At 74.6% G+C, this 57671-nt stretch carries 49 protein-coding genes, 2 tRNA genes and 2 pseudogenes; 8 read left to right on the top strand and 45 right to left on the bottom strand.

Going from position 1 to position 57671, the window contains the following annotated elements:
* Positions 1-20: 20 nt before the first annotated feature.
* The 3 genes from HCK00_RS13605 to pyrR all read right to left on the bottom strand — a co-directional run bounded on the left by HCK00_RS13605 (position 21) and on the right by pyrR (position 3227).
* Positions 21-1322, bottom strand: coding sequence for a dihydroorotase (locus HCK00_RS13605; protein WP_168102133.1), 1302 nt, complete (start codon positions 1320-1322; stop codon positions 21-23).
* A gap of 2 nt (positions 1323-1324) precedes the next feature.
* Positions 1325-2368 carry an aspartate carbamoyltransferase catalytic subunit gene (locus tag HCK00_RS13600; protein WP_168102132.1) on the bottom strand — a complete coding sequence of 348 codons (1044 nt, stop codon included), beginning with the start codon at positions 2366-2368 and terminating at the stop codon, positions 1325-1327.
* A gap of 187 nt (positions 2369-2555) precedes the next feature.
* Positions 2556-3227, bottom strand: a complete 672-nt coding sequence (gene pyrR / locus HCK00_RS13595; RefSeq protein ID WP_240965546.1) for a bifunctional pyr operon transcriptional regulator/uracil phosphoribosyltransferase PyrR — start codon at positions 3225-3227, stop codon at positions 2556-2558.
* A 308-nt stretch (positions 3228-3535) separates the two neighbouring features.
* Here pyrR and bldD point away from each other — a divergent pair, with 308 nt between their 5' ends.
* Positions 3536-4036 carry a transcriptional regulator BldD gene (gene bldD / locus HCK00_RS13590; RefSeq protein ID WP_019708725.1) on the top strand — a complete coding sequence of 167 codons (501 nt, stop codon included), beginning with the start codon at positions 3536-3538 and terminating at the stop codon, positions 4034-4036.
* Positions 4037-4960: 924 nt separating this feature from the next.
* Here bldD and nusB read toward each other — a convergent pair.
* The 15 genes from nusB to rpsD all read right to left on the bottom strand — a co-directional run bounded on the left by nusB (position 4961) and on the right by rpsD (position 20348).
* Positions 4961-5389, bottom strand: coding sequence for a transcription antitermination factor NusB (gene nusB / locus HCK00_RS13585; protein ID WP_168102131.1), 429 nt, complete (start codon positions 5387-5389; stop codon positions 4961-4963).
* Positions 5390-5956: an elongation factor P gene (gene efp / locus HCK00_RS13580; protein WP_168102130.1), complete on the bottom strand. Its 567-nt coding sequence runs from the start codon at positions 5954-5956 to the stop codon at positions 5390-5392.
* Between the two features lie 104 nt (positions 5957-6060).
* Positions 6061-7185 carry a M24 family metallopeptidase gene (locus HCK00_RS13575; RefSeq protein WP_168102129.1) on the bottom strand — a complete coding sequence of 375 codons (1125 nt, stop codon included), beginning with the start codon at positions 7183-7185 and terminating at the stop codon, positions 6061-6063.
* 528 nt (positions 7186-7713) lie between these two features.
* Positions 7714-8682 (bottom strand): AAA family ATPase, encoded by a 969-nt coding sequence (locus tag HCK00_RS13570; protein ID WP_168102128.1) that lies wholly within the window; start codon positions 8680-8682, stop codon positions 7714-7716.
* A gap of 139 nt (positions 8683-8821) precedes the next feature.
* Entirely contained in the window at positions 8822-9307 is a 486-nt protein-coding gene (gene aroQ / locus HCK00_RS13565; RefSeq protein WP_168102127.1) for a type II 3-dehydroquinate dehydratase, read from the bottom strand.
* Positions 9304-10404, bottom strand: a complete 1101-nt coding sequence (gene aroB / locus HCK00_RS13560) for a 3-dehydroquinate synthase (protein ID WP_168102126.1) — start codon at positions 10402-10404, stop codon at positions 9304-9306. Before aroB ends, aroQ begins: the two co-directional genes overlap by 4 nt.
* A gap of 242 nt (positions 10405-10646) precedes the next feature.
* Positions 10647-11192 (bottom strand): shikimate kinase, encoded by a 546-nt coding sequence (locus HCK00_RS13555; protein ID WP_168102125.1) that lies wholly within the window; start codon positions 11190-11192, stop codon positions 10647-10649.
* Positions 11189-12373 carry a chorismate synthase gene (gene aroC / locus HCK00_RS13550; protein WP_168102124.1) on the bottom strand — a complete coding sequence of 395 codons (1185 nt, stop codon included), beginning with the start codon at positions 12371-12373 and terminating at the stop codon, positions 11189-11191. Before aroC ends, HCK00_RS13555 begins: the two co-directional genes overlap by 4 nt.
* Positions 12374-12534: 161 nt before the next feature.
* On the bottom strand, positions 12535-13446 hold the full coding sequence (locus tag HCK00_RS13545) for a shikimate dehydrogenase (RefSeq protein WP_168102123.1): 912 nt from the start codon (positions 13444-13446) through the stop codon (positions 12535-12537).
* Between the two features lie 2 nt (positions 13447-13448).
* Positions 13449-15332 carry an endolytic transglycosylase MltG gene (gene mltG / locus HCK00_RS13540; RefSeq protein WP_168102122.1) on the bottom strand — a complete coding sequence of 628 codons (1884 nt, stop codon included), beginning with the start codon at positions 15330-15332 and terminating at the stop codon, positions 13449-13451.
* A gap of 128 nt (positions 15333-15460) precedes the next feature.
* Positions 15461-15961: a Holliday junction resolvase RuvX gene (gene ruvX, locus HCK00_RS13535; RefSeq protein ID WP_168102121.1), complete on the bottom strand. Its 501-nt coding sequence runs from the start codon at positions 15959-15961 to the stop codon at positions 15461-15463.
* Between the two features lie 11 nt (positions 15962-15972).
* Complete coding sequence (gene alaS, locus HCK00_RS13530) at positions 15973-18648, bottom strand: alanine--tRNA ligase (RefSeq protein WP_168102120.1); 2676 nt, start codon at positions 18646-18648, stop codon at positions 15973-15975.
* The gene (locus HCK00_RS13525; RefSeq protein WP_168102119.1) at positions 18648-18965 is read right to left on the bottom strand and encodes a DUF6167 family protein; all 318 of its coding nucleotides are present in this window, start codon (positions 18963-18965) and stop codon (positions 18648-18650) included. Before HCK00_RS13525 ends, alaS begins: the two co-directional genes overlap by 1 nt.
* Before the next feature lie 7 nt (positions 18966-18972).
* Positions 18973-19407, bottom strand: a complete 435-nt coding sequence (locus HCK00_RS13520) for a DUF948 domain-containing protein (RefSeq protein ID WP_168102118.1) — start codon at positions 19405-19407, stop codon at positions 18973-18975.
* A 329-nt stretch (positions 19408-19736) separates the two neighbouring features.
* Positions 19737-20348, bottom strand: a complete 612-nt coding sequence (rpsD, locus tag HCK00_RS13515) for a 30S ribosomal protein S4 (protein ID WP_168102117.1) — start codon at positions 20346-20348, stop codon at positions 19737-19739.
* A gap of 55 nt (positions 20349-20403) precedes the next feature.
* Here rpsD and HCK00_RS13510 point away from each other — a divergent pair, with 55 nt between their 5' ends.
* A complete protein-coding gene (locus HCK00_RS13510) occupies positions 20404-21288 on the top strand; it encodes a DUF2470 domain-containing protein (protein WP_240965545.1) in 885 nt (294 codons plus the stop codon).
* Between the two features lie 256 nt (positions 21289-21544).
* Here the strand turns inward: HCK00_RS13510 and HCK00_RS13505 are convergent, their stop codons facing one another.
* The 4 genes from HCK00_RS13505 to HCK00_RS13490 form a co-directional block, all read right to left on the bottom strand.
* Positions 21545-23059: a replication-associated recombination protein A gene (locus tag HCK00_RS13505; protein WP_311765303.1), complete on the bottom strand. Its 1515-nt coding sequence runs from the start codon at positions 23057-23059 to the stop codon at positions 21545-21547.
* A gap of 184 nt (positions 23060-23243) precedes the next feature.
* The gene (locus HCK00_RS13500; RefSeq protein ID WP_168102116.1) at positions 23244-23906 is read right to left on the bottom strand and encodes a vitamin K epoxide reductase family protein; all 663 of its coding nucleotides are present in this window, start codon (positions 23904-23906) and stop codon (positions 23244-23246) included.
* Between the two features lie 393 nt (positions 23907-24299).
* Positions 24300-25562 (bottom strand): histidine--tRNA ligase, encoded by a 1263-nt coding sequence (hisS, locus tag HCK00_RS13495; RefSeq protein ID WP_168102115.1) that lies wholly within the window; start codon positions 25560-25562, stop codon positions 24300-24302.
* Positions 25563-25574: 12 nt separating this feature from the next.
* Positions 25575-26288: an MBL fold metallo-hydrolase gene (locus HCK00_RS13490; protein WP_168102114.1), complete on the bottom strand. Its 714-nt coding sequence runs from the start codon at positions 26286-26288 to the stop codon at positions 25575-25577.
* A gap of 205 nt (positions 26289-26493) precedes the next feature.
* Here HCK00_RS13490 and HCK00_RS13485 point away from each other — a divergent pair, with 205 nt between their 5' ends.
* Positions 26494-27348 carry a peptidylprolyl isomerase gene (locus HCK00_RS13485; protein WP_168102113.1) on the top strand — a complete coding sequence of 285 codons (855 nt, stop codon included), beginning with the start codon at positions 26494-26496 and terminating at the stop codon, positions 27346-27348.
* Between the two features lie 188 nt (positions 27349-27536).
* Positions 27537-28766 (top strand): DUF349 domain-containing protein, encoded by a 1230-nt coding sequence (locus HCK00_RS13480; RefSeq protein ID WP_168102112.1) that lies wholly within the window; start codon positions 27537-27539, stop codon positions 28764-28766.
* A gap of 195 nt (positions 28767-28961) precedes the next feature.
* Here the strand turns inward: HCK00_RS13480 and HCK00_RS13475 are convergent, their stop codons facing one another.
* The 16 genes and pseudogenes from HCK00_RS13475 to pgsA form a co-directional block, all read right to left on the bottom strand.
* On the bottom strand, positions 28962-31505 hold the full coding sequence (locus HCK00_RS13475; RefSeq protein ID WP_168102111.1) for a RelA/SpoT family protein: 2544 nt from the start codon (positions 31503-31505) through the stop codon (positions 28962-28964).
* Positions 31506-31703: 198 nt separating this feature from the next.
* The gene (locus tag HCK00_RS13470) at positions 31704-32249 is read right to left on the bottom strand and encodes an adenine phosphoribosyltransferase (RefSeq protein WP_168102177.1); all 546 of its coding nucleotides are present in this window, start codon (positions 32247-32249) and stop codon (positions 31704-31706) included.
* Between the two features lie 11 nt (positions 32250-32260).
* Positions 32261-33439, bottom strand: a complete 1179-nt coding sequence (gene secF, locus HCK00_RS13465; RefSeq protein ID WP_168102110.1) for a protein translocase subunit SecF — start codon at positions 33437-33439, stop codon at positions 32261-32263.
* A 1-nt stretch (position 33440) separates the two neighbouring features.
* Positions 33441-35240: a protein translocase subunit SecD gene (gene secD / locus HCK00_RS13460; protein WP_168102109.1), complete on the bottom strand. Its 1800-nt coding sequence runs from the start codon at positions 35238-35240 to the stop codon at positions 33441-33443.
* A gap of 186 nt (positions 35241-35426) precedes the next feature.
* Positions 35427-35906, bottom strand: a complete 480-nt coding sequence (gene yajC, locus HCK00_RS13455; RefSeq protein ID WP_168102108.1) for a preprotein translocase subunit YajC — start codon at positions 35904-35906, stop codon at positions 35427-35429.
* Between the two features lie 456 nt (positions 35907-36362).
* Complete coding sequence (ruvB, locus tag HCK00_RS13450) at positions 36363-37460, bottom strand: Holliday junction branch migration DNA helicase RuvB (protein WP_168102176.1); 1098 nt, start codon at positions 37458-37460, stop codon at positions 36363-36365.
* A gap of 134 nt (positions 37461-37594) precedes the next feature.
* Positions 37595-38218, bottom strand: a complete 624-nt coding sequence (gene ruvA, locus HCK00_RS13445) for a Holliday junction branch migration protein RuvA (RefSeq protein WP_168102107.1) — start codon at positions 38216-38218, stop codon at positions 37595-37597.
* Positions 38215-38925: a crossover junction endodeoxyribonuclease RuvC gene (gene ruvC / locus HCK00_RS13440; RefSeq protein ID WP_168102106.1), complete on the bottom strand. Its 711-nt coding sequence runs from the start codon at positions 38923-38925 to the stop codon at positions 38215-38217. The genes ruvA and ruvC overlap by 4 nt, the downstream gene beginning before the upstream one ends.
* A 239-nt stretch (positions 38926-39164) precedes the next feature.
* Positions 39165-39923, bottom strand: a complete 759-nt coding sequence (locus HCK00_RS13435; protein WP_168102105.1) for a YebC/PmpR family DNA-binding transcriptional regulator — start codon at positions 39921-39923, stop codon at positions 39165-39167.
* 44 nt (positions 39924-39967) lie between these two features.
* Complete coding sequence (gene pdxT / locus HCK00_RS13430; RefSeq protein WP_375781957.1) at positions 39968-40576, bottom strand: pyridoxal 5'-phosphate synthase glutaminase subunit PdxT; 609 nt, start codon at positions 40574-40576, stop codon at positions 39968-39970.
* A 229-nt stretch (positions 40577-40805) separates the two neighbouring features.
* A complete protein-coding gene (pdxS, locus tag HCK00_RS13425) occupies positions 40806-41723 on the bottom strand; it encodes a pyridoxal 5'-phosphate synthase lyase subunit PdxS (RefSeq protein ID WP_168102104.1) in 918 nt (305 codons plus the stop codon).
* 325 nt (positions 41724-42048) lie between these two features.
* Entirely contained in the window at positions 42049-42594 is a 546-nt protein-coding gene (locus tag HCK00_RS13420) for a hypothetical protein (RefSeq protein WP_168102103.1), read from the bottom strand.
* Between the two features lie 111 nt (positions 42595-42705).
* Positions 42706-43308 (bottom strand): annotated as a pseudogene (locus HCK00_RS28480) (glycosyltransferase family 4 protein); the annotation flags it as partial.
* A gap of 102 nt (positions 43309-43410) precedes the next feature.
* Positions 43411-43968 (bottom strand): annotated as a pseudogene (locus HCK00_RS28475) (glycosyltransferase family 4 protein); the annotation flags it as partial.
* Complete coding sequence (locus HCK00_RS13410) at positions 43965-44894, bottom strand: phosphatidylinositol mannoside acyltransferase (protein WP_168102101.1); 930 nt, start codon at positions 44892-44894, stop codon at positions 43965-43967. The gene HCK00_RS13410 and the pseudogene HCK00_RS28475, both read right to left, overlap by 4 nt.
* Positions 44891-45643, bottom strand: a complete 753-nt coding sequence (gene pgsA / locus HCK00_RS13405) for a phosphatidylinositol phosphate synthase (RefSeq protein ID WP_168102100.1) — start codon at positions 45641-45643, stop codon at positions 44891-44893. The genes HCK00_RS13410 and pgsA overlap by 4 nt, the downstream gene beginning before the upstream one ends.
* Before the next feature lie 516 nt (positions 45644-46159).
* Here pgsA and HCK00_RS13400 point away from each other — a divergent pair.
* Positions 46160-47806: an AbeC-like domain-containing protein gene (locus HCK00_RS13400; RefSeq protein WP_168102099.1), complete on the top strand. Its 1647-nt coding sequence runs from the start codon at positions 46160-46162 to the stop codon at positions 47804-47806.
* A gap of 58 nt (positions 47807-47864) precedes the next feature.
* On the opposite strand, the gene HCK00_RS13395 is transcribed toward HCK00_RS13400, so the two are convergent.
* The 4 genes from HCK00_RS13395 to HCK00_RS13380 form a co-directional block, all read right to left on the bottom strand.
* On the bottom strand, positions 47865-48422 hold the full coding sequence (locus HCK00_RS13395) for an HIT family protein (protein WP_168102174.1): 558 nt from the start codon (positions 48420-48422) through the stop codon (positions 47865-47867).
* An 83-nt stretch (positions 48423-48505) separates the two neighbouring features.
* Positions 48506-50485, bottom strand: coding sequence for a threonine--tRNA ligase (thrS, locus tag HCK00_RS13390; RefSeq protein WP_168102098.1), 1980 nt, complete (start codon positions 50483-50485; stop codon positions 48506-48508).
* Positions 50486-50756: 271 nt separating this feature from the next.
* Positions 50757-50828: transfer RNA gene (locus tag HCK00_RS13385), tRNA-Val, on the bottom strand.
* A 69-nt stretch (positions 50829-50897) separates the two neighbouring features.
* A complete protein-coding gene (locus tag HCK00_RS13380; protein WP_168102097.1) occupies positions 50898-51347 on the bottom strand; it encodes an SRPBCC family protein in 450 nt (149 codons plus the stop codon).
* 302 nt (positions 51348-51649) lie between these two features.
* Here HCK00_RS13380 and HCK00_RS13375 point away from each other — a divergent pair, with 302 nt between their 5' ends.
* Positions 51650-54889, top strand: a complete 3240-nt coding sequence (locus HCK00_RS13375) for an SCO7613 C-terminal domain-containing membrane protein (RefSeq protein WP_168102096.1) — start codon at positions 51650-51652, stop codon at positions 54887-54889.
* Positions 54890-55048: 159 nt separating this feature from the next.
* Here the strand turns inward: HCK00_RS13375 and HCK00_RS13370 are convergent.
* Both HCK00_RS13370 and HCK00_RS13365 read right to left on the bottom strand, forming a co-directional pair.
* Positions 55049-55120: transfer RNA gene (locus tag HCK00_RS13370), tRNA-Val, on the bottom strand.
* 108 nt (positions 55121-55228) lie between these two features.
* On the bottom strand, positions 55229-55741 hold the full coding sequence (locus tag HCK00_RS13365) for a TIGR02611 family protein (protein WP_168102095.1): 513 nt from the start codon (positions 55739-55741) through the stop codon (positions 55229-55231).
* A gap of 307 nt (positions 55742-56048) precedes the next feature.
* Here HCK00_RS13365 and HCK00_RS13360 point away from each other — a divergent pair, with 307 nt between their 5' ends.
* Together HCK00_RS13360 and HCK00_RS13355 are read left to right on the top strand one after the other, a co-directional pair.
* Positions 56049-56462 (top strand): SsgA family sporulation/cell division regulator, encoded by a 414-nt coding sequence (locus HCK00_RS13360; RefSeq protein WP_003959770.1) that lies wholly within the window; start codon positions 56049-56051, stop codon positions 56460-56462.
* 227 nt (positions 56463-56689) lie between these two features.
* The gene (locus HCK00_RS13355) at positions 56690-57250 is read left to right on the top strand and encodes a CGNR zinc finger domain-containing protein (RefSeq protein ID WP_168102094.1); all 561 of its coding nucleotides are present in this window, start codon (positions 56690-56692) and stop codon (positions 57248-57250) included.
* Positions 57251-57341: 91 nt separating this feature from the next.
* Here the strand turns inward: HCK00_RS13355 and HCK00_RS13350 are convergent, their stop codons facing one another.
* A complete protein-coding gene (locus HCK00_RS13350) occupies positions 57342-57566 on the bottom strand; it encodes a hypothetical protein (protein ID WP_240965544.1) in 225 nt (74 codons plus the stop codon).
* Positions 57567-57671: the final 105 nt, after the last annotated feature.

The raw sequence follows: 57671 nt of genomic DNA, 5'->3' as shown, positions 1-57671 counted from the left end.
GCCCGTCATTCCGATTCCGGTCACACCACGGCTCCGTCCACCACCGTGGCCCGGCCCCGCAGGAAGGTGTGCGTCACCCGTCCCGGCAGCTCACGACCCGCGTACGGGGTGTTGCGGCTGCGGGAGGCGAAGCCCGCGGGGTCCACCACTCCACGGTAAGCGGGGTCGGCCAGGACCAGGTTCGCGGGCTCCCCCTGGGCGAGGGGCCGGCCCTGGCCGCGGAGCCGGCCGATGGCGGCCGGGCGGGAGGACATCCGGTCGGCGACGCCCGCCCAGTCGAGCAGCCCGGTCTCGACCATCGTGTGCTGCACGACGGAGAGAGCGGTCTCCAGGCCCACCATGCCCATGGCGGCGGCGCCCCACTCGCAGTCCTTGTCCTCGTGCGGGTGCGGCGCGTGGTCGGTGGCGACGCAGTCGAGGGTGCCGTCGGCGAGCGCGGCGCGCAGCGCCAGCACGTCCTCCTCGGTGCGCAGCGGCGGGTTCACCTTGTAGACCGGGTCGTAGGAGCGGACCAGTTCGTCGGTGAGGAGGAGGTGGTGCGGGGTGACCTCGGCGGTCACGTCCCAGCCCTTGGACTTCGCCCAGCGGATGATCTCCACCGAGCCGGCGGTGGAGACATGGCAGATGTGCAGCCGGGACCCGACGTGCGCGGCGAGCAGCACGTCCCGGGCGATGACGGACTCCTCCGCGACGGCCGGCCAGCCGCCGAGGCCCAGCTCGGCGGAGACCACGCCCTCGTTCATCTGGGCGCCCTCGGTGAGCCGGGGCTCCTGGGCGTGCTGGGCGACGACGCCGCCGAAGGCCTTCACGTACTCCAGCGCCCGGCGCATGATCACGGCGTCGTCCACGCACTTGCCGTCGTCGGAGAAGATCCGCACCCCGGCGGCCGAGTCGTGCATGGCCCCGAGCTCGGCGAGCTGCTTGCCCTCCAGGCCGACGGTGACGGCGCCGACGGGCTGGACGTCGCAGTAGCCGGACTCGCGGCCGAGCCGCCAGACCTGCTCGACGACGCCCGCCGTGTCCGCCACGGGGAAGGTGTTGGCCATGGCGTGCACGGCGGTGTAGCCGCCGGCGGCGGCGGCCCGGGTGCCGGTGAGGACCGTCTCGGAGTCCTCCCGCCCGGGCTCGCGGAGGTGGGTGTGGAGGTCGACCAGGCCGGGGAGGAGGATCAGGCCGTCGGCCTCCACGACGGTGGCGCCGGCGGCGCCGAGGGTGCCGCCCGCTCCGGTCTGGGCGATCACGCCGCCGTCGAGCAGCAGGTCACGGGGTTCGCCGCCCAGCGGGCTCGCGCCGCGGATCAGGGTCTTCTGCGGGTCGCTCATGGTCAGGCGTTCTCCTCGGTGCGGGTGGTGGGCGCGGCGGGGGCGGTGACGGCGGGCCCGGCGCCGCCGAGCAGCAGGTAGAGCACGGCCATCCGGATGGAGACACCGTTGGCGACCTGCTCCACGGCGGTGCACCGCCCGGAGTCGGCGACCTCGGCGGTGATCTCCATACCGCGGTTCATCGGGCCGGGGTGGAGCACGACGGCGTGGCCGGGCATCCGGGCCATCCGGTCGCCGCCCAGGCCGTAGCGGCGGGCGTACTCGCGCTCGGTGGGGAAGAAGGCGGCGTTCATCCGCTCCCGCTGGACGCGGAGCATCATCACGGCGTCCGACTCCGGCAGCACGGGGTCCAGCGCGTAGGAGACCTCGCAAGGCCACCGTTCCACGCCGACCGGGACCAGGGTCGGCGGTGCGACGAGGGTGACCTCGGCGCCGAGCGTGGTGAGCAGGTGGACGTTGGAGCGGGCGACGCGGCTGTGCAGCACGTCCCCGACGATGGTGATCCGGCGCCCGGCGAGGTCCCGTCCGGTGCCGTCGCCGGGGAGGGGGTCGGTGACGCCGGCCTGGCGGACCGGGGATCCGCCGGGGCCGCCGGCCAGGTGGCGGCGGAGGGTGAAGGCGTCCAGCAGGGCCTGGGTGGGGTGCTCGTGGGTGCCGTCACCGGCGTTCACCACGGAGCCGCCGATCCAGCCGGAGGTGGCGAGCCGGTGCGGGGCGCCGGAGTCATGGTGGCGGATGACGACGGCGTCGGCGCCCATCGCCTCCAGGGTGAGGGCGGTGTCCTTGAGCGACTCGCCCTTGGAGACCGAGGACCCCTTGGCGGAGAAGTTGATCACATCAGCGGAGAGCCGCTTGGCGGCGGCCTCGAAGGAGATCCGGGTCCGGGTGGAGTCCTCGAAGAAGAGGTTGACGACCGTACGGCCGCGCAGGGTCGGGAGCTTCTTGATCGGCCGGTCCGCGACCCGGGCCAGTTCCTCCGCGGTGTCGAGGATCATCAGGGCGTCGTCGCGGCTGAGGTCCGCGGCCGAGGTGAGGTGGCGCTGCATCCGGGGCTCCGTGGCGGGAGATGGCGGGAGATGGCGGTAAGTGGCAGGCGGGGGACGGGAGAGGGCGGGTGAGGACGGGAGGTGCGATGCGTTCCCGCCCGCCGAGGCGGCCCCGGGGGCCTTCCGGAACCGGCGGTTCCGGTACGGCGGCGCACGGGGCCGCGGACCGGGGCAGGGTCCGGGCGCGCTAGCTGTCGCGGGGAGCGGCGGTACCGCTCTCCCGGCCGCCGGCCGGGGAGCCGTCCTGACCGGGCCGCCGGCCGAGGAGCACGGCGTCACGCCCGTCCTCCTCGGTGAGCTGCACCCGGACGCTCTCCCGCAGCGAGGTGGGGAGGTTCTTGCCGACGTAGTCGGCGCGGATCGGCAGCTCACGGTGGCCGCGGTCGACGAGGACGGCGAGCTGCACGGCGCGCGGCCGCCCGATGTCGCCGAGGGCGTCGAGCGCGGCGCGGATGGTGCGGCCGGAGAAGAGCACGTCGTCGACGAGGACGACCAGCGCGGAGTCGATCCCGCCGGCCGGGATGTCGGTGCGGGCCAGCGCGCGGGCCGGTCGCAGCCGCAGGTCGTCGCGGTACATCGTGATGTCCAGCGAGCCGACCGGGCGGGGGTGACCGGTGATCTCCGCCAGTCTGTCCGCCAGCCGGCGGGCGAGGAAGACGCCGCGGGTGGGGATGCCGAGCAGGATCACGTCGTCGGCGGCCTTGGTGCGCTCGACGATCTCGTGCGCGATGCGGGTGAGGGCCCGGGAGATGTCCGGGGCCTCCAGCACGGGCCGGGCGGGGCCGGACCCGGGGGTGCCGGCGGGAACGGCGCCCGTGGGAGTGGGACCGGCGGGAATGGGGCCGGTGGGAACGTCCATGGGAAAAGGACCTCCTTCTCCGCCTCACGGGACGGACCTTAAAGGACGTCGGATAGTGCCTGGTGAACGATACCAGGCGGGCCCGGCCCGCCGGACGGGCGGGGCCTGGGCCCGGAAACGGAGGTCCGCCGCGCGGGCCGGCGGACGCGGGCCGGGACGGGCCGGAAACGGCTGGGCGGAGCCCGGGAAGCGGCCCGCGCGGGGCCCGGGAACGCCGGGCCGCACCCCGGCAGGACCCCCTCCGCTTGACGAAGCAGAATTACGCTGCGTAACATCACAGTGAGTTACCAATTCGTCCGGGGAGCCATATGTCCAGCGAATACGCCAAACAGCTCGGAGCCAAGCTTCGCGCCATCCGTACCCAGCAGGGCCTTTCCCTCCATGGTGTCGAGGAGAAGTCCCAGGGCCGATGGAAGGCCGTCGTGGTCGGTTCCTACGAGCGGGGCGACCGTGCGGTGACCGTGCAGCGTCTTGCCGAGCTGGCGGACTTCTACGGCGTCCCGGTGCAGGAACTGCTGCCGGGCACCACGCCCGGCGGGGCGGCCGAGCCGCCGCCGAAGCTCGTCCTGGATCTGGAGCGGCTCGCGCACGTGCCGCAGGAGAAGGCCGGCCCGCTCCAGCGGTACGCCGCCACCATCCAGAGCCAGCGCGGCGACTACAACGGCAAGGTCCTGTCGATCCGCCAGGACGACCTGCGCACGCTCGCGGTGATCTACGACCAGTCCCCCTCGGTCCTCACCGAGCAGCTGATCAGCTGGGGTGTGCTGGACGCGGACGCCCGTCGCGCCGTGCAGCACGAGGATGCCTGACCTCCGCCGTCGCCCCTCCCGGCGGCGCGTCCCTCCCGGGTCCGCCGGGGGCCGCGGGCTCCGCGTGCCGTGACCGCGCGGCGCTCGCCGCCGTTCGGTGGCGTTCGGTGGCGTTCGGTGGCGTTCGCGGAGTGCACCACGGTCGCGGCGTTCTTCTCGTTCCGCGGTTCTCCGCGCCGCCTGGGGTGCTCCGGGGTTCCTCCGGATGCTCCGGGCACCGCTTGGCAGGACGGCGGCCGGGAGGGCGAGACCGGTTCCGCCGGTCTCCCCCTCCCGGCCGTCACCGTCCCGGCCCCCACGGTCAGCCCGACCGCGGGGGCCGGGGTGCGTGGGGGCCGGGTTCCGGCCCGGGAAGCGGGAGGCCGTGCGGCGGGAGCAGCGTTCGCGTCCACCGGCAGGCTCTCTCCCAGCGGTTCAGGGGATGTGCCGCCCATGGGGGCGGCGGGGCTCCACACGGTCCGCGGACCCCGTCCGGGACCTCCACAGGGAAGGCTCCGTGGCAACGGTCCGGAGTCCGCGCGCCCGCCCGCCCTGCCCGCTCCTCGCGGCGGGCGAACCCGTTCTCACTCACCGTGAGACGGACGGCCGTGCCGCTCATGGCCTCAGGCACTCGTCACTCGTGACTCTCTGGCCCCGCGCCACGGAATCCGGCGGGCGCGTCGGCCGGAGCGCCGGACCGGGCGGGCCACCGCTGCGGCCGGGCCTCCGGGCGCCCCGGCCGCGCCCCCGCCGGCTCCGGCGGCGGACGGACGGAGGAGGAACCCGCAGGGGCAGGGGACGCGCACGGCGGGCGGAGACGGGGCTTCGGCGGCATACCCGGCCGGGAAACGGAACACGGCCGCACCGGCACCCGGGCCGGACCCCCGTGGGGATCCGGCGCGGGTGCGGTGCGGCCGTGCGGCCGGGCCCGGCGGCCCCGGGCGGTCAGGCCCGGCGCAGCGTGGGCTTCAGCTCCTTGAGACGGCCCAGGAGGCCGTTGACGAAGGCCGGTGACTCGTCGGTGGAGAACTCCTTGGCGAGCTGCACCATTTCGTCGATCACCACCGCGTCGGGGGTGTCGTCCTGCCAGATCAGCTCGTAGGCGCCGAGCCGCAGCAGACAGCGGTCGGTACCCGGCATCCGGTCCAGCGTCCAGCCCACGGAGTAGGTGGCGAGGAGTTCGTCGATGCGCCCGGCGTACTCGGCGTAGCCCTCGACCAGATCCATCGTGTAGGCGGAGACCGGCGGCTGCCGGTCGTCGGTCCGGGCGAGCCGCATCCAGTCCGCGAGCACCGTGCGGACGGGAGCGCCGCGCTGGTCGGACTCGAAGAGGATCTGGAAGGCGCGCTTACGGGCCTTGGTGCGGGCAGCCACTCAGCCCGTCACCCGGCCGAGGTACTCGCCGGAGCGGGTGTCCACCTTGATCTTCTCGCCGGTGGTGATGAACAGGGGCACGCCGATCTCGTAGCCCGTCTCCAGCTTGGCCGGCTTGGAGCCGCCGGTGGAGCGGTCGCCCTGCACACCCGGCTCGGTGTACTCGATGGTGAGCTCGACGGCGGCGGGGAGCTCGATGTACAGCGGGTTGCCCTCGTACATCGCGACGACCGCCTCGAACCCCTCCAGCAGGTAGTTGGCGGCGTCGCCGACCGTCTCCGGAGTGATGTAGATCTGGTCGAACGTCTCCGAGTCCATGAAGACGAAGTCGCTGCCGTCCTTGTAGGAGAACTGCATTCCCCTGCGGTCCACCACCGCCGTCTCGACCTTCACACCGGCGTTGAAGGTCTTGTCGACCGTCTTGCCGGAGAGGACGTTCTTCAGCTTGGTGCGGACGAAGGCGGGGCCCTTGCCGGGCTTGACGTGCTGGAACTCGACGACGGACCAGAGCTGGCCGCCTTCGAGCTTGAGCACCATGCCGTTCTTGAGGTCGTTCGTGGTCGCCACGGTTGCGGTGTCTCCTGGACTGAAGCTGGTGGAATCAAGGGCCTGCGGCAGGCTACAGCGGCCACGGCGCCGACGGCGAATGCGCACGCGCGGACGCGGGCCCGCTACAGCGCGAGCAGTTCCTTGGTCGTGATGGTGAGTAGCTCGGGTCCGCCGTCCGCCTCGGGGCGGACGACGAGCGTGTCATCGATCCGGACCCCGCCCCGGCCCGGGAGGTGGACCCCCGGTTCGACGGTGACCGGCACACAAGCGTCCAGTTTACCCATGGCTCCCGGGGAGAGTTCGGGGTCCTCCCGGATTTCCAGCCCGACCCCGTGCCCCGTGGGGACCGGGAGCCCGCCGCCGTACCCGGCCGCGTCCAGGATCTGACGGGCCGCCCGGTCGACGTCCCGGTAGGGGACGTCCGGGGCGAGCGCCTCCCGGCCCGCCCGCTGGGCGGCGAAGACCACCTCGTACAGCTCGATCTGCCAGCGGGCCGGTGTGGTGCCGATGACGAAGGTCCGCCCCAGCTCGCAGTGGTAACCGCCGTAGCCCGCGCCGAGGCAGACGCTGAGGAAGTCGCCCTCCTCCACCCGGCGGTCGGAGGGACGGTGACCGGGCAGCCCGGAGTGGGGACCGGTCCCGACGGAGGTGGGGAAGGCGGGGCCGTCCGCGCCGTGGTCGATGAGGCGGCGCTCCAGCTCCAGCGCCAGATGGCGCTCGGTGCGGCCGACCAGGATCGACTCCAGCAGTTCCCCCAGCGCCTGGTCGGCGATCTCCGCGGCGATCCGGAGGGCGGCGATCTCCTGCTCGTCCTTGACCAGCCGCTGCTGCTCCACGGCGCGGCCGAGGTCGGTGAGACGGAGCCCGGGGGCGGCGGCGCCCACCGCCCGGTGCCGGGTGACGGAGAGATGGTGTTCCTCCACCACGAGCTGCTCCGCGCCCGCCGCGGCGGCCAGGCCGGCGGCCTCCACGGCGGCGTCGGCGGCGGCCGCGGAGAGCGTCCGGGCCCGCAGCTCGCCGGTGAGCAGACCGCCGGCGAGGTCCCCGGCGGGCGGGCGCGGGCAGAGCAGCAGGTCGCCGACCGGCCCGCCGGGCCCGCCGGGGGCCAGCAGCAGCGCGGCGCCGGCGGGCGCCGCCCCGGCGAGGTACCGGATGTTGGCGGGACGTGTCACGAGGACCGCGGTACTCCCGGCGGCCGCGCAGCGGTCGCGGAGCTGCGAGCGGCGTGCCGCGTGCGCCTCGGACATGCCCCGAGCCTAGGCGCGCTACCGGGACCGGGCCCCCTGGAGACGCCCGGACGGGGAGAGCGGTACGGGGGGTCGGGACGGCGGCCCGGCCGTGTCCCGGGGGCAGCTGCGGGGACGGGCGTACGCGCCGGGGCCCGGCGGGATGATCCGCCGGGGACGCGGGCGGGCCGGGGACGCGGGCGGGTGCGAGGGCCGGGACGGCACGGGGGGCGCGCCGGTGCCATGGGGGCCGGGACCGCACGGGGGCGCGCCGGTGCCATCGGGGCCGGGACGGCACGAGGGGGGCGTAACCGTGCCGTGGGGCCGGGCCGGACGGCGGGGCCTGGGGCGCCGTCGCGGGCCCTTGGGGCGGGCCATCCGTCCGTGGCCGTGCCCGCGGGTCCCGGACGCCCCGGACGCCCCGGACGCCCCGGACGCGGGCAGCCACGCCCACGGCGGCGTCCCCGGCCCGTTCGCGCGGCCGGTACCCGGCCGAGGGGCCGAGGGGGCGAGGGGCCGAGGGGGCCGCCGGATCACGAAGGACCCGGCTCAGGACGGCGGGAGCCCTGCCAGACTGCGGGCGATGGCCTCGTCCAGGGCCTGGGCGGTGGCGGCCACGTCCAGCTGTGAGTTGTCGATGATCGGCAGCCCGGAGCCGTACCAGCCGGCCATCCGGCCGTGGATGCGGGCGACCTCGTCGTCGTCCAGCCGCCGGGTGCCGCTGCGCGCCGCGTTCCGCTCCAGGACGATCTCCAGCCCGGGCAGCAGCACCACCGGCACCAGTCCGGGGCCGACGTGCCGTTTCCAGCCGCCGAGGCCGACGGCCGGGCGGTCCGGGAAGACGGCGTCGTCCAGGATGCAGGAGATGCCGTTGGCCAGGAAGTTGCGCGCGGCGAACCCGCAGGTGCGGCGGGCCAGGCGGTACTGCGCCTCGGAGTGGTCGTTCCAGCCGGCGCGGGGGTCGGCGAAGCCGGAGCGGACCCACTCGCGGACGTCGTCCAGGCTGATGTGGGCCGTGGGCACCCGGCGGCGGTCCGCCCAGTGCCGGGCGACGGTGGTCTTGCCCGCGCCGGCCGGGCCTATCAGCAGCACCGCGACGGCGGCGTGCGCCGCGTCCGCCCCGGCGGTGCCCGGCGCCGGGGCGGGCGCGCCGGCGGGCAGCCTCAGGTGGCCCGTGGCGTCCGGCGCGGACGGCGGAGGCGGCGGGGGCGGCGGCGGGGTGTGGGTGTGGGTGTGGTGCCCCGCGTGCGGCGGCGGGGCCGGGGCCGGGTGTCCGCCGGGGGCGGCCGGGTGCCCGTACGGCGGTGTGGCGGGCTGCCGCGGCGGGTGGTGCGGCGCGGGTGGCGGGGGTGCCTGTCCCGGCGGGGGCGCGGGCGGTGGCACCGGCCCGGCCGGGGCGGGGCCCGCCGGGCGCGGGGCGGGGTGCGGACCCCGCGGCCCGGGTCCCGGCGGCGGCGCCCAGGAGTCGTTCACGGGGCCGTGGGGCGGTGGCAGCGGAGCCCCCGTCGCGTGCTGCATCCGCTGAGTCTCCGTCTCGTGCGGGCGGACTGACCGGTGTTCGGATATCGGCTGGCCGGTCCGGCCGTGCGGCCGGACGCTATCGAAAGGTACCGCCTCCGGCCGCCTCCCGGGGACGGCCGGAGGCGTACGCTCCCGGTCAGCCCGTCCCCTCCGCCGTCCCGCCCGGCCCGTCGGCCCCGGCGGCGGCGTCGGCCAGGGCGCGCAGCGCGAGCCGGTAGGAGCCGATGCCGAACCCGGCGACCGTCCCGGAGGCGACCGCCGCGACCACGGAGGTGTGCCGGAACTCCTCCCGGGCGTACGGGTTGGAGATGTGCACCTCGATCAGCGGCGCGGTGCGCTGCGCCGCGGCGTCCCGCATCCCGTACGAGTAGTGGGTGAACGCGCCGGGATTGAGCACGACGGGGGTCCGGCCGTCGGCCGCCTCGTGCAGCCAGCGGATCATCTCGCCCTCGTCGTTGGTCTCCCGCACCTCGACCTCGAAACCGAGTTCGGCCCCGGTCCGGGCGCACTCCTCGACCAGGCCCCGGTAGCTCGTGGAACCGTAGACGTCCGGCTCCCGGGAGCCCAGCCGGCCCAGGTTGGGGCCGTTGAGCACCAGCACCCGGCGCGGAGCGGCGGTCACCGGGACACCTCCCCGTAGGCGGCGAGCAGGACGGCCGGGTCCGGCCCCTCCAGCACGGCGGGCCTGGCGAGCCCGTCCAGGACGACGAAGCGGAGCAGGTCGCCGCGGGACTTCTTGTCGACCTTCATGGTCTCCAGCAGCCGGGGCCACTGGTCGCCGCGGTAGGCCACCGGCAGCCCGACGGCCTCCAGCACCGCGCGGTGCCGGTCGGCGGTGGCGTCGTCCAGCCGCCCCGCGAGCCGGGCGAGTTCGGCGGCGAAGACCATGCCGATGGCGACGGCCGCGCCGTGCCGCCACGTGTAGCGCTCGTTCTTCTCGATCGCGTGCCCGAGGGTGTGGCCGTAGTTGAGGACCTCCCGCGGGCCGGCCTCCTTGAGGTCGGAGGAGACCACCGCGGCCTTGACCCGCACGGAGCGCTCCACCAGTTCCGCGGTGAACCGCCCGTCCGGCCTGCGCGCCTCGTCCGGATCGCTCTCGACGAGGTCGAGGATCGCCGGATCGGCGATGAACCCCGCCTTGATCACTTCGGCGAGCCCGCTGACGTAGTCGTTGACGGGGAGCGAGTCGAGGGAGGCCAGGTCGCACAGGACCCCGGCGGGTGGGTGGAAGGCGCCGACGAGGTTCTTGCCCTCGGCGGTGTTGATGCCGGTCTTGCCGCCGACGGCCGCGTCCACCATGCCGAGGACGGTGGTGGGCACGGCGATCCAGCGGACGCCGCGCAGCCAGCTCGCGGCCACGAAACCGGCCAGGTCCGTGGTGGCTCCGCCGCCGACGCCGACGATCACGTCACTGCGGGTGAAGCCGGACTGGCCGAGCGCCTTCCAGCAGTAGGCGGCGACCTCGGCGGTCTTCGCCTCCTCGGCGTTGGGCACCTGGATCGCGACGGCCTGGTACCCCTGCCCGGCCAGGTCCGCGCGGAGCGCCTCGCCGGTGGCCTCCAGCGCCTCGGGGTGGATCACCGCCACCCGGCGGGCGCCATGCCCGATCAGACCGGGCAGCTCGCCGAGGAGCCGCCGGCCGATCAGCACGGTGTAGGGATCGGTGCCGGCCGTGGAGCCGACCTCGACCCGGGTGGGTGCGGTGGATGTCTCGCTCATCGGGATTCCTCCGTGGGTGCCCCGGCGTCCGGCCGGGGTGGGGGCGCCTCCCGCTTGCGGGGGAGGAACGGGCTCCTGGGGAGCAGGGCGGGGAGAACCGGGGGGTGGAACGGGACCGGGGAGAACCGGCCGGGCGGCGCGGCACCCACCGGGCACCGGCCGGGCCGCGGCTCACCCGGGACGGGACGGGGCGCGAGGCCCCGCGCGGCGGCCCGGGCGGCCACGGCCCTGCGGCGGGAAGGTCAGCCCTGCCCCGGCGCGAGGGCGTCCAGGACTGCCTCGGCGACCTCCTCCGGTCCGCGTCCCCCGGTGGGCACGGTGACGCGGGCCACCTCCGTGTAGAGCGGGCGGCGTTCCTCCATCAGCGTGCGCCACCGCTGCCGGGGGTTGACGGCGAGCAGCGGGCGCGCGGTGGCGAGCCCGACGCGCTGTACGGCGTCGGCGAGTTCGACGTCCAGGAAGACGACGGGCAGCCCGGTCAGCAGTTTCCGGGTCGCCGCGTCGAGGATCGCGCCGCCGCCCAGGGAGAGGACGCCGGTGTGGTCCGCGACGGCCTCCTGGACGGCGCGCCGCTCCAGGGCGCGGAAGCGCGGCTCGCCGTCCTCCACGAAGATCTCCGCGATGGGCTTGCCCGCCGCCCGTTCCACGTCGGCGTCGGTGTCCCGGTAGCCGGTGCCCAGCCGCTCGGCGAGCAGCGGGCCCACCGTGGACTTGCCGGAGCCGGGCGGGCCGACCAGCACGGCGCGCGGGCCGGGGCCCGGCGCTCCGGGGGTGGTGCCGCCGTTCACCGGATGGCCAGGTTGTCGAGGAACGCGCGGACGTTGCGCCGGGTCTCGGTCACGCTGTCGCCGCCGAACTTCTCGGCGACGGCGTCCGCCAGCACCAGGGCGACCATGGCCTCGGCCACGATGCCCGCCGCGGGCACCGCGCACACGTCGGAGCGCTGGTGGTGCGCCCGGGCCGCCTCGCCGGTGGCGACGTCCACCGTGGCCAGGGCGCGCGGCACGGTGGCGATGGGTTTCATCGCGGCCCGCACGCGCAGCGTCTCGCCCGTGGAGAGGCCGCCCTCGGTGCCGCCGGAGCGGCCGGAGGAGCGCCGGATGCCGTCCCCGGTGGTGACGATCTCGTCGTGCGCCCGGGACCCGGGCACCCGCGCGAGTTCGAAACCGTCGCCCAGCTCCACGCCCTTGATGGCCTGGATGCCCATGAGGGCGCCGGCCAGCCGGGCGTCCAGCCGGCGGTCCCAGTGGACGTGCGAGCCGAGCCCGACGGGGACGCCGTGGGCCAGCACCTCGACGACCCCGCCGAGGGTGTCGCCGTCCTTGTGCGCCTGGTCGATCTCGGCGACCATCGCCTCGCTCGCCGCCGGGTCGAGGCAGCGCACGGGGTCGGCGTCGAGCCGCGCCACGTCCTCCTCGGTGGGCCGGCTGCCGTACGGGGCCTTGGCCGCGCCCAGTTCGACGACGTGGGAGACGATGCCGATACCGGCGGTCTCGCGGAGATAGGAGCGGGCGACGGCGCCCAGCGCCACCCGGGCCGCCGTCTCCCGGGCGGAGGCGCGCTCCAGCACCGGGCGGGCCTCGTCGAAGCCGTACTTCTGCATCCCGGCCAGGTCGGCGTGGCCCGGGCGGGGACGGGTCAGGGGGGCGTTACGGGCCAGCTCCGCGAGGACCGCCGGGTCCACCGGGTCGGCGGCCATGACCTGCTCCCACTTGGGCCACTCGGTGTTGCCGACCATGACGGCCACCGGGGAGCCGAGGGTGAGCCCGTGGCGGACGCCCCCGAGGAAGGTGACCTCGTCCCGCTCGAACTTCATCCGGGCGCCGCGGCCGTAGCCCAGCCGCCGCCGGGCCAGGGCGTCCGCCACCATGTCCGTGGTGACCGGGACGCCCGCGGGCAGTCCCTCCACCGTCGCGACCAGGGCGGGTCCGTGCGACTCTCCCGCGGTCAGCCAGCGCAACCTGCTCAACGGGTCTCCTCTGCTCGCGCCTCGTGTGCGGCGGCTCGGCCGGCTGCGCGGCCCCGGCCCGCCACCGCCGATCCTCCCATGCCGGACGGGCCGGATCGGCCCGCGGTCCACCAGCCGGACAGGTGTACCGGCGGGTGAACGCCTCCGGCGGGCGGCCGGGATCAGCCGCCGCCCCGCGCGGCCAGCGCCGCCTCCCCCGCCGCGCGCATCGCCGCCAGCGGCGCCGGAACGCGCCCGGTCATCAGCTCGACCTGGAGGACGGCCTGGTGGACCAGGAGGTCCAGCCCGCCGAGCACCGCCCCGCCCCGGGCCGCCCAGGCGGCGGCGAGCGGCGTCGGCCAGGGTTCGTAGAGCACGTCGAAGAGGGTGCCGGGCCGCTCGGGCACGGCCGCGGCGAGGTGGTCGGCCGCGCCGGCGGGGGTGGTGGCGATCACCAGAGGCGCGCGGAGGGCGCCGGTGGCGCCGTCCCAGTCCGCGGTCCGCAGGCGGAGTCCCAGCCGCTCGCCCCACCCGCGCATCTCGGCCGCCCGGCGCTCGCTGCGGACGTACGCCGTGACCTCGCCGTCGCAGATCCGGGCGAGCGCGGCGAGCGCGGAGGAGGCGGTGGCCCCGGCCCCGAGGACGGCCGCCCGCTCCACCCGCTCCACCCCCCGCTCCCGGAGGGCGGCCACCAGGCCGGGGACGTCCGTGTTCTCCCCGTGGCGGCGGCCGTCACCGGTGAGGACCACCGTGTTGACGGCCTCCACCGCGGCGGCGGTCTCCCCCACCGTGTCGAGCAGGGGGATGACGGCGCGCTTGAGCGGCATGGTGAGCGACAGCCCCGCCCAGCCCGCGTCCAGCCCGTCGAGGAACGCGGGCAGCGCCGCCTCGTCCAGCTCCTGGCGGCCGTAGCTCCAGCCGTCCAGGCCGAGCGCGGCGTACGCGGCGCGGTGCAGCACCGGGGAGAGCGAGTGCGCCACGGGCTTGCCCAGCACCGCGGCGCGCCGCGCGCCGGCCGCCGTGCGCGCCGGCGCGGACCGTTCAGGGACCGCGGACGGTTCGGGCGCCGCGGTTGCCGGGGGTTCCTCCGCCATGGTCAGCCCTTGTTCCGCTGGTTCTCGTTGAACCGCTGCCGGAGCTTCTCGTGCTCCTCGTGGGTCTCCGCGAACTCGGTGGTGTCGCCGTCCACGGAGACGAAGTAGTACCAGTCCCCCGGCTCGGGATCCATCGCGGCCTTCAGCGCGTCGGCGCCCGGGTTGGCGATGGGGCCGGGCGGCAGACCGCGGTAGAAGTAGGTGTTGTAGGGATCGTCGTGGTTGCGGATCTCCTTGATGCCGATGTTGATCTCGCTCTGGCCCTTGAGGTAGTTGAAGGCGGAGTCGAACTCCAGCCTGCCCGCCGTCTCCTGGTTCCCGGGGTCGAGGCGGTTGTAGACGACCCGGGCCATCTTGCGGAAGTCGTCGCTGGTCTTCCCCTCGGCCTGGACCAGGCTGGCGACGGTGACGAGTTCCAGCGGCGAGTCCAGGTTCGCCTTCTCGGCGCCGGCCTCGACATCCAGCTTCTCGTACTCGGCCGTGGCGCGGGCCACCATCTTCTTGAGGACGTCCGCCGGTTTCGCGTCCTCGGCCAGGTCGTAACGGGCCGGGTAGAGAAAGCCCTCCAGGGGGTCCTTGATCTCCGCGTCGTCGTCCGCCCAGTCCGGGAGCCCGAGGTCGCCGGCCTGCTTCTCGGCGATACCGGCGGTGGTGCCCTGCTTCAGCTCCAGCCGCTTGTCGATCGTCGCGTAGATCTGCGCGTTGCGCATGCCCTCGGGAATGATCAGGGTGGAGCGGCTCTCCGGGGAGAGCATCCACGCCACCGCGGCCTCGCCGGACATCTTCTTCTTCATGGAGTAGACGCCGGGCTGGATGGAGAGGCCCTTCGGGTTGTCGCCCGCGGCGTCGACGAACGCCTGAGCGCTCATCACCACCCCGGCCTCCTTGAGGATCCGGCCCATCTCACCGGAGCCGGCGCCCGGCGGGATCTCCACCGCGACGGCCCCCGAACCGTTGCCGGAGAAGTCCGGCGCCGGGCCGAAGCGCGTCTGGTAGAAGTCGTAGACGAACCAGCCGCCCCCCGCGGCGACCCCGCCCAGGGCCACGGCGACGAAGAGGCAGGCCACACCGGAGCGGCGCTTCCGCGGCCGGGCACCGCGGCGCCCGCCGGGCTCCGGAGCGTCTCCGGCGTCCCCGGCGTGGTGATCCCCCTCGCCGTCCGCGCCGTCCTCGTCCCCGTACGGGTCCCCGGGGCCGTCCGGGCCCTCGGGACCGCCGGAAGAGCCGAAGCCTCCGTCGCCGCCCGGGCCGTCACCACGCCGCCCCGCCGCGCTGTCCGGCCGGCCGGCGAAGAAGCGGTGCTCACCGGGGTCGCCCCCCGGGTCCGGGCCACCGGTCTGGGGGTGCCCCGGGGCGGCGCCCTGCTGGGGATGGACACCCGGCCCGGGGTGGCCGTAGGGATCGCCGGGCTGCCCGGGCCCGGCGCCGTAGGGCCCGGGGGCGGCGTGGCCCTGACCGGTGTCCTGCGGCCCGCCCTCCCAGCCGTAGGGGTACCCGCCCTGGGTGTACTGCTGCCCGCCCTGGTCGGGGTAACCGCCCTGCTGCGGGTGGTGTCCGGGGTGCGGCTCACCGGGGTGGTGCCCGCCCTGGGCGTCCCACTGCTGGTACTGCTGCTGGTGTTGCTGGTGCTGTGGGTACGGCTGCTGCTGCTGGTGTTGCTGCTGTTGGTACGGCTGCTGTTGCTGTTGCTGCTGCGGGTACGGCTGCTCGTGCTGGTGGTACTGCTGCTGCGGGTGCTGCTGGTAGGCGTCGGTGTACCCGGGGTCCTGGTGTCCGTACGGAGCGCGGCCGTCGGCCGTCTGCTGCCCGTCCCACCCCTGGTCCCCGTAGAGGGGGTCCTCGGGGTGCCACGGTGGGGAGCCTCCGCCCCGGCCATACTCAGTCATCGATCCCCTAGCAACGAGAGGCGGCGCCCCGTGCGCGCGTGGGGGGCGCAGTGGGCCGGTCCGCCTCATTCCGTTTCCGTACGGCGGTGTCCCGGCCGCACGTTCGGGCGAACGTTACCGTATCGCGATCAGATGACCACTTCGACGTTCTCGCCCGGAGCACTGCCGGAGAGCCGTTCCGCTTCCAGCGCGGCCTGCAGGATGACCACGGCCGCGGCCTGGTCCACCACCGAGCGCCCCCTGCGGGAGTCGACGCCGGAGGCCCGCAGGCCCTGTGCTGCGGTGATCGTACTCATCCGCTCGTCGACCAGCCGCACCGGGACCGGGTGCACGACCCGCGCCAGCTCCGTCGCGAAGCCGCGGACCTTGGCCGCGGCCGGGCCTTCCGTCCCCTTCAGGGAACGCGGCAGCCCGACCACGACCTCGATCGGCTCGTACTCCGCGACGATCGCCGCCAGCCGCCGCCGGGCGGCCGGGACGTCGCGCCCGGGCACGGTCTCCACCGGGGTGGCGAGGATCCCGTCGGGGTCGCACGAGGCGACCCCGATCCGGGCGTCCCCGACGTCCAGGGCGATCCTCCGGCCGCGGCGGAGATTCCGCTCCGGCTCCCGCCCCTGCTGCTCCGTCATCCCGCGGCCCGTCACGCCTTCTCGGCGACGAGCCGCTCGACGGCGGCCACGGCCTCGTCCACCGCGGCCGGGTTCTGCCCGCCGCCCTGGGCGACGTCGTCCTTGCCGCCACCGCCGCCGCCGAGGGTCTTGGCGGCGGCCCGGACCAGCTCACCGGCCTTGACACCCCGCTCCCGGGCGGCCTCGTTGGTGGCGATCACGGTCAGCGGCCGGTCCTTGACGACGGTGAACAGCGCCACCACGGCGGGCCGGCCACCGGTGATCCGGCCGCGCACGTCGAGGACGAGCTTGCGCAGGTCGTCGGCGCTCGTGCCGTCCGGGACCCGGCCGGTGGCCAGGGCGACGCCCCGGACGTCCTTGGCCCCGGCGGCAAGCCCGGCGGCGGCCTGGAGGACCTTCTCGGCGCGGAAGCGCTCGATCTCCTTCTCGGCGTCCCGCAGCTTCGCGAGCATCCCCGAGATCTTCTCCGGCAGCTCCTCCGGCCTCCCCTTGACGAGCTGGGTGAGCTGGGAGACGACGGTGTGCTCACGGGCGAGGAAGTGGTAGGCGTCCACGCCGACCAGGGCCTCCACCCGGCGCACGCCGGAGCCGATGGAGGACTCGCCGAGCAGCTTCACCAGACCGAGCTGGGCGGTGTTGTGGACGTGCGTGCCGCCGCAGAGCTCCTTGGAGAAGTCCCCGATGGTCACCACACGCACCCGGTCGCCGTACTTCTCGCCGAACTCGGCGATGGCGCCCTGTTTCCTGGCGTCCTCCATCGACATCACCTCGGCGGTGACGTCGAGTTCGCGGGCCAGCACCTCGTTGATCTTCTGCTCGACGTCGCCGAGCACCGTGGTGGGGACGGCGGTGGGCGAGCCGAAGTCGAAGCGGAAGCGGCCGGGGGCGTTCTCCGAGCCGGCCTGGGCGGCCGTGGGCCCGAGGGCGTCCCGCAGCGCCTGGTGGGTGAGGTGGGTGGCGCTGTGGGCGCGGGCGATGGAACGGCGGCGCACCACGTCGATCCGGGCCAGCGCGGCGGAGCCGACGGTCACCTCGCCGACCTGGACGACGCCCTTGTGCACGGTGACGCCGGGCACCGGCTGCTGCACGTCGCGGACCTCGACCACCGCGCCGCTGTCCAGCCGGATCCGCCCGGTGTCGGGCTGCTGCCCGCCGCCCTCGGCGTAGAAGGGGGTGCGGTCGAGGACGACCTCGACCGCGTCGCCCTCCTGCGCGGCCGGCGCGGGAACGCCGTCCACCAGCAGGCCGACGACGGTGGCCTCGCCCTCGGTGGCGGTGTAGCCGGTGAAGTCCGTGGTGCCGGAGCGGTCGGCGACCTCACGGTAGGCGGAAACATCGGCGTGCCCGGTCTTCTTGGCGCGGGCGTCCGCCTTGGCGCGTTCCCGCTGTTCCTTCATCAACCGGCGGAAGCCGTCCTCGTCCACCGAGAGGCCCTGTTCGGCGGCCATCTCCAGGGTGAGGTCGATGGGGAAGCCCCAGGTGTCGTGGAGCAGGAAGGCCTTGTCGCCGGGGAGGACGCTCGCCCCGGACTCCTTGGTCTCGGTGACGGCGTTGTCGAGGATGGTGGTGCCGGAGCGGAGGGTCTTGAGGAAGGCGGCCTCCTCGGCGAGCGCGACCGTCTCGATGCGCTTGCGGTCGGTGATCAGCTCCGGGTACTGCTCACCCATGGTCCTGACCACGGTGCCGACCAGTTCGCCGACGACGGGGCCGGTGGCGCCCAGCAGCCGCATGTTGCGGATGGCGCGGCGCATGATGCGGCGCAGGACGTAGCCGCGGCCCTCGTTGCCGGGGGTGACGCCGTCGCCGATCAGCATCACGGAGGTGCGCAGGTGGTCGGCGACCACGCGCAGCGAGACGTCCGTGTCCTCGGCGGCGCCGTAGCGGACGCCGGTCAGCTCGGTGGCCTTGTCCATGACGACGCGGAGGGTGTCCGTCTCGTACATGTTGCGGACGCCCTGAAGGATCATCGCCAGCCGCTCCAGACCGAGGCCGGTGTCGATGTTCTTGCTGGGCAGCTCGCCGAGGACGGGGAAGTCCGTCTTGCCGCCGGGGCCGCCCGGGCCGCGCTCGTACTGCATGAAGACCAGATTCCAGATCTCCACGTAGCGCTCGTCGTTGACGGCCGGGCCGCCCTCGGGCCCGAACTCCGGGCCCCGGTCGTAGTTGATCTCGGAGCAGGGTCCGCAGGGTCCGGGGACGCCCATGGACCAGTAGTTCTCCTCCATGCCCAGCCGCTGGATCCGCTCGGCGGGGACCCCGACGACCTCGCGCCAGATGCGCTCGGCCTCGTCGTCCTCCTGGTAGACCGTGATCCACAGCCGCTCCGGGTCCAGCCCGTAACCGCCGTCCGCGACGGGGGTGGTGAGCAGTTCCCAGGCGAACTTCGCGGCGCCTTCCTTGAAATAGTCGCCGAAGGAGAAGTTGCCGCACATCTGGAAGAACGTGCCGTGCCGGGTGGTCTTGCCGACCTCTTCGATGTCCGGGGTGCGGACGCACTTCTGGACGCTGGTGGCGCGCGGGTAGGGCGGGGTGACCTCACCGAGGAAGTACGGCTTGAAGGGCACCATGCCGGCGGGGACCAGCAGCAGCGTCGGGTCGTCCGCGATCAGCGACGCCGACGGCACGACGGTGTGCCCCCGCTCCTCGAAGAAGCGCAGCCAGCGGCGGCGGATTTCAGCCGACTCCATCAGTGGTCCTCATTCCGGTCGATCGGGTGGGTCGGGCCCGGCACGGCGGGGCGCCGCGCGGGCGGGGGCAGGTGCAAGGCGGTGGAGCCAGGCCCGGTGACGCCCAGGGCGTCGTTGAGTTCCCGCTCGCGCTGCGCCATGCCGGCCTTGATCTCGACGGCGAAGTCCTTGAGGCGGTGGCCGGCCTCGACGGCCTTGCCGGCGGCCTGGGCCGCCAGGCTCTCCGGGGTGAGCCGGCGGAGCTTGCGGTTGACCTTGGTGGTCGCCCACACGCCCGTGACGGCGCCCGCGGTGAACCAGAACGTACGGCGGAACATCGGCGTCTCAGCCCTTTCCTCGGCCCTCGCCCCGGCCGCGGCGGGCCCGGGGCACCGTGCGGCTCCCGATCACGGTGCGGCGCTGCCCCTGCGGCGCGCCCTTGCGTCCGATTGCCCGGCGGACGCCGTAGCCGAACGCGGCGACCTTCACCAGGGGGCCGCCGAAGGTGGTCGCGACCGTCGAGGACAGCGCGGAGGCGTTGGAGGTGACCTCCTGGACGTCGGCGGCGATGGCGTCGACCTTGTCGAGCTGGGTCTGCGCGGAGCGCACCGTCCGGGAGGCCTCGCCCAGCAGCGGCACCGCCTGCTCGGTGACGTCCGCCACCAGGCGGGTGGCCGCTCTGAGCACCTGGGCCAGCCGCACCAGGACGACGGCGAGGAAGGCCACCAGGATCGCCCAGAAGACGGCTACGAGAATCCCGGCCACTTCTCCACCGGACACCTTGGCACCGCTCCCTCGACGACGTTTTCCCGCCCCCGCCCGGGGCTCCCCCGGGCGGTCTCCGGCCGCGGCCGGCGGCCCGCGCCCCGCCGGCCGGCGGGTCCGCGGCCCCGGGCCTGCGGGGCGGCGCGCGGCCTGGCAGAAGCCTAGCGTCTCGCGCGCCCGGCCCCGCACCCGATTTGCCCGCCGGAGGCGGGTGTTCCGTCCGGGAACGCCGACCGCCGCCTCTCGCGTCGGAGGACGCGGTCGGCGGCGGGGCGTGGCCGTGGGCGAGGGGGCCCGGAACGGCACCCCGCCGGGAGAGCGGGGCGCGGGCCGCGGACGGGCCGTCAGCGGGCGTAGTACTCGACGACCAGCTGCTCGTCGCAGAGGACCGGGATCTCCTTGCGGTTCGGGTCCCGGTCCAGGCGGAACGCCAGCGCCTGGAGGTTGACCTCCAGGTAGCGCGGCGTCTCGCCCTCCCCGGCCCAGCCGCCCTCACGGGCCACCTGGAACGGGGCCTTGGCGCGGCTGCGCTCGCGGACCCGCACGACGTCCTCGGGGCGGACCCGGAAGGAGGGCTTGTCGACCTTGCGGCCGTTGACCTCGATGTGGCCGTGGACGACCATCTGGCGGGCCTGGTAGATGGTGCGCGCCAGCCCGGAGCGGAGCACGAGCGCGTCCAGCCGGCGCTCCAGCTCGATGATGAGCGCCTCGCCGGTCTTGCCCTCGACCTTGCGGGCGCGGTCGTAGGCGCGGACCATCTGGCGCTCGCTGATGTCGTACTGCGCGCGCAGCCGCTGCTTCTCCAGCAGCCGGACCTTGTAGTCGCTGTTCTGCTTGCGGCCCCGGCCGTGCTCACCCGGCGGGTAGGGCCGGGACTCGAAGTACTTGACGGCCTTCGGCGTCAGGGCGATGCCCAGCGCTCGCGACTTCTTGACCTTGGGACGCGACTGGTTCACGGGGAACGACCCTCCATGTAAGTTAGGTGAGGCTTACCTTATCGGAGGTGAACGCATGATTCGACCTGGGAGCCCCGTCCCCGGTCATGGACATCCCGCGGAAACGGTGACGTCCGGTACCGGGCCGGCGGGTCAGCCGCGCCCCTGGGAAGACGCCCGGCGGCCGGAGGCCGCCGAGCGGGTACGTACCCTCGCGGAGTCGAACGCCTCGGCCGTGCTGGACATTCCCGGCACGGCCGCCGGCGGACGGGGCGCCACGGCGCCCCTGGCACGCGCCGTCACGGTGGACGGCGACGTCCTTCTGCTGGTGCCCGGGGACTCCCCCGCGGCGCGCGCCGCGGCCCGGGCCCAGGACGACGAGCTGACCGCCCTGATCGAGATCACGGACGTGGCTCCGGTCGCCGTCCCCCATCGTATCCGGGGGCGGGCGTGGCTCGGCGGCTGGCTGACCCCGCTCCGGGGCCCGGACCGCGCCGTCGCCCTGGCCCACTTCGGGCGCCGGGACCCGGACGCCGTGTTCGCCCCGGGCGGCGGCGCGGCCCCGGACGGCGGGCCGCGCGAGGTGCTGCGGCTGGAGGTGGGCGAGGCCGCGGTGGACGACCTGTGGGGCGCCGAGCCGGTGGAGCCGGACGCCTTCGCGGCCGCCCGGCCCGATCCCGTCGCAGGTCATGAGGGGGACGTCCTGCAGCACCTGGCCTCCGCGCACGACGCCGAGCTGCGCTCCCTGTGCGGGCTGCTCGACGGCCCGGCGGGAGCGCTCTGCGGGGAGCGCGGGCGGGTGGTGCCGCTCGCGCTGGACCGGGCGGGGCTCCGCGTCCGCTTCACCGAGGGCAGGGCGAGGGTGGCCGACGTGCGGTTCGACTTCCCCGAACCGGTGAGGGACGTCACAGAACTCAGCCGCGCGCTCCGCCTGCTGTTCGAGGCCGCCGAGCGGGACTGACCGGCGCGCCCGGTGCGGGACGGCGGAGGGGCCGGGCGGGGGAAGGCCGGGCGGGGGAAGGCCGGGCGGGAACTGCGGGCGGGAGGCGGCCCGTCGACGGCTGCCGGGAGCGGCGGCCCGGAGGGATCCGGAGGCCGGGAGGACCCAGGACGAAGAGGGAGGTCCGGTCCCGGCCGGCGCGCCCGGAGGTCCCGGGCCCCGGCGCCGGCCTGCCCGGCCTCACCGGCCGGGCCCGCCGCTCCCACGGCCGCCGCCGTCAGTCCGCGTCCCCCTCGACGCCGTCCGTGGGCCGGTCCGTTCCTCCGGGAGCGGCGGCAGGCCCGGCCGTACCCTCCCCGGCCGCCTCGCCGCGCTCCTCCCCCGCCGGCCGGGACGGCGCGGCGGACGGGGCGGGGGCGGGCCGTTCCGGCGGACGGGGCGGTGCCTCACCGCGCAGCCGGGCCCGGACCCGCTCGGCGACCTCCGCGTAGCGGGCCTCCGCCCCGTAGCGGGTCGGCTCGTAGTACCGCTTGCCGTGCACGGCGTCGGGCGCGTACTGCTGGGCCGCGACGCCCCCGGGGAGGTCGTGCGGGTAGACGTATCCCTCGGCGTGGCCGAGGGCCCGCGCGCCCTGGTAGTGGCTGTCGCGCAGATGCGGTGGCACGGGGCCGGCGAGCCCGGCCCGGACGTCGGCGAGCGCGGCGTCGACCGCCAGGTAGGCGGCGTTGGACTTGGGTGCGAGGGCGAGCGCGATCACGGCCTGCCCCAGGGTGATCCGGGCCTCCGGGAAGCCGATCAGCGCGACGGCCTGGGCCGCCGCCACCGCCGTTTGCAGGGCGGTGGGATCGGCGAGGCCGATGTCCTCGCTGGCGGAGATCATCAGCCGCCGGGCGATGAACCGCGGGTCCTCCCCCGCCTCGATCATCCGCGCGAGGTAGTGCAGCGCCGCGTCCGCGTCCGAGCCGCGGATGGATTTGATCAGGGCGCTGGCGACGTCGTAGTGCTGGTCGCCGTCGCGGTCGTAGGTCACCGCCGCCCGGTCCACGGCCTCCTCCAGCGCCCGGAGGGTGATCTCCGGCTCGCCCTGGGCCAGGGCCGAGGCGGCGCCCGCCTCCAGCGCCGTCAGCGCGCGCCGCGCGTCACCGCCGGCGATGCGCAGCAGGTGGTCCTCGGCGGCCTCGGGGAGGGTGACCGCGCCGCCGAGGCCCCGCTCGTCGGTCACGGCCCGGCGCAGCAGGTCCCGCAGTCCGGCCTCGGTGAGCGGCTCCAGGGTCAGCAGCAAGGAGCGGGAGAGGAGCGGGGAGATCACCGAGAAGTAGGGGTTCTCGGTGGTGGCGGCGATGAGCGTGACCCAGCGGTTCTCCACGGCCGGCAGCAGCGAGTCCTGCTGGGCCTTGGAGAACCGGTGGATCTCGTCGAGGAAGAGCACGGTCTCGCGGCCGTACCCGCCGGAGGCGCGGCGGGCGCCGTCGATGACCGTCCGCACCTCCTTGACGCCCGCGGTGATCGCGGAGAGTTCCACGAACCGCTGGTCCGTGGCGCGGCTGACGATATGGGCGAGGGTGGTCTTGCCCGTGCCGGGCGGGCCCCAGAGGATCACCGACGACGGGCCCGCGGGGCCGCCCGCTCCCTCACCGACGAGGCGGCGCAGCGGGGATCCCGGCCGCAGCAGATGCTGCTGGCCGACGACTTCGTCCAGGGTCCGGGGGCGCATCCGCACCGCGAGCGGACTGCTCGCCGGGTCCTTGCTCCGGCGGTCCTCGGCGGCGGCGGTGAACAGGTCGGGTTCCACGGCTCCCGACCCTACGGCACCCCGGCGGCACCCGGCCGCGCGCGGGGCCCGGCCGGTGCGCGGGGCCCGGCCGGTGCGCCGACGCCGTCGGGGCCCACCTCGGCCCCATCGGCCCCCTCGGCGGCGAGCCGGCCCGCCGCGGCTCCCCGGCGTGGGGTGGGCGGCGGGCGCCGCGCCGGGCCGCTCAGCTCGTCCAGAAATCCCACCAGCGGGTCAGGATCAGCATGCCGATGGCGCCGATCCAGACCACCGGCACCACCCAGTGGAACTCCGCCAGCGCCCGCCGCAGCCCGTCGGGGGCAGGGATGATCCGGTTCCGGACGTTGTGCACGGTGACGTAGGAGAACATCACGATGGTGGCGACCCAGGCGAGGTTGCACCACAGGCAGAGCGAACCGATGACGTACAGCGACTGGTACATGAGCCACATGCAGAAGCCCACCCCGAAGAGGGTGCCGGCGTTGAGGCCCAGCCAGTACCAGCGGCGGAAGCGGGCCCCGGCCAGCAGCGCCACGCCGATGGCCACGACCATGCCGTAGGTGACCAGGCCCAGCATGGGGTTGGGGAAACCGAAGGCGGCGGCCTGGTCGCTCTCCATGATGTTGCCGCAGGAGACGACCGGGTTGAGGCTGCAAGCCGGGGTGAAGGTGGTGCCCTCCACCTTGGCTTCGAGGAGCTTGAACTTGTCGAGGGTGATCACCCAGGCGGCAAGGAGCCCGGCCGCCCCGGTGATCACGAGCATCAGGGCGAAGGCCCGGCCGCTGCCCAGCGCCTCGCGGTCGCCGCCGGGCCCCTGTTCCCCGCGCCCGCCGGCGGCGGGGGCGTCGTCCAGCTCAGTCATCGTCATCTCGCCGCTTCCGTAGCTTCGGTCGGTCCCTGCCGGTGCCCGGAACGGGCCCCGCACATTGTGGCACCGGCCGCTCCGCCGGACGGCGGGTACGGGACCGGTCCACCGGACGGGGGACACCGGGCCGGACATTCTCGCGCACCCGGCGTTCGGCGGCCATAAGGCCGCGGCCCGGCCGGAGAGCCACCCGGTTCGGGGCCCGGCCCGGGCCCCACCACCGGAGCCCGGCGGCGACGGACGGCGACGGCGGACGGCGACGGCGGACGGCGACGGCGGCGGGAAAGGCGGAGAGAAGCGCGACGGGAGCGGAAGGGGACGGCGGGGGACCTGACGCGGACGCCCGCGCCAGGTCCCGGAGCCAGGCGGACGGCCCCGCCCACCGCCCGGGCCGTGTCAGCCGAGCGCCTCCCGCACGGCCGCGGTGATCCCGTCGGCGGGCACGGCCCGCTGCTCGCCGCTCTCCAGGTCCTTGAGCTGGACCACGCCCTCGGCCAGGTCACGCTCCCCCGCGACGAGGGCGAGACGGGCCCCGCTGCGGTTGGCCGACTTCATCGCCCCCTTCAGGCCGCGCCCGCCGTAGGAGAGGTCGGCCGCGACGCCGGCCCGGCGCAGCGCGGTGACGGCGCCGAACAGCAGGTCCCGCGCCTCCTCGCCCAGCGGCACGGCGTAGACCTCGGTGGCCGCCGGCAGGTCGAGCGTGACGCCCTCGGCCTCCAGCGCGAGGACCGTGCGGTCCACCCCGAGCGCCCAGCCGACGGAGGGCAGCGCGGGGCCGCCGATCATCTCGGAGAGCCCGTCGTAGCGCCCGCCGCCGCCGACGGCGGACTGGGCGCCCAGCCCGTCGTGGACGAACTCGAAAGTGGTGCGCGTGTAGTAGTCCAGGCCGCGCACCAGCCGCGGGTCGTCCTCGAAGGCGACGCCCGCGGCGGTGAGCAGATCGCGCACCCGCTCGTGGAAGCTCTTGCACGCCTCGCACAGGTGGTCGCGCATCATCGGCGCCCCGGCGAGTTGCTTCCGCACCGCCTCCCGCTTGTCGTCCAGCACCCTCAGCGGGTTGATCTCGACGCGGCGGAGCGTCTCCTCGTCGAGGTCCAGCCCGCGGAGGAAGTCCTGGAGGACGGCGCGGTAGCCGGGGCGGCACTCCTGGTCCCCCAGGGAGTTCAGCAGCAGCCGGACGTCCCGCAGCCCCAGCGACCGGTAGGCGTCCGCGGCCAGGACGATCAGCTCGGCGTCCAGGGCCGGGTCCTCAGCGCCGATGGCCTCGGCCCCGACCTGGGAGAAGTGCCGGTAGCGGCCGGCCTGCGGGCGCTCGTAGCGGTAGTAGGAGCCGGAGTACCAGAGCTTGACCGGGAGGTTGCCGGCCTTGTGCAGGCTGGCCTCCAGCGCCGCCCGGAGCACGGACGCGGTGCCCTCGGGGCGGAGCGCGAGCCGGTCACCGCCGCGGGTGGTGAGGGTGTACATCTCCTTGGTCACGATGTCGGTGGACTCCCCGACACCGCGGGAGAACAGCTCGACGTGCTCGAAACCGGGGGTCTCGACATAGCCGTAGCCGGACCGCCGCAGCGGTGCGGAGATCGCCTCCCGCACCGCGAGGTAGGCGGCGGAGTCCGGCGGGATGAGGTCGTACGTGCCCTTGGGGGCCCTGAAGGTGCTCACGGGACGGAGTCGTCACATTCCTCGTCGTGGAACGGCCGGCGGGGCCGCTCCGGGGCCGGCGGCCACCTCCCGCAGGAAGGGGTTGGTGGCGCGCTCGCGGCCGATGGTCGTCTGGGGACCGTGACCGGACAGCACCACGGTCGAGTCGTCCAGCGGCAGGCACACCCGGGCCAGCGACCGGAGGAGCTCGGCGTGGTCGCCGCCGGGCAGGTCGGTGCGTCCGACGGAGCCGGCGAACAGCAGGTCGCCCGAGAAGAACACCGACGGGACGTCGGCCTGTTCGGGCAGCCGGAAGGTCACCGACCCCTTGGTATGGCCCGGCGCGTGCGTGGTGGAGAACTCCAGGCCCGCGAGGCCGAGCGTGCCGCCGTCGGTCAGTTCCCTGAGGTCGTCGGGTTCCCCGATGGTCAGCTCACCCAGCAGGTGCCGGCCGATGGCGCGGCCGAGCGCCTTCTCCGGGTCGCTCATCATGTAGCGGTCCTCGGGGTGGATCCAGGCCGGGACGCCGTGCGCGCCGCAGACCGGCACCACGGAGGCGACGTGGTCGAGGTGGCCGTGGGTGAGGATGACGGCGACCGGCTTCAGCCGGTGTTTCGCGATCGCCTCCTCGACGCCGGGGGCTGCCTCGTGGCCCGGGTCGATGATCACGCATTCCTCGCCCGCGGCGGGAGCGACGAGATAACAGTTCGTCCCCCAGGCCCCGGCGGGGAACCCTGCAATGAGCACAATCGTCCCCAAGGTGGTGTCCGGCCGACAGATTCGGATGCGGTCAGAGCCTACCGGCGGCGGTCCGCCGGGTGCGAACCCGTATACGGTACGGCCGGGTCCTCCGCCCGGTGCGGCCCGCCGCGCCCGGGGAGGGCACCCGCGACACCCGAGACGACCGCGACACCCCACACGACACGCCCCCACGGCACGAGGAGACGGACCGGTGGCCACGAGCGACCAGCGGCGGCGAGAGCTCGCCAGGAAGAAGTTCGAGCGGCAGCAGGCGCGGCGCGCCCAGCGGCGGAAGACCCGCCGGCGCAACGCGGTGGTCGCGGCCGGCCTGGCGGTCCTGCTGGTGGCCGGAGCGGCCGCGGCCGGCACGGCCGGTCTGTTCGACGGCGGCGCGGCGAAGAACGGCGACGCCGACAGCGCCGCCTCCGGCTCTCCCAGCGCGCCCCCCACCAGCGCCGCGCCGGACCCCTGCGGGAAGCCGGCGAAGGGCGAGCCGGCCACGGAGCGGTGGAAGAAGGAGCCGCCGCTGACGGTCGACCGGTCCGCCGAGTACGTCATGGAGCTGGAGACCACCTGCGGCGACATCAGCGTCACGATGGACGCGGCGAAGGCGCCGCACACCGTCAACTCCTTCGCCTTCCTGGCCGGGAAGGGCTACTTCGACCACACCCGGTGCCACCGGCTGACGGAGTCCGGCATCTACGTCCTGCAGTGCGGTGACCCCGAGGGCACGGGCCAGGGCGGACCCGGCTACACCATCCCCGACGAGAACCTCGGCGACGCGCGGGTGAAGGAGGGGGTCTACCCCGCGGGCACGGTGGCGATGGCCAACAAGTACAACGCGGCGGAGAAGAAGGGCCGGGACTCCGGGGGCAGCCAGTTCTTCCTCGTGTACCAGGACAGCCAGTTGCCGCCGGACTACACGCCGTTCGGCACCGTCGGCGAGGAGGGGATGAAGGTCCTCGAGAAGATCGCCGAGGCCGGGGCCGCCCCGCCCGACGCCACGCAGAACACTCCGCCCAACGCCACCGTCGTGATCGACAAGGCGACGGTGCGCAAGTCCTGACACGCGCAGAGTGCCAAATTCCGGTCGTCCGGATGCGGACAGCCGGCCCGGGGTTCGCCTATGTTTGGCGGTGAACCGGTCAGGGCGTGACCCGGCCCGGGCCCCTCCTCCCCGCAGGGGGTGAGGAGGGCGGAATCGTGGACGATGCGGGCCGTGAACTCTCGGCCGCATCATGTGGAGGAGGCGCTGTGAGCAGCGACCCGTGGGGCCGCGTCGATGAGGCGGGGACCGTGTACGTGCGTACGGCGGAGGGCGAGAAGGTCGTCGGATCGTGGCAGGCCGGCTCCCCCGAGGAGGCCCTGGCCTACTTCGAGCGCAAGTACGAGGGTCTGGTCGTGGAGATCGGCCTCCTGGAACGCCGGGTGCGGACCACCGATCTCTCGGCCAAGGACGCGCGGACGGCCATCGGCCACATCCGGGAACAGGTCGACCAGCACCACGCGGTGGGCGACCTCGACGCGCTGCGCCACCGGCTCGACCAGCTCGACCAGGTCGTCGGGGAACGCCAGGAGGAGCGCCGGGTGTCCAAGGCCCGGCAGGGCGAGGAAGCGCGGCGGGCCAAGGAGGAGCTGGTCGCCGAGGCCGAGCAGCTCGCGGACAGCGAGCAGTGGCGGGTGGCCGGCGAGCGGCTGCGCGCCCTGGTCGACACCTGGAAGGGGCTGCCCCGGCTCGACCGGAAGACGGACGACGAGCTGTGGCACCGCTTCTCCCACGCCCGTTCGGCGTTCTCCAAGCGGCGCAAGGCGCACTTCGCGGCGCTGGACGCCCAGCGTGAGGAGGCCCGCCGGACCAAGGAGAAGCTGGTCGCCGAGGCGCAGGAGCTCTCCGGCTCGACGGACTGGGGCCCCACGGCCGCCCGTTACCGCGAGCTGATGGCCTCCTGGAAGGCCGCCGGGCGCGCCCAGCGGGACGCCGAGGAAGACCTGTGGAACCGTTTCCGCGGCGCCCAGGACGTCTTCTTCCAGGCCCGTTCCGCGGCGTTCTCCGAGCGGGACGCCGAGCAGCGGGAGAACCTGACCCGCAAGGAGGAACTGGCCGCCGAGGCGGAGAAGCTGCTCCCGGTCACCGACCTGCGGGCGGCCCGGGCCGCGTTCCGGTCGGTCAACGAGCGGTGGGAGGCGATCGGCCATGTTCCGCGTGACGCCCGCCCGCGGATCGAAGGCCGGATGCAGGCCGTGGAGCGCGCCATCGAGGAGGCCGAGGAGGCCGAGTGGCGCCGGACGAACCCGGAGGCGCGGGCCCGCGCCGCGGGGCTGACCGGTCAGCTCCAGTCGGCCGTGGACAAGCTCCGCTCCCAGGTGGACGCCGCCCGCGCGGCGGGCAACCACGCCAAGGCCGACAAGCTGGCCAGGGAACTGGAAGGGCGGCAGGCGCTGCTGGACCAGGCGCTCAAGGGCCTTCAGGAGTTCGGCGGCTGAGGCCGCCGGGGCCGGGCGTCCCGGCCGCCGGGCCCGGGCATCCGTGACCACGGGGCGGGGCGGTCCTTCCGCGGCGTATGCGCGGAAGGACCGCCCCGCGTGCGCCCCGTGTACGCGTTCCGGGTCTCCGGGGCGGCCGCCGAGGGGGCGGGAGGCCGGGCCGGGCGCCCCGTACCGCCGCGCCCGCGCGCGGCCTCAGGGCCGGCGGGCCGAGGTGATGCGGTAGACGTCGTAGACGCCCTCCACGGTGCGTACCGCCCGCAGCACATGGCCGAGATGCTTCGGGTCCCCCATCTCGAAGGTGAACCGGGAGGTCGCCACCCGGTCCCGGGAGGTCTGCACGGCCGCCGAGAGGATGTTGACGTGCTGGTCCGAGAGGACCCGGGTGACGTCCGACAGCAGCCGCGACCGGTCCAGCGCCTCCACCTGGATGGCCACCAGGAACACCGAGGACTGGGTGGGCGCCCACTCCACTTCCAGGATGCGCTCCGGCTGCTGCGTCAGGGAGTCGACGTTGACGCAGTCGGCGCGGTGGACGGAGACGCCGTTGCCGCGGGTCACGAAGCCGATGATCGGGTCCCCGGGCACCGGCGTGCAGCAACGCGCCAGCTTCACCCAGACGTCGTCGACGCCCTTGACCACCACACCGGGGTCGCCCTTGGCCCGCCGCTTGGCGCGCGGGCGCATGGGCGTGGACTCCGCCAGGTCCTCGTTGGCCTCGTCCTCGCCGCCGAGGGCATGGACGAGCTTCTGCACGATGTTCTGCGCGGTGACATGGCCCTCGCCGATGGCGGCGTAGAGCGAGGAGATGTCGGGGTAGCGCAGCTCGTGGGCGAGGGTCACCAGGGAGTCACCGGTGAGGATCCGCTGGATCGGCAGGTTCTGCTTGCGCATCGCGCGGGCGATGGCGTCCTTGCCGTTCTCGATGGCCTCGTCGCGCCGCTCCTTGGAGAACCAGGCGCGGATCTTGTTCCGGGCGCGCGGCGACTTGACGAAACCGAGCCAGTCCCGGGACGGCCCGGCCCCGACCGCCTTGGAGGTGAAGATCTCCACCAGGTCGCCGTTGTCCAGGGTGGACTCCAGCGGCACCAGCCGGCCGTTGACCCGGGCACCGATGGTGCGGTGGCCCACCTCGGTGTGCACGGCGTAGGCGAAGTCCACCGGGGTGGCGCCCGCGGGCAGCGCTATGACGTCGCCCTTCGGCGTGAAGACGAAGACCTCGTTGCGGGAGAGGTCGAACCGCAGGGACTCCAGGAACTCGCCCGGGTCCTCCGTCTCCTTCTGCCAGTCCAGCAGCTGCCGCAGCCACGCCATGTCGTTGATGGCGTCGTCCTTGCCGCCGGGGCGGCGGGGCGCGTCGGTGCGCACCTTGGAGGCGCCGGCGACGGCCTCCTGCTTGTACTTCCAGTGGGCGGCGATGCCGTACTCGGCGCGGCGGTGCATGTCGAAGGTGCGGATCTGCAGTTCGACGGGTTTGCCGCTGGGCCCGATGACCGTCGTGTGCAGCGACTGGTACATGTTGAACTTGGGCATCGCGATGTAGTCCTTGAACCGCCCCGGCACCGGGTTCCACCGGGCGTGGATGGTGCCGAGCGCCGCGTAGCAGTCGCGCACGGTGTCCACCAGGACGCGGATGCCCACCAGGTCGTAGATCTCCGCGAAGTCACGGCCGCGGACGATCATCTTCTGGTACACGCTGTAGTAGTGCTTGGGGCGGCCGGTGACGGTGGCCTTGATGCGGGCGCCCCGCAGATCGGCCTGGACCTCGTCGGTGACGACCGCCAGGTACTCGTCGCGCTTGGGGGCCCGTTCGGCGACCAGGCGCACGATCTCGTCGTACATCTTGGGGTAGAGGATCGCGAAGGCGAGGTCCTCCAGCTCCCACTTGATGGTGTTCATGCCGAGCCGGTGGGCGAGCGGGGCGTAGATCTCCAGCGTCTCCCGCGCCTTCTGCTCCTGCTTCTCCCGCTTCAGGTAGCGCATGGTGCGCATGTTGTGCAGGCGGTCGGCGAGTTTGATCACCAGGACCCTGGGGTCCTTGGCCATGGCGACGACCATCTTGCGCACGGTCTCCGCCTGCGCGGCCTCGCCGAACTTGACCTTGTCCAGCTTGGTGACGCCGTCCACCAGCAGCGCCACCTGGTCACCGAAGTCACGGCGGAGGGTGTCCAGGCCGTACTCGGTGTCCTCGACGGTGTCGTGCAGCAGCCCCGCCATCAGCGTCGCCGGGTCCATGCCCAGCTCGGCGAGGATCGTGGTGACGGCGAGGGGGTGGGTGATGTACGGATCGCCGCTCTTGCGCTTCTGGCCTCGGTGCCACCGCTCCGCGACCTGGTACGCCCGCTCCACCTGGCGGAGGGTGGCCGCCTCGATCTTGGGGTCGTTGGAGCGGAGGATACGCAGCAGCGGCTCCAGGACCGGGTTGTACGGACTGGAGCGCTGGACGCCGAGGCGCGCCAGCCGGGCCCGTACCCGGTTCGAGGAGCCGGAGCGCGCGACCGCCCCCTGCCCGTTGCGCGCCGGTGAGGACGCCGGGGCGCTCGCCCCGTTCTGCCGCGGGTCGACGGCCGGGGGCTTCGGCTTGGGCGCGGACAGGGGGGTGCCGGTCCCGGCGGCGGCCGGGCCCTCGTTGCGCCCGGTCGTCCGCCCGTCCAGCCGCGCGCGGGGGTCCTGGTCCGCCGGGGCCTCGGCGGTCCGTTCCTGCTGCGAGGCGGCGAGCGGCTTGGCCTTGTCCGGCAAGAGCCCTCCTCAGGGGGGTGGCCTCTCCCCCGCGGGCAGGCGGGGAGACGGTCTCCGGTCCCGATGGGTTCCGGACATCCATGGTATCGGCCCCGGGGGAATGGAGGCGTCCGGGCTCCCGTGGGGGCGCCGGGGGCGCACGCGCGGAGGGCGGGCGCCCTGGTCGGCGCCCGCCCTCCGTACACTGTGATCTCCGTCTCAGACGGTGAGCAGCACCTCCAGCGGCGCTCCGGAGAGGCCCGGTTCCAGCCGCCGCCGGCCGTCGAGGAAGCTCAGCTCCATCAGCACGGCGACCCCGGCGACCTCGGCTCCGGCCCGCCGGATGAGCGAGAGCGAGGCCTCGGCCGTACCGCCGGTGGCCAGCACGTCGTCGATGACCATCACCCGGTCCCCGGACTCCAGGTCCTCGGCGTGGATCTCGATCTCGGCACTGCCGTACTCCAGGTCGTAGGCCTGCCCGAGAGTGGCCCCGGGGAGCTTGCCCGCCTTGCGTACCGGCACGAAGCCGAGCCCGGCCCGGACGGCGACGGGGGCGGCGAGGATGAAACCGCGCGCCTCCAGGCCGACGACCTTGGTGGCTCCGTGCCGGTGGCACAGCTCCGCGAGCGTCTCGGTGAGCGCGCCGAAGGCGGCGGGGTCGGCCAGCAGCGGGGTGATGTCCTTGAAGGTCACGCCCTTCCGCGGATGGTCGGGGACGTCCCGGATCCGGGCGGCGAGCAGGCTCCGCAGCGCGGCGGGGGCCATGGACGCGGCGGTCACCGGCGCCTCCCCGAGGGGCGGCCCCGGCCGGTGCCGCGGCCGCGGGGGGAGGGCGGGCCGGACACCCCGGCGGCCGCCGGGGCCCCGTCGCCCGGCCGGTGGCCGTTGTCCGGGCCCGTACCGGACCGCCGGTCGCCGGGCCCGGCACCGTCGTCGGCCGCGTCCCCGTCCCCGCCGCCGTCGCCACCATCGGGGTCACCCTTCGCCGCGGCGGAGGCACGCTTGGCGAGCACCCGCCGGCGGAGCGCCGCGATCTCCGGCTGCCGCTCCTTGAGATCCGCCACCAGCGGTGTCGCGATGAAGATCGAGGAGTAGGCACCGGCGGCCAGGCCGACGAAGAGGGAGAGCGAGATGTCGTTCAGCATGCCCGCGCCGAGCACACCGCCGCCGATGAAGAGCAGGCCGGCCACCGGGAGCAGCGCCACCACCGTGGTGTTGATGGACCGCACGAGGGTGCCGTTGATGCTGCGGTTGGCGATCTCGCTGTAGGTGAACCGGTTCTGTTTCAGGATCCCCCGGCTGCTCTCCTTGAGACTGTCGAACACCACCACGGTGTCGTACAGGGAGTAACCGAGGATCGTCAGCAGACCGATGACCGTGCCGACGCTGACCTCGAAGCCCACCAGGGCGTAGATGCCGACCGTGATGGTGATGTCGTGGATCAGGGCGACGAGGGCGGACACGGCCATCCGCCACTCGAAGGCGATGGCCAGATAGACCACCACCAGTGCCATGAAGATTCCCAGACCCATCCACGCCTTGTTGGCGATCTGGGCGCCCCAGCTGGGGCCGACGAGGTCGGCGTTGATCTGGTCCGCCGGGATCGCCAGCCCCTTGGAGAGCTCGGCCTTGATCTGATCGGACTTGGCGGTGTCGACCTCGCTGATCTGGATGCGCATCCCGCCGTTGCCGAGCTCCTGGATGAGCACGGGGTGGCCGGACGCCTCCTCGGCGAGCCGCTCGGCGCGCTCGGTGGAGACGGTGGTCTGCGGCGTGGTGAAGATGGCGCCGCCGGAGAACTCGATGCCCATGTTGAGGCCGCGGACACCCAGGCCCACGATCGCCGTGATGGTGATCAGTACGGAGACGCCGTACCAGAGCATGCGCTTGCCGATGAAGTCGTAGCCGACCTCACCGCGGTGGAGCCGGGCGCCGAGATCGCCGAGTCGTGACATCTCAGGCCTCCTTCGGTTCGGTCAGGGCGGGTACGGTGCGGCGGCGGCCGCGGATGGGCGGTTGGACGCCGAGCCGCGTGGGGTCCACCCCGGACCAGGGATGACCGCCGCCGAAGAACTTCGTCTTGGCACAGAGCGTCACCATCGGCTTGGTGAAGAAGAAGACGACGACGACGTCGAGGACCGTGGTGAGCCCCAGGGTGAAGGCGAATCCCTGCACCTTGCCGACCGTGGCCGCGAACAGCACCGCGGCGGCCAGGAAGGAGACGAAGTCGGCGACGATGATGGTGCGCCGGGCCCTCGGCCAGCCGCGCTCGGCGGCGGCCCGGAGGGACCGGCCCTCCCGGATCTCGTCCCGCAATCGTTCGAAGTAGACGATGAACGAGTCCGCGGTGATGCCGATGGCGACGATGGCGCCGCAGACGGCGGGCAGGTTCAGCGCGAAGCCGATGCCGGGACCGAGCAGCGACATGATCACGTAGGTGAGGATCGCCGAGGCCAGCAGGGAGAACAGCGCGATCAGCGACAGCCCCCGGTAGTAGACCACCAGGTAGATCACCACGAGGGCGAGGCCGATGGCGCCGGCGATGAGGCCGGCCTCCAGCTGCTCGCCGCCGAGCGCGGCGGAGACGGTGGTCACGCTGGACTCGGTGAAGCTCAGCGGCAGCGCGCCGTAGGAGAGGACGTTGGCGAGGTTCTCGGCGGACTCCTGGTTGAAGCTGCCGGAGATCTCGGCGTTGCCGCCGCCGATCCGGGTCTGCACCGAGGGCGCGGAGACGACCTCGCCGTCGAGGACGATGGCGAACTGGTTGGGCTGCTGGCCGGAGATCCGCTCGGTGGCGTCGGCGAACTGCTCGGCGCCCTTCTTGTTGAAGCCCAGGGTGACGACCCAGCCCTTGCCGGTCTGCGAGTCGAACACAGCCTTGGCGTCGTCGACCTCCGTGCCGGCGACGTCCGTGGGGCCGAGGGCGTACTTGACGGCGCCGTCCTCACCACAGGCGACGGTGTTCTCGCCGGGCTTGACGCCCTCACCGACGGCGCTGCGCTCCTCGGGCTTGGAGCAGTCCAGGGCGTCCAGCTTCTTCTGGAGGTCCGCCGGGACCCCGGTCGCGCCCGGCTGCGGGGCCTCGGGGGTCGCGGGGGCGGAGGGCTCCGGGCTGCCGGAGGGGGCCGCCTGCGGCTGCTCCGACGCGTCGGCGGCGAGGGCGCCGGTCAGGGCACGGCCCTGGGTGGTGGCGGAGGGGGAGGGCTCGCCGGTCCCGGCGCCCTCGGCCTTCTCGCCGCCGGCGTCGTTCTTGTCACCGTTCTTGTCACCGTTCTTGTCGCCCGCGTCCCCGTCACTCTGGTCACCCTCCGCCGAGGGGCTGGCCGAGGGTTCCGGGGAGGGCGTGCCCTGCTCCATCGTGAGCACCGGGCGGAACTGGAGCTGCGCCGTGGTGCCGACCTGTTCCCGGGCCTGCTTCTCGTTGGTGCCGCGCGGGATGTTGACGATGATGTTGCGGTCGCCCTGGGTCTGCACCTCGGCCTCGGAGACGCCCAGGCCGTTGACGCGGCGCTCGATGATGCCGACCGCGGTGTTCATGTTGGTCGGGTTGATCGCGTTCTCGGCGCCGGGCTGGGCCTTGGCCGTGAGCGTGATGCTGGTGCCGCCGGCGAGGTCGATGCCCAGGCGCGGAGTGGTGTGCCCGGAGAGGAACATCCCCCCGGTCAGCGCCACGACGGCGATCAGGAACAGGACCAGCGTCCGCCCCGGCCTGCCCTGGGACCCCGAGGGGCGCCGGCCCTTCTTCGGTGCTGCCACCTTGTCGATTCTCCCTGTCCAACCGCACCGCGTCCGTGGTGAGCGGGCGGCCACGAAGTGTAATGGAGGACGGTCCCCCGCAGGAGCGGACGGGCCGCGACCGGCCGGTCCGGGGAGCCGCGGCGGATGCCGCCCGGCCCGGTGCCGGCGCCCGCCGCGGGGCCCCGGCCGGACCCGCGTCCGGTGTTACTTCGCGTCGGCGTCGCCGCCGGCGTCACCGTCGCCCCGCTTGTTCTCCTTCGCACCGCCGGCCGGGCCGGCCTCGCCCTCGGGCCGCTCCGGGACGTCCGCGCCGGTCTTGTCGAGGCCGACGACGGGCCCTTCCCCGGGGCCGGTCAGCGAGGAGGCGTCGTCCGGGACGGCGGAGGCACCGGTGACGGGCTCGGCGCCGTGGACGATGCGGTGGTACTCGTCGTCATCCAGCACGGCGGCGACGGCGTTCTTGGCGAAGACCGTGTGCACCCCCGGGGCGATCTCCAGGAGGACCGTGTCCTGGTGGACCTCCTTGACGGTGGCGTACACGCCCCCGATGGTGCGGATTCCTGTGCCCGGCTGCATCTGGTCGCGCATGTCGGCGGCCTGCTGCTGCTTCTTCTTCGCCGAGCGGGTCATGAGGACCATGAGCCCGATGAGGAAGATGAGGGGGAGAAAAGTCAGGATATTCACGGGAACGGAGTTTCCTTCGCACGACCACAGGGGATGCGGCCTGGTATTCGGGGGTGGGTGCGCCGTCGCGGGGACGGCATCGGCGGAGTCTAAGCGAGTCCGCGCCAATGGAACAACGCCCAGCATGGCACCCGGGTTCCGGTCCGGGCGAGTTCCACCCCTTCGAGAACCTTCGAGAACCTTCGAACCCCTTCGGGAACCAGCGGGAACCTCCGCGAACCTTCCGGACCCGCCGATCGCCGTCGATCTCCGCCGACCCGTGGATCGCCGCCCGCCGGGCCCGGACGTGCATCGCCGGGGTGGACGGGCGCCGGTGGCCGGGACGGGCCGCCGGCGGAACGCGACGGGCCGGGACGGGCCGCCGCCCCGCCACCGCCTCCCGCACCCCGCCGTCCGGCACCGCGGGAGGCGGCCTGGCGTCACCGGCGCGTGCGCCCACCGGGGCATCCCCGCCGGTCACACACCGAACAGCCCCTGCTGTGCCGAGCCGCCGGTGTCCTGCCCCGGCGGTCGCAGCCCCAGGTGTTCCCAGGCGGCGGGGGTGGCGACCCGGCCCCGGGGGGTCCGGGCCAGCAGCCCCTCCCGGACGAGGAACGGCTCGGCCACCTCCTCCACGGTCTCCCGCTCCTCCCCCACCGCGACGGCCAGGGTGGACAGCCCCACGGGGCCGCCGCCGAACAGCTTGAGCAGGGCACCGAGCACGGCCCGGTCCAGCCGGTCCAGGCCGCGTCCGTCCACCTCGTAGACGCCGAGCGCGCTCTCAGCGATCTCCCGGGTGATCACACCGTCGGCCTTGACCTGCGCGTAGTCCCGGACGCGGCGGAGGAGCCGGTTGGCGATCCGGGGGGTGCCCCGGGAGCGGCCGGCGATCTCCGCGGCTCCCGCCGGCTCGATCTCCACCTCCAGCAGCCGGGCGGAGCGGTGCAGCACCCGCTCCAGCTCGGCGGGCCCGTAGAACTCCATGTGCGCGGTGAAGCCGAAGCGGTCGCGGAGCGGCGGTGGCAGCAGGCCGGCCCGCGTGGTGGCGCCGACCAGGGTGAACGGCGGGAGTTCCAGCGGAATGGCGGTGGCGCCGGGCCCCTTGCCGACGATGACGTCGACCCGGAAGTCCTCCATGGCCATGTAGAGCATCTCCTCGGCGGGCCGGGACATGCGGTGGATCTCGTCGAGGAAGAGCACCTCCCCCTCGGTGAGCGAGGAGAGGATCGCGGCCAGGTCCCCCGCGTGCTGGATGGCGGGGCCGGAGGTGATGCGGATGGGTGCTGCCATCTCCGCGGCGATGATCATGGACAGGGTGGTCTTGCCGAGACCGGGGGCGCCCGAGAGCAGCACGTGATCGGCGGTGGCACCGCGCTGGCGGGCGGCGCGCAGCACCAGGTCGAGCTGTTCGCGGACGCGCTCCTGGCCGACGAACTCGCCGAGGTTCTTCGGCCGCAGGGCCGCCTCGACCGCCTGGTCGTCGCCGTCGGCTCCCGCGTCCACCAGCCGTTCGGCGGCACCGGCCGCGGCGGCTGCCGTGTCGGGGGCGGAGTCGTCCCAGTCGTCCCAGTCCATGGTCTCTCTCGGCTCGGCGGTGCGGATCACGCGGTACGGATCGGTGCGGGGTCGGTGCGGGGTCGGGGTCGGTGCGGGGTCGGTGCGGGGTCGGGGTCGGACGGCCGGGGTGTTCCGCCCGGCCACGGCGGTGGTCAGCGTGCGCGGTTGAGGCTCTGCAGGGCGGCGCGCAGCAGTTGGGGCACGGGGGGCGTGGTGCCCGCGGCGAGCGCCTCCTCGGCGCGCGGGGCGACGGCGGCCACCGCGTCGTCCGCCTCGCGCGGGGTGTACCCGAGGCCGATGAGGGCCGAGTGGAGCTGGTCCCGCCAGGCCGCGGGGGCCGTGGCTCCGGCCGGGGCGCGCGCAGCGCCGCCACGGACCGCGCCGAGCCGGTCCTTCAGCTCCAGCAGCAGCTTCTGGGCGCCCTTCTTGCCGATGCCGGGCACGGCGGTCAGCGCCTTCTCGTCCCCGCCGGACACGGCCAGCCGCAGGGCGTCGGGACGGTGGACGGCCAGCATGGCCTGGGCCAGCCGCGGCCCGACGCCGCTGGCGGTCTGGAGGAGTTCGAAGACCTGGCGTTCGTCGTCCTCGGCGAAGCCGTAGAGGGTGAGCGAATCCTCGCGGACGACCAGGGAGGTGGCGAGCCGGGCCGGTTCGCCGACCCGCAGCCCGGAGAGGGTGTCCGGGGTGCACTGGACGGCGATGCCGACCCCGCCGACCTCGACGACGGCGCTGTCCGGGGAGACCGCGGCGACGGGGCCGCTGACGAAGGCGATCACGACGGTGGCTCTCCAGGGGTGTTCTGCGGCCGGGCGGGGGCCGGTGGGACGGGGGCGGTCCGCGGTCCGCGGGCGCCGGGGGCCGCCCGCCGCACGGACGGCTGGGACGGCTGGGACGGCTGGGACGGCTGGGACGGCTCGGAGAACTGGGACGGCTGGGCCGCTCGCGGGGTTCGCGCCTGACCCCGGCGGGCCTGGGCCTGAGCCGCCTGGGCCTGCTGGAGCCGGCCGGTGGCGGGCGCCCGCCAGATGTGGCAGATGGCCAGGGCCAGGGCGTCGGCGGCGTCCGCGGGCCGCGGTGGCGCGGCCAGCCGCAGCAGGCGGGTGACCATGGCCCCGACCTGGTCCTTGCCGGCCCGGCCACTGCCGGTGACGGCGGCCTTGACCTCGCTGGGAGTGTGCAGGGCGACGGGCAGGCCGCGGCGGGCCGCGCAGAGCATGGCCACGGCGGCGGCCTGGGCGGTGCCCATGACGGTGCGGACGTTGTGCTGGCTGAACACCCGTTCCACGGCGACGCTGTCCGGCCGGTGCGTGTCCAGCCACTGCTCTATGCCCTGCTCCACGAGGACCAGCCGTTCGGGCGCGGGGGCCTCGGCGGGGGTGCGGACCACGCCCACCCCCAGCATCGTCAGCGGCCGGCCGGGAAGCCCGTCGACGACCCCGACCCCGCACCGGGTCAGCCCCGGGTCCACGCCCAGCACACGCACGGCTCTCCCCTCCCCTCGGTCCCGCCCGGGTCCCGCCCGGGTCCCGCCCGGTCCGCGCGGCCGTCCCGGCGGGCCTTCCGTGCGGCGCCCGGTGACGCACGTGCCGCGGCGCCGCGGATTCCCAGTGATTCGGTCAGCTGTTCCTGCAGGCTATCGGCCGGCGCCGACAACGCGACGGGCCGACGGGGGTGTGTCCCGTCGGCCCGTCGCGCTGCCGGAGGGCGTGGAGCCCGCCCGGCTCAGGCGTCGACCTTCGCCATGACCTCGTCGGAGACGTCGAAGTTGGCGAAGACGTTCTGCACGTCGTCGCTGTCGTCGAGGGCGTCGATCAGCTTGAAGATCTTACGCGCGCCCTCCTCGTCCAGCTGCACCTGCATCGTCGGGACGAAGCTCGCCTCGGCCGAGTCGTAGTCGATCCCGGCGTCGACGAGGGCGGTGCGGACCGCGACCAGGTCGGTGGCCTCGGAGATGACCTCGAAGGACTCGCCGAGGTCGTTGACCTCCTCGGCGCCCGCCTCGAGCACGGCACCCAGGACGTCGTCCTCGCCGAGTCCGCCGTCACCCTTGGGGACGAGGACGACACCCTTGCGGTTGAAGAGGTAGGAGACCGAACCGGGGTCGGCCATCGACCCGCCGTTACGCGTCATCGCCACCCGGACGTCGGAGGCGGCACGGTTGCGGTTGTCGGTGAGGCACTCGATGAGCACGGCGACGCCGTTGGGCCCGTACCCCTCGTACATGATGGTCTGGTAGTCGGCGCCACCCGCCTCCAGACCCGCACCGCGCTTGACGGCGCTGTCGATGTTCTTGTTGGGGACGGAGCTCTTCTTCGCCTTCTGGATGGCGTCGTAGAGCGTGGGGTTGCCGTCGGGGTCTCCGCCTCCCATCCGGGCCGCGACCTCGACGTTCTTGATCAGTTTGGCGAAGAGTTTGCCGCGCTTGGCATCGATCACGGCCTTCTTGTGCTTGGTGGTTGCCCACTTGGAGTGGCCGGACACAGCCTCGCTCCTTCAACGACCCGGCGAATACGAACTCCGCGATCCTACCGGTGCGCGGCCACCACGCCGCGCGCCATCTCCGTGAAGAGGGCGTGCACCCGGTGATCACCGGTCAGCTCCGGGTGGAAGGCGGTGGCGAGCAGAGCGCCCTGGCGCACGGCGACGGCGTGCCCGCCGTGTTCGGCGAGCACCTCCACCGCCGCCCCCGTGGACTCGGCCCAGGGGGCGCGGATGAAGACACCCTCGACGGGGCCCCCGGCGACTCCCGCCAGGTCGACGGCGGCCTCGAAGGACTCGTTCTGCCGGCCGAAGGCGTTACGCCGCACCGTCATGTCGATCCCGCCGACGGTCTCCTGCCCGGCGCGGCCGTCCAGCACCCGGTCCGCGAGCATGATCATGCCCGCGCAGGAGCCGTAGACGGGCATCCCGGCGCCGATCCGCTCGCGCAACGGCTCCAGCAGCCCGAAGATCCCGGCCAGCTTGGCCATGGTGGTGGACTCGCCTCCGGGAATCACCAGGGCGTCCACCGCGGCCAGCTCCCCTGGCCGGCGCACGGGGCACGGCCGCGCGCCGGCCGCGGCGAGGGCGGTGAGGTGTTCGGGGACATCGCCCTGGAGGGCGAGGACGCCGACGAGGGGGGCGGGCAGGGACACGGTGCTCTCTCCGGGGATTCGTGACACGGGTGTCCGGGCCGGCGCGCCGGGCCGGACGGGACGGGAGTGTGCGGGGACGACACCGCGGGGCACACTCGGCTGCGGCGGCACGCGACAGGGGGACACGGGGCGCGCCCGGCGCTTCCGGCTCCGCGCGCGGCACACCGGCTCACCGGCTCGGTCTCCCGCGGCGGGCCGGAACGGAGGGAGTGCGGCGGCCGGTGGGCCCTCACCAGCCGCGGCGGGCGTAGCGCTCCCCCTCGGGAAGGGTGTCGCAGTTGATGCCGACCATGGCCTCGCCGAGCGCGCGGGACGCCTCCACCAGCACCTTGGGGTCGTCGTGGAAGGTGGTGGCCTTGACGATGGCCGCGGCGCGCCGGGCCGGGTCACCGGACTTGAAGATGCCCGAGCCGACGAAGACGCCCTCGGCGCCGAGCTGGCGCATCAGCGCGGCGTCGGCCGGGGTGGCGACCCCGCCCGCGGAGAAGAGCACGACGGGCAGCCGGCCGAGTTCGGCGACCTCCGCGACCAGTTCGTACGGGGCGCGCAGCTCCTTGGCCGCCGCGTACAGCTCGTGGGAGTCGCAGGCGCGGAGCCGGCCGATCTCGGCCTTGATCTGCCGCAGGTGGCGGACGGCCTCCACGACGTTGCCGGTGCCGGCCTCGCCCTTGGAGCGGATCATGGCCGCGCCCTCGGCGATCCGGCGCAGCGCCTCGCCGAGGTTGGTGGCACCGCAGACGAAGGGGGTGGTGAAGGCCCACTTGTCGCTGTGGTTGGCCTCGTCGGCGGGGGTCAGCACCTCGGACTCGTCGATGTAGTCGACACCGAGGGCCTGCAGCAGCTGCGCCTCGACGAAGTGCCCGATGCGGGACTTGGCCATCACCGGGATGGAGACCGCTTCGATGATGCCCTCGATCATGTCCGGGTCGGACATCCGGGCCACGCCGCCGTCCTTGCGGATGTCGGCCGGGACCCGTTCCAGGGCCATGACCGCGACCGCTCCGGCGTCCTCGGCGATCTTCGCCTGCTCCGGGGTGACCACGTCCATGATGACGCCGCCCTTGAGCTGCTCGGCCATGCCGCGTTTGACGCGCGCGGTACCGGTCGAGGGGGCGGGCGGGGTGGCGCTGGGAAGCGTGGTGGACACGGTTCGAACCTCGCGATGCCGGAGGGGGTGCGGCGGTCCGGCCGCGCCCCCGGAGAGGCCCGGAGAGGGGGAGCGGCGGTCCGCGCGGGACATCACCGAGGAAACCGCGTCCCGGTACCGCACGGAAAGGGCCAATTCGGGGGCGGTGGCCCGGGGCGCGGCCCGTTCCGTGCGGGTGGGGTGAGCGGGCCCCGCCCGGCCCGGCCTCGGTTCCGCGGGCTCCTCCCCCGTACTGCCCTCCGCCGGGTCCTCACCCCGTCGTCCGCCCGGCGGGAGGACCGGAGTGTCCCGGCCTCCGGCGCCCGCACAGGTCACGCCGTGACCCTCAGGAGGCCGCCGCGCGGTCCGTCAGCGCCCTCGGGACCTCGTCGTCCATCTCGAACGCCAGGGGGAACGGGGCGTGCCCGGCCAGCCGGAACCAGCGCACCGCGCGGTGGCGGCGCAGCGCGCGGGCGGCGCGTACGGAGTCGTTGTGGAAGCGGCGCGCCATGGGCACGCGCCGTACCGCCGCGGCCAGTTCGTCGGCCGCGGCCTCCCCGCCGGGGGCCCCGCGCACGGCGGCCACCTGGCCGGGGCCGTCGAACACGGCGCGCAGCGCCTGGCTGAGTTCGCTCTCGGCGACCTCGCGCTGCTCCTCCTCGGCCTGCCGGGCGTCATGGGCGGCCTGGTAGAGCACCATGGACGCGGCCGGGTCGAGCACCCCCGCGGTGGCCAGTTCCTGGGCGACCGAGGCCCTGCGGAGCAGTTGCGCGTCGAGGGCGGCGCGGGCGGCGTCGATCCGCGCGTGCAGCCGGTCGAGACGGCCGGCGGTCCAGCTGAGATAGACGCCGATGAGGGCGAGGGCCACCGCCGTCCAGATGAGTGTGGTCACGGCGGGCCACGTTACCGGCCGGTCGCGGCGCGGCACCCGCCCCGGTCACCCCGCACCCGCGGGAGTGCCCGGGGGCTCGGCCGGTCACGTCACAGGACGGGCCGGGCCGGATCAGTCGCGGGCCAGGCCCCAGCGGGCGCGCAGCCCCGGCCGCTCGTCGGTGGCGACGGACGCGGCGCCGTCCGCGACCGTCTCGTACACCGAGAGGATGTCGGCGCCCACCGTCGACCAGTCGAAGCGCCGCACATGGCGGGCGCCGCGCTCGCGCAGTTCGCGGAGGCGCGCGGGGTTCCTCAGCAGGCGGTTCGCGGACCGGGCCAGCGCGGCGGCGTCCTCCGTGGCGAAGATCTCCCCGGCCTGCCCGGCGTCGAGCACCTGGACGAAGGCGTCGAGGTCCCCGGCGAGCACGGGGGCGCCCGCCGACATCGCCTCGACGAGGATGATCCCGAAGCTCTCCCCACCGGTGTTGGGCGCCACGTAGAGGTCGACGCCACGCAGCAGCCGGGCCTTGTCCTCGTCGCTGACCATGCCCAGGAACTCCACGTGGCCGCGGACCGCGGCGGGCAGGCCGGCGACGGCCTCGCGCTGGTCACCCCGCCCGGCGACCAGCAGCCGGGCGCCGGGGTGTTCCGCCAGGATGGCCGGGAGGGCCTTCATCAGCACCGGCAGCCCCTTGCGGGGCTCGTCGATCCGGCCGATGAAGCCGAGGGTGGGCGGCCGGCGGCCGGCGTCCCCCGGGCCGGAACCACCGGAGACACCGGAGACGCCGGAGACACCGCCTTCCGCGCCGTCCCCGGGGCCGTCGTGGAGCACGCCGCCCAGCCACTCCGGGCGCGGCTCCGCCCGCGCGAAGAAGCCGACGTCCACCCCGTTGGGGATCACCACGGCGTCACCGCCCAGGTGCTCCACGAGGGTGCGCCGGGCGTACTCGCTCACCGCGATCCGCGCGCTGATCTTCTCCAGCGCGGGCTGCAGGATCGGATACGCGGCGATCATCGCCCGGGAGCGGGGGTTGGAGGTGTGGAAGGTGGCCACGATGGGGCCCTGGGCGATCCAGCAGGCCAGCAGGCCGAGCGAGGGCGAGGCGGGCTCGTGGATGTGGAGCACGTCGAAGTCGCCGTCGTGCAGCCAGCGGCGCACCCGGGCGGCCGAGAGGAAGCCGAAGTTCAGCCGCGCCACCGAGCCGTTGTACGGGACGGGCACGGCGCGGCCCGCGGAGACCACGTACGGGGGCAGCGGGGTCTCGTCGTCGGCGGGCGCGAGGACGGAGACGGCGTGCCCGCGGCGGAGGAGGTGCTCGGCCAGGTCGCGGATGTGGAACTGCACACCGCCGGGGACGTCCCAGGCGTAGGGGCAGACGATGCCGATTCTCACGGGCTCTCCGTTCCGGGGGCGCGGTCGCCGGAAGGCACGCGGGGTTCGAGGTCGGCGGTCCACAGCCGCTGCAGCATGTGCCAGTCCTCCGGGTGCGCGGCGATGCCCGAGGCGAAGACGTCGGCGAGCGACTGGGTCATCGCGGCCGCCCGCTGCCGCCGGGTACCCTCCGGCGGGCCCTCGATGCCCGGGTGGACACGGCCGCGCATCAGGCCGGGCCCGTCGTACCAGAGGGTGACGGGCACCAGCAGGGCGCCGGTCTGCTGGGCGAGCAGGGCGGGACCGGCGGGCATCCGCGCGGTCTCGCCGAAGAAGGTCACCTCGGTGCCGGAGGCGGAGAGGTCACGGTCGGCGACCAGGCAGACCAGCCCGCCGTCCCGCAGCCGGCGGGCGAGGGTGCCGAAGGCGCTGCCCCCGGCGTGCGGGAGGACCTCCATGCCGAGGCTCTCGCGGTAGGCGACGAAGCGGTCGTACAGGGTCTCGGGGCGGAGGCGCTCGGCCACGGTGGTGAAGGGGCGCCCGAGCCGGGTGGCGATCCAGGCGCCGGCCAGGTCCCAGTTGGCGAGGTGCGGGAGGGCGGCGACCACTCCGCGCCCGGAGTCCAGGGCCTCCTCGACCCGGTGGATGTCCTCGACCTCGAGGGCCGCGCGGATCCGGTCCGGGCTCCACTCGGGCAGCCGGAAGGACTCCATCCAGTAGCGCAGGTAGGAGCGCATCCCGGCGCGGGAGAGCTCCCGCAGCCGCTCCGGGGAGGCGCCGGGGACGACGCGCGCCAGGTTGGCCTCCAGCCGCTCCACACCGGCGCCACGCCGCCGCCAGGCGGTGTCGGCGAGGGTCCGGCCCAGCCGGACGGCCGCCGGTTCCGGCAGTTTCCGTACGGCGCCCCAGCCGAGGCCGTAGACCGCGCCGGTCAGCCGCTCCCTCATGCCGCACCGCCCTCGGCGCCGCCGCGGCTGCCCGCCGCGCCGTTCGCCGGGCCGCCTCCGGTTCCGGTGCGGGCCCCGCCGGGGTCACCGGCCCCGGCCGCCCCGGCTGCGTCTTCGGCCTCGGCGGCCTCGGCGGCCTCCCGGCGGACGGTGACGACCCGCTGCCCCAGGGTGACGGCGCTGCCCAGGGCGACGGCCCACAGCGCCGCCGGCAGCAGGACGCCGACTCCGGGGACGCCGAAGTCGGCCAGTCCGGCGAGCCCGGCCGCGACCAGCGTGATCACCAGCCGCTCGGCGCGCTCCACCAGGCCGCTGACGTTCACCGGCAGCCCGATGGCCTCGCCCCGCGCCTTGGTGTAGGAGACCACCTGGCCGCTGGCGAGACAGAAGATGGCGATCGCGCAGAGCAGCAGGTCGTCCCCGCGTCCCGCGTACCACAGCGCCAGCCCGCCGAAGACCGCCGCGTCGGCGACCCGGTCGAGCGTGGAGTCCAGGAAGGCGCCCCAGCGGCTGGAGCGGCCGGCCTGGCGGGCCATGTTGCCGTCGATCAGGTCGGAGAAGACGAAGAGGGTGATGACGACCGTGCCCCAGAAGAACTCGCCGAGGGGGTAGAAGACCAGGGCCCCGGCGACCACGCCGCCGGTGCCGACGAGGGTGACGGCGTCGGGGCTGACCCCGAGCCGGAGCAGCAGGGCGGCGAAGGGCGTGAGAACACGCGTGAAGAACGCACGCGCGTACTTGTTCAGCATGGCCTTCCCGGAGGGTCGCTGGAGCCGGGCGGCCGGGGAGCCGCCGGGTGGCCCATCGTAGTCAGGCGGCGGACGCCGCCGTCGCTCCGCCCGGCTCCCCCGCGGCGGAGACCGTGATTCCGGGACCGGGCCCGGGGAGCCCTGGTGGCCCCTGGAGCGGCCGGGCCGCCGCCGTGGCCGGGTGCCCGGCCCGGGCCCTCGTCCGGAGCGGGGTCCCCGGGCCGGAGACCGGACGGCGGGTGGCCGACCCGCGCTCCACCGTCACACGCCACCGGCCGGTCCCGCCCTGCCGACGCGCGGCACGAGCCCGGCACCCGCGCGCCGCGCGGGGCGGACCCACGCAGGACAGGACGGGCCGGGACCGGGCGGCGCCGCGCCCCCGTCCGCCCGGTGGCCGGTCAACTCCCCTGCGGCGGACGGCCGTCGGCCGCTACGCTGGGGCGGGCAGCCGGCCGGCAGGTGTGCCGGGGCCGCCGGCCGGGAAGAGCCACGTCAGCGGACGAGCGGTGGGGGCATGTGGTGAGCACGGGATTCGACTTCAGGCCCGGGGCGCAGGTACCGCTCTCCGGCGGTGCGGGACAGACGGCCGCGACCTGCGCGCTGTCGTCCGCCGCCTACCGGGACGGCCCGGTCACGGACATCAAGAAGGCGGACAACGACTGGCACCAGTCGAAGATCACCGCGCCGAAGATGTCGCTGTTCGAACCCAACCTCGGTGAGGCGTTCTGCCGCGCGGTGCAGACCCGGATGCTCGGCGGCGGCCGGGCGGCGCTGATCCAGTCCTTCGGCATGGAACCGCAGACCGTGGTCGAGCACTGCCTGTCGGCCAGCCGGATCCGCAAGGAGCGGGACACCAAGCTGACCGTCCTGATGGGCGTCTTCGGGGTGCTCTTCCTCCCGGGCCTGCTGCTGTGGCTGCTGGTCTTCCAGCTCCGCCGCTCCCTCGCGGGGGCGTCGAACAAGCGGGCCGGCGCCCTCGGCATGGTGGTGCTGGTCGGCTTCGCGGTGCTGGGGGTGGTCTTCCTCCTGAAGCTGCCGTTCACCGGTTTCTGGGGGATCTACCTGCGCGCCATGCTGATCGCGCCGGTGGTGGGCTGGCTCTGGGCCAAGCAGGTCTGTGAGCGCACCGCGGCCGATCTGCGCGAGCGGTGGAGCGGTCTGCTCTCCGGCGGCGGGGTCCCCGCGAAGATCCCCGAGGCCGTGCCGCGCAACCCGAACGAGACGGCCGCCGAGCAGCTGCGGCAGAACCTCGCCCGGCTCACGGCGGAGCAGAACAGCAATCTCGTCTTCTACGCGGGCCCCAAGGGCATCCTCGGCATGGGCACCCGCTGGGGCAGCTGGCAGCTGGCCGAGGAACTGGTCCCCAAGGACCCGGACAAGGACATCGACCCCTTCCGCAGCTGGGACATCGTCCGCGCCGTGCACGACCAGCTCAAGCAGCTGGAGCGCACCCCGCTGCACACCGGCGGGTTCCCCACGCCCTCGGTGACCCACTGGATCGTCGCCCCGGTCGGCGAGGGCGCCTCGTCCGTCTCCCGTCCGGGGGACGACGGCTATCTCATCCGTCCCGCGGAGATACAGCGGATCTGCGACACCCAGCAGTTCGGCAGCGGCAACCGCCACTACCTCGGGGTGCAGTTCGTGCTCTGGGACGGCCAGTTGGTGATCACCCTGCTGGTCAACGTCACGGTGCTCCACCACACCCTGCGGATCGAGGTGACCGGGCACGCGCTGGGCCCGGTGCACGGCATGTTCAGCGGCAAGCCCGCGGCGAAGACGGAGACGGTCGCCAAGGCCGTGAAGTTCTGGGAGACCAAGACCCGTTCGCTGCCGCTGGTGGACGCCAAGGAGGTGGTGCGGCTCGCCGCCCGCGCCCCGCTGACCTGGTTCCCGCCCGTCCTGGACCACCTGGGGGGCAAGCTGGCGTTGCCCGAGCCGTTCGGGCTCCGGCACGCCTGGGCCGACCAGCCGTGGCGCCACCGCTTCATGGCCGACGACGCCCTGCGCGCCGCGACCCCCGTGCTGCGGGTGGTGCACCAGGCGGCGATCCGCGTCCTGGAGGAGCACGACGTGGACACCGAGCGCTTCGGGAACCGGGCGGGCTTCCTCAGCGGCGCGGTCCAGGGCGCCGAGCCCGGCAAGGCGGACGTCTACAACGCCTGACGGGGTGACGGGCGCCCCTCGGGGCGCCGCTCCCCCGCGCCGCCGCCCCGGCCCGTACTCAGTCCCGCGGCCAGGCGGCGGCGATCAGGCGGCGGGTGTCGGCGAGAAGCTGCGGCAGGACCTTCGTGTGGCCGACGACGGGCATGAAGTTGGTGTCCCCGCCCCAGCGCGGCACGACGTGCTGGTGGAGGTGCGCGGCGATGCCCGCGCCGGCCGCCGCGCCCTGGTTCATGCCGATGTTGAAGCCGTGGGCGCCGGAGGCGGTACGCAGCGCGGTCATGGCCCGCTTGGTCAGGGCGGCCAGCTCGGCGGTCTCGTCCCCGGTCAGCTCGGTGTAGTCGGCCACGTGCCGGAACGGCACCACCATCAGGTGCCCGCCGTTGTAGGGGTAGAGGTTGAGGACCGCGTAGGTCTTCTCCCCACGGGCGACGATCAGCCCGTCCTCGTCGGACTTGACCGGGATGACGCAGAACGGACAGCCCTCGGAACCGGGGCCCTCCGGCTTGTTCTCGCCCTGGATGTACGCCATCCGGTGCGGCGTCCACAGCCGCTGGAAGGCGTCCGGGTCGCCGACCCCGATCTGCTGCTCCGGCTCACTGGTCATGGTGGCCAGCATAAGAGGGACCACCGGCGGAGCGCGGCGCGGGAGGGGCGGTCACCGGCCGGTGACCGCCCCGGGGGCACCCGGCGGGGCGGGTGTCACACCTGCGCGCGGCCGGCCACGGCGTCCGCGATCTCCCGCAGCGCCTCCTCCCGCGGGATGCCGTTCTTCTGCGAGCCGTCGCGGTAGCGGAAGGACACCGCGCCGGCGGCCATGTCCTCGTCCCCGGCGATCACCATGAACGGGATCTTCTGCCGCTGGGCGTTGCGGATCTTCTTCTGCATCCGGTCCGAGGAGGCGTCCACCTCGAATCGCAGGCCCTGCTTCCGCGCCTCCTCGGCGACCTCCTGGAGGTACGGGACGTGCGCGTCGCCGATGGGGATGCCGACCGCCTGCACCGGCGCGAGCCAGGCCGGGAAGGCGCCCGCGTAGTGCTCCAGCAGCACGGCGAAGAAACGCTCGATGGAGCCGAACAGCGCGCGGTGGAGGACCACCGGGCGCTGCCGGGTACCGTCCGCCGCGGTGTACTGGAGGTCGAACCGCTCGGGCATGTTGAAGTCCACCTGGATCGTGGACATCTGCCAGGTCCGGCCGATGGCGTCCCTGGCCTGCACCGAGATCTTCGGCCCGTAGAACGCGGCCCCGGCCGGGTCCATGACCAGTTCCAGGCCCTGCTTCCCGGCCGCCTGCCGCAGCGCCTCCGTGGACTCCTCCCACACCTCGTCGCTGCCGACGAACTTCTCCGGGTCCTTGGTGGACAGCTCCAGGTAGAAGTCCTCCAGGCCGTAGTCGCGGAGCAGGCCCAGGACGAAGGTGAGCAGCGAGTCCAGTTCGGCGGCCATCTGCTCACGGGTGCAGTAGATGTGCGCGTCGTCCTGGGTGAAGCCGCGGGCACGGGTCAGGCCGTGCACCACCCCGGACTTCTCGTACCGGTAGACCGTCCCGAACTCGAAGAAGCGCAGCGGCAGTTCGCGGTACGAGCGGCCCCGGGCGTCGAAGATCAGGTGGTGCATCGGGCAGTTCATGGGCTTCAGGTAGTAGTCCTGGCCCTCGTCGAGCTGCATGGGCGGGTACATGCCGTCGGCGTACCAGTCCAGGTGGCCGGACTTCTCGAAGAGGCTGCCCTTGGTGGCGTGCGGGGTGTAGACGAACTCGTAGCCCGACTCCTCGTGCCGCTTGCGCGAGTAGTCCTCCATCACGCGGCGGACGACGCCGCCCTTGGGGTGGAAGACGGCCAGGCCGGAGCCGATCTCCTCGGGGATGGAGAAGAGGTCCAGCTCGGTGCCGAGCTTGCGGTGGTCCCGCTTCTCGGCCTCGGCCAGGAACTCCAGGTGCGCCTTGAGTTCGTCCTTGGAGGGCCAGGCGGTGCCGTAGATGCGCTGGAGCATCGGGTTCTTCTCGCTGCCGCGCCAGTAGGCGGCGGCGTTGCGCATCAGCTTGAACGCCGGGATGGTGCGGGTGGTCGGCAGGTGCGGGCCGCGGCAGAGGTCCTTCCAGCACAGCGCGCCGGTCTTGGCGTCCAGGTTGTCGTAGATGGTCAGCTCGCCCGCGCCCACCTCGACGTCGGCGCCCTCCCCGGCGGTGGCGGCGGAGCCCTTGAGGCCGATCAGCTCCAGCTTGTACGGCTCGCCGGCCAGCTCCGCGCGGGCCTCCTCCTCGGTGACGGCCCGCCGGGAGAAGCGCTGGCCGCGCTTGACGATCTCCTGCATCTTCTTCTCGACGGCCTTGAGGTCGTCGGGGGTGAAGGGGCGCTCGACGTCGAAGTCGTAGTAGAAGCCGTCCTTGACCGGGGGGCCGATGCCCAGCCGGGCCTCCGGGAAGAGTTCCTGCACGGCCTGGGCCATGACGTGGGCGGTGGAGTGGCGCAGGATGTCGAGGCCGTCCGGGGAGGAGATCGCGACGGGCTCCACCTCGTCGCCGTCGGCGGGCTCGTACGCCAGGTCCTTCAGCGCTCCGTTCACGCGCGCGGCGACGACGGTCCGGTCGGCGCCGAGGAGTTCGGCGGCGGTGGTGCCCGTCGTCACCAGGCGCTCTTCCCGCTCGGAATCGCGATGGATGATGACACGGACGTCTGACACCGATCTCTCCTGACTCAGGGGGTGCGGCTCACGGGGCCGCGCGGCAGCGGACGCTGCGCACGGGAATCGTACCGACCTCCCCGGCGGCCGCGCGAAAGACTTGGGCGCGGAGCGCTCGACCGTGGGACACCGGCCCTGGGGTGACGGCAGGGAGGTCTCACGGAGACGGGCCGCTGCGCCCCGCCCCGGGCGGAGAACGGCGAAAGGCCCTTCCACCGGGGAAGGGCCTGCCTGCGAGCGGACAATCACGCGCCGCCGGGCACCGGTACGGTGGGCGATACTGGGTTCGAACCAGTGACCTCTTCGGTGTGAACGAAGCGCTCTCCCACTGAGCTAATCGCCCCTGGAGCACCGGGGTTTCCCCCCGCGGTCCGGGCCTGGCGACGACAATACAGGGCCCGGCGGAGTTTCCTCAAACGCCCTCCGCGAGCCGGGCCCGCAGCCCGCGCAGCCCGCCCCGCATCATCAGCCGGTGGTTCGCCCGGAACAGCGGCCGGCCGGGCACCGCGAACCGGCGGAGCAGCGGGCTGCGCACGATCACCTCCTGCTCGAACAGGGCGTCGGCACCCACGCCCCGGGCCGTGACCGTCCAGTGCACCCAGCCCTCCAGATCCCCGCCGAGCGCGATCCGGAGGACCCCGGCCGCCGGGTCGTCACGGACCTGGCGCACGGTGACGACGAGGTCGTACGGGAGGAGGGAGCGGAAGCGGGCCCGCCCGGAGTGGGCGTCCGTCCGCTCCACCTCCCTCACCTGCGGCCACCACCGCGGGTACTCCTCGGCGCGGGCCAGCACGGCGTGGACGGTCTCCGCCGGCGCGTCGAGGGGCCAGCGGCTGCGGAAGCGGTAGTGGTGCAGGTCCACGGGGTCTCCTCCCGGACGGTGCGGGCCGCGGGCCGGAGCGGGGGGCGTACGGCCCGGAGGGCTCCCCGGGGTCCGGCCGGCCCGGGGCGGCGCGGGGTGCCTCTCTCCTCTCCCCCGGAGGGCGGCGCGACACCTCTCCCGGTGAACGGGGTGGAATCCCACACCGGTGCCGCTCCGCCGGCCGCCGATGAGCCGGGGGAACCGCCGCCGGGGTTCCCGGGCCGGGGCCGGTGCGCCCTACTCATCCCGGCTGAGTATGCGTACCCATGTCCCGGGCCGTGCCCCGGGGACAGACTCCCGCCATGGAGCCCCCCATGGAGAAGGCACCGCCCCGCGGGCCCGGCGCGGACGCGGGTCCGGAAGCGGAGATACGGGAGATCGACCACGCGCTCGCCCGGCTGGAGCAGGACCGCGCCCGGCTGCTCGCGCGCCGGTCCGTGCTGCTGGAACTGCTCACCCGGGGAGGGGCACCACCCGTCCCGCCGCGTGTGGCGGACGGCCCGCGCGGGGCCGGCCCGCGACCGGACACCGGTCCACGCGCGGCGGCCCGCCCGGAGACGGACGCGCCGGCGGTACGTACGGTGCTGCTGGGGCTGGGCGGGCTGCTGCTCGCCGTCGCGGTGACCGCGTTCACCGTGCTCAGCTGGGGCCGGCTGGGGATCGGCGGCCGGTCACTGGTGCTCGGGGTGCTGACCGCCGGCGCCCTCGCCGCGCCCGTCCCGCTGCTGCGCCGCTCCCTGGCCGCCACGGCCGAGGTGATCGCCTGCCTGGGTCTGCTCCTGCTGGTGCTGGATGCCTACGCCCTGCGCCGCCTGGCGTTTCCGGGGGCGGACGCCACGGCCTGCGCGGCGCTCGCGAGCGCGGTGCTGGCCGTCGTCTGGGCCGGCTACGCCCGGCTGCTGACGGCGCGCGCCCCGGTGGGTGGACGCGGCCCGGAAGGCACGGCGGAGACCGGGCGCGCCGGCGCCGCGGGGGGCGGGGGCCCCACGGCGGGCCGGCGACGTCCCCCCGGCGTGCACCCGGGCGTGCCCACGCGGGGGCCCGCGGCGGCGATGGCAGCGGCGGCGATGACGTCCGGGGAGGCGTCCGACGGGACCTCCGCCGACGGCGCCCGCCGTATGCGGCTGGTTCCGGCGCTCGCCCTGCTCCCCGCCCAGTTCACGCTGGTGCTGTGGGCGGCGGCCGTCCAGGCCGGTCCCTTCGGCGTGGCGGCGGCGCTGCTCGGTACGGCCGCGCTGGACACCGCCGTGCTGCGGCTGCCGGGTTCGGCGCCCCGGCGCACGGCCACGGTTCTCGGCCTGCTCACCGGCGGGCCGGGGCTGCTCGGCGCGGTGGGGTTGTCGCTGTCCGCCACCGGTCCCGCCGGCGCGGCGCGGGCGGCCCTGCTGCTCTGCGGTGCCGCCGTCCTGCTCCGGTGGGCCGTCCGCCGCCCGGCGGCGGAGCGGGCCGGGGCACCGGCACCCCCGGCGCCGGGCACGGACAGCTCTTCCACCCCGCCCCCGCCGGCCGCAGCCGGCGGTTCCCACGGCAGCGGGGCGTCCGCTCCGACCCCGCCCGTCCACCCCGGCATGTACGCCGCGCCGGCCGCCCCGGGCACGACCACCGGCTCGGGTCCCCGCTCCACCGCTCCGGCACCGGCCGCGAGTGGCCCGGCTCCGGGCACCGGAACACCCGGGGCCGTCCCGGGCCCGAGGCTCCCCGGCCCGGCGCGGGACCACCCCGGTGACGGTGTGCGGGACGGGACGGAGAGCGTCCGGGGCGGCGGCACCGGCGAGGGCTCCGGCACCCGGCGCGCGGCGGGCGCCCCTCCCGCGCCGTCCACGGCCGCTCCGGCCGCCGCGGCCGCGGCCGCGCTCTCCGGGCTGGCCCTGGTGGCGGCAGGCGGAGGAATCCTGCGCGTCTTCCTCCCCGGCCCGCTCGCCCTGGCCGGTTACGCGCTGTGCGGAGCACTGCTGCCGGTCGTGGTCCGCCTGTTCACGCGCCGCGCGGTGGGCGCGGGCACCCTGGTGGCCGCCGCCCTCACGCAGGCCGCCGCGGTGGTGGCGGTGGCGCCCGCCACGGTCGCCGCGCTGCTGGCACCGGTGGGCTGGCTGACCGCCGTGGGGACAGGCGCGCCGGACGGGGCCCGCGCCGCCCTGGCGCCGGGTCTCAGCTGGCCGGGGACGCCCGCGGTGCCGCTGGTCCTCGCGGTCGCGGCCGCGGCCCTGGCCACGGCGGGGTGGCTGGTGTCAGGCAGCCCGGCGGCGGGCGGTCCCGGCCCGGGGTGGCGGGGCCGTGGCACCCTCCCGGCGCCGCGCCGGGAGGGTGGGCCCCGGGAGGGGGAACGCCGGGCGGACGGGCACCAGGTGACCGCCCCGCGGGAGGGCGGAGGCCGGGCGGACGGAGGCCGGGAGGGAGATCCCCGGCAGGCCGGTGTCCGGAACGCCGCGGCCGCCGGGGCCACCGCGCTGACCGCCGCCGCGGCGGCCGTGCTGCCCGTCACCCTCGACCTGCCGTACGCGGTGGCCGTCCTGCTGCTGGCGGCGCAGGCCGCGGTGGCCCTGGTGGCGGCCGGCTCGGTCGGCTCGCACGTGGTGTCCCGTACGGCGCTGGCGTGCGCCGTGGCGGTGGCGGTCACCGCCGGGTGCTGGGGGCTGGCCGAGCGGCCGGTGACGCAGGGGGTGGCGGTGGCGCTGCTGTCGGCGTTCGCCGTCGCCGCCCTCACCTCACCCGCCGCGGACCGGCTGCGGCGGCCGGTGACCTCCAGCGCGGCGGTGGTGAGCGCCGCCGTGCTGGTGACCGCCATCGGCGCGGGGGCGGGTGCCACGGCGCACCGCACCGCGTTCGCGGTGCTCGCCATGGCGGCGGTGGCCCAGGGGCTCGCCGCCCGGGTACGCCGGCAGCCGGCGGGCGTACCGCTGGAGGTCACCGGCGCGGTCGTGGCCGTGGGCGCGTTGTGCCTGGCGGCGACGGGCCCGGCGGCGGTCCTGGCCACGGCGCTCGCGCTGGCCGGGGTGGCCGCGGCCGGCTGTGCGCTCCGGCCGGACCGGCGCCGGGTGGCGGGGGCCGCCGCCACCGCGCTCCTCGTCCTGTCCGCCTGGGTGCGGCTGGCGTCACTGGGGGTCGGCGCGCCGGAGGCGTACACCCTGCCCGTGACCGTCCCCGCGCTCGCCGTCGGGCTGCTGCGCCGGCGGCGGGATCCGGGGGCGTCGTCCTGGACGGCCTACGGGCCGGGGCTCACGGTGACCCTGCTGCCGGGTCTCGTGGCCGCCTGGGGTGACGACGGCCGGACCCGGCCGCTGCTGCTGGGCCTCGCCGCGCTGGCGCTGACGCTGCTCGGCGCCCGGCGGCGGCTGGGGGCCCCGCTGCTGCTGGGCGGCGGGGTGCTCGCCCTGCTGGCCCTCCACGAACTGACCCCGTATCTGGCGCAGTTGGCCGGTGCGGTGCCGCGCTGGCTGCCACCCGCCCTGGCGGGCCTGGTCCTGCTCGGCACGGGAGCCACCTACGAGCGGCGGCTCCGCGACGCGCGCCGCATCCGTGACCTGCTGCACCGGCTGCGCTGACGACCGTCCCGGCCGGGCGGCGCCGCGCGGGGACGCGGTGCCGCCGGGCGGGGCCGTGCGGCGGCGGAGCCCCTCGCCGTCCCGGCCACGGCCGGGGTCCGCGCACACGACTGAGGCGGCGGATCCCGCTGCTGTGCGGGATCCGCCGCCTCGGCGGTGTGGGCGATACTGGGATCGAACCAGTGACCTCTTCGGTGTGAACGAAGCGCTCTCCCGCTGAGCTAATCGCCCGGGAGCGACGCCCACATTACCGCATGTCAGTGGCTGCCCCCGACCGGCGTCCGGGGCCACGCGGGGAAATCGCCCCGGCACCCGGGCCGCCCGGCGGCGGGCGCACGGTCAGGCGCCGGTCTCCCACGGCATGCGGAAGCCGAACTCCCAGACGTAGTAGCCGAGACCGGCGGCGATGATCACGCAGCCGGTCGCCGTGAGGATCATGTTCCTCCGGCGCACCCTGGGGTCGAGGGCCTTCCTGGCCGCCGCCTTGACCTTGCGCTTGGTCCAGCGGAGCACGAGCTGCGCCCAGACGAACTCGGTGGCCCAGATCGCCATGCCCGCGAAGATCACCACCCACCCCGGGCCGGGCAGGACGAGCATCGCGGCGCCCGCCGCCACGACGGCGAGGCCGACCAGGAAAACCCCGGCCTGCCAGCTCATGTGGAGCGTGCGGGAGGAGCGGATGAACCGGGGGGCGCGGGAGCCGAGCCGCCGCTCGCCCTTCCCCCCGGGCTCCGGCGAACCCTCCGGCCCTGCCGAACCCACAGGCCCGTCCGGCCCCTCCGGCTTCTCCGGCTCGGACACCGCCACCGCCTTCGGCCCCGTCCCGGGCTCCGGATCCGGTTCCGTCCTCATACCGACCACCGTGACACCCCGTCCCCCGCCGCGCACCTCGGCGGCCGGATCCCCGTCCGGCCCGCCGGGTGACGGCGCCGCGCCGGCGGCCTCCCGCCGTCCGTCACACTGCGTATCCATTTCCCCAAGCTATCGGACCGTCCGCATGGCCGGAACATTCGCAAGGGGGACCGAATACTCCTCCATTCGGGTCATACGAATCCCTACATAACGGCCAGAGGGGTTTACAACGGGACTCCAGGTGGCATGTCGATTTCGCCGACGTGCGAATCCCCGAGCGCACACTGAGCGAAAGGCCATGGCGCTTATGAACACCACGGTCAGCTGCGAGCTGCACCTGCGCCTCGTTGTGTCGAGCGAATCCTCCCTGCCCGTCCCGGCGGGCCTGCGGTATGACACGGCCGATCCCTACGCCGTGCACGCCACCTTCCACACCGGAGCCGAGGAGACCGTCGAGTGGGTGTTCGCCCGCGACCTCCTCGCCGAGGGGCTGCACCGGCCCACCGGGACCGGTGACGTCCGCGTGTGGCCGTCCCGCAGCCACGGACAGGGAGTCGTCTGCATCGCCCTCAGTTCCCCGGAGGGCGAGGCGCTGCTCGAAGCCCCGGCGCGGGCGCTGGAGTCCTTCCTCAAGCGGACGGACGCCGCGGTGCCACCCGGCACCGAACACCGCCACTTCGACCTCGACACCGAACTCTCCCACATTCTCGCGGAGAGCTGAGGAGGCGCGAACGCGGGCCAGCCACCCGCGCCAGGCAACCGCTCACCGCTCAGGCCGTCCGACTCGGGGCGACGGCTCGGGCCCGGAACAGCACAGACCGTACGACCGCGCACGGGACGTGCCCTCACCACGGTGGCTCCGCGGTGAGGGCGCCGACGCGCCCGGGAGCCGCTAGAGTCGGCCGCCATCGGAAGAGGCAGCCGCCGACCACGGCCAGGGAGCGATCCGTGCTGATCAACCACGACACCCGGTGCGCGCTCGACAGCGTCACCGAGCTCGTGAACACCTCGGGGCAGGGCGACGAGCCCGACACGCTGCAGGATCTCGCGGCCCTCGAACGCTTCGTCCGGCGGAACGACATCAGCGACGTGGGCCGGCTGGGTGAAGCGGACCTCGCGGCCGTGCTGGAGGTCCGCGAGCGCTTCGCGGAGGTCTTCGCCGCCACCGGCACCGCCGAGGCGGCGCGGCTGCTCAACGCGATGGTCGCGGCCGCCGGCACCACCCCGCGCCTGACCGACCACGACGGATACGACTGGCACATCCACTACTTCGCGCCGGGCTCCTCGATAGCGGACCACCTGGCGGCCGACGGGGGCATGGCGCTGGCCTTCCTCGTGGTGGCGGGCGAACGGGAACGGCTGCGGCGCTGCGAGGCGCCCGACTGCGGCCGGGCCTTCGTCGACCTCTCCCGCAACCGTTCCCGCCGCTACTGCGACAGCCGCACCTGCGGCAACCGGCTGCATGTCGCGGCCTACCGGGCCCGGCGGCGCGAGGCGGCTGAGCGCTGACCGGGGCACCGGAGCCCCCGGCCCGTCCCCGGCGGCGGTGCCCCCGGGGCCCGGGCGCCCCGGGGGGTGCCGGAGGGGCCGGGCCGCCCGGTCACCAGCGATAGAGGTCCAGCAGGTCGTAGAGGGCGCCGAGGCCCAGCAGCGAGGCGATGACGGCGAGGAAGAGCATCAGCGGGGGCTGGGAGAGGGCGTAGAGGCAGCCGCGGCTCTCGGGCGGGGCGGCGGGCCGCCCGGCGGCCGGGGCGACGGGCCGGGGCCCGGGCTCTTCGCAGGTCAGGATCGGTTCAGGGGCCGGAACGGCGAGGTCATCGTTCATCTCGCGCAGATGATGACGCACTCCGGACGCACCATGCGGCGGGCGGCTTCTGTTTCACCCGGAGTTCGTTTGTTCCCACGGAGGTGGTCCGCGTCCGGGAAGCCG

The sequence above is a fragment of the Streptomyces zingiberis genome (assembly GCF_012034935.1).
GTDB classification, from domain to species: domain Bacteria; phylum Actinomycetota; class Actinomycetes; order Streptomycetales; family Streptomycetaceae; genus Streptomyces; species Streptomyces zingiberis.
This window is presented reverse-complemented; position numbering and strand designations above follow the sequence as displayed.

What these genes read in the sequence shown, in the direction of transcription:
- ruvB (WP_168102176.1), bottom strand. Translation starts at nt 37,460, where the DNA reads ATGGACTGGGACGACTGGGACGACTCCGCCCCCGACACGGCAGCCGCC.
- HCK00_RS13600 (WP_168102132.1), bottom strand. Translation starts at nt 2,368, where the DNA reads ATGCAGCGCCACCTCACCTCGGCCGCGGACCTCAGCCGCGACGACGCC.
- HCK00_RS13500 (WP_168102116.1), bottom strand. Translation starts at nt 23,906, where the DNA reads ATGACGATGACTGAGCTGGACGACGCCCCCGCCGCCGGCGGGCGCGGG.
- HCK00_RS13375 (WP_168102096.1), top strand. Translation starts at nt 51,650, where the DNA reads ATGGAGCCCCCCATGGAGAAGGCACCGCCCCGCGGGCCCGGCGCGGAC.
- HCK00_RS13575 (WP_168102129.1), bottom strand. Translation starts at nt 7,185, where the DNA reads ATGTCCGAGGCGCACGCGGCACGCCGCTCGCAGCTCCGCGACCGCTGC.
- HCK00_RS13545 (WP_168102123.1), bottom strand. Translation starts at nt 13,446, where the DNA reads ATGGCGGAGGAACCCCCGGCAACCGCGGCGCCCGAACCGTCCGCGGTC.
- pyrR (WP_240965546.1), bottom strand. Translation starts at nt 3,227, where the DNA reads ATGGACGTTCCCACCGGCCCCATTCCCGCCGGTCCCACTCCCACGGGC.
- HCK00_RS13525 (WP_168102119.1), bottom strand. Translation starts at nt 18,965, where the DNA reads ATGTTCCGCCGTACGTTCTGGTTCACCGCGGGCGCCGTCACGGGCGTG.
- HCK00_RS13470 (WP_168102177.1), bottom strand. Translation starts at nt 32,249, where the DNA reads ATGGCCCCCGCCGCGCTGCGGAGCCTGCTCGCCGCCCGGATCCGGGAC.
- aroB (WP_168102126.1), bottom strand. Translation starts at nt 10,404, where the DNA reads ATGAGCGAGACATCCACCGCACCCACCCGGGTCGAGGTCGGCTCCACG.
- HCK00_RS13510 (WP_240965545.1), top strand. Translation starts at nt 20,404, where the DNA reads ATGATTCGACCTGGGAGCCCCGTCCCCGGTCATGGACATCCCGCGGAA.
- HCK00_RS13360 (WP_003959770.1), top strand. Translation starts at nt 56,049, where the DNA reads ATGAACACCACGGTCAGCTGCGAGCTGCACCTGCGCCTCGTTGTGTCG.
- HCK00_RS13410 (WP_168102101.1), bottom strand. Translation starts at nt 44,894, where the DNA reads ATGAGGGAGCGGCTGACCGGCGCGGTCTACGGCCTCGGCTGGGGCGCC.
- mltG (WP_168102122.1), bottom strand. Translation starts at nt 15,332, where the DNA reads ATGACTGAGTATGGCCGGGGCGGAGGCTCCCCACCGTGGCACCCCGAG.
- HCK00_RS13365 (WP_168102095.1), bottom strand. Translation starts at nt 55,741, where the DNA reads ATGAGGACGGAACCGGATCCGGAGCCCGGGACGGGGCCGAAGGCGGTG.
- alaS (WP_168102120.1), bottom strand. Translation starts at nt 18,648, where the DNA reads ATGGAGTCGGCTGAAATCCGCCGCCGCTGGCTGCGCTTCTTCGAGGAG.
- pgsA (WP_168102100.1), bottom strand. Translation starts at nt 45,643, where the DNA reads ATGCTGAACAAGTACGCGCGTGCGTTCTTCACGCGTGTTCTCACGCCC.
- bldD (WP_019708725.1), top strand. Translation starts at nt 3,536, where the DNA reads ATGTCCAGCGAATACGCCAAACAGCTCGGAGCCAAGCTTCGCGCCATC.
- HCK00_RS13395 (WP_168102174.1), bottom strand. Translation starts at nt 48,422, where the DNA reads ATGCTGGCCACCATGACCAGTGAGCCGGAGCAGCAGATCGGGGTCGGC.
- ruvX (WP_168102121.1), bottom strand. Translation starts at nt 15,961, where the DNA reads ATGACGGAGCAGCAGGGGCGGGAGCCGGAGCGGAATCTCCGCCGCGGC.
- secF (WP_168102110.1), bottom strand. Translation starts at nt 33,439, where the DNA reads ATGTCACGACTCGGCGATCTCGGCGCCCGGCTCCACCGCGGTGAGGTC.
- HCK00_RS13350 (WP_240965544.1), bottom strand. Translation starts at nt 57,566, where the DNA reads ATGAACGATGACCTCGCCGTTCCGGCCCCTGAACCGATCCTGACCTGC.
- HCK00_RS13570 (WP_168102128.1), bottom strand. Translation starts at nt 8,682, where the DNA reads ATGCAGCACGCGACGGGGGCTCCGCTGCCACCGCCCCACGGCCCCGTG.
- HCK00_RS13605 (WP_168102133.1), bottom strand. Translation starts at nt 1,322, where the DNA reads ATGAGCGACCCGCAGAAGACCCTGATCCGCGGCGCGAGCCCGCTGGGC.